Origin of the sequence: Piscibacillus salipiscarius JCM 13188, assembly GCF_001311865.1 — a bacterium.
GTDB lineage: Bacteria > Bacillota > Bacilli > Bacillales > Alkalibacillaceae > Piscibacillus > Piscibacillus salipiscarius.
This window is the reverse complement of record NZ_BBCD01000011.1, coordinates 1-55,039: the sequence shown is the minus strand read 5'-3', so window position 1 is coordinate 55,039 and position 55,039 is coordinate 1. Positions and strand designations below refer to the sequence as shown.

Annotated in this window: 77 protein-coding genes, 10 pseudogenes and 1 riboswitch; of the genes and pseudogenes, 64 read left to right on the top strand and 23 right to left on the bottom strand. The window is 35.7% G+C overall.

What is annotated here, in order from left to right; genetic code table 11:
- Positions 1-29 precede the first annotated feature (29 nt).
- From deoD to JCM13188_RS09135, 12 genes and pseudogenes are all read right to left on the bottom strand, one after another.
- The gene (gene deoD / locus JCM13188_RS09175; protein ID WP_054753629.1) at positions 30-737 is read right to left on the bottom strand and encodes a purine-nucleoside phosphorylase; all 708 of its coding nucleotides are present in this window, start codon (positions 735-737) and stop codon (positions 30-32) included.
- 81 nt (positions 738-818) lie between these two features.
- Positions 819-1,058 (bottom strand): hypothetical protein, encoded by a 240-nt coding sequence (locus JCM13188_RS18775; protein WP_279401639.1) that lies wholly within the window; start codon positions 1,056-1,058, stop codon positions 819-821.
- On the bottom strand, positions 995-1,180 hold the full coding sequence (locus JCM13188_RS09170) for a hypothetical protein (RefSeq protein WP_054753627.1): 186 nt from the start codon (positions 1,178-1,180) through the stop codon (positions 995-997). Before JCM13188_RS09170 ends, JCM13188_RS18775 begins: the two co-directional genes overlap by 64 nt.
- Before the next feature lie 57 nt (positions 1,181-1,237).
- Complete coding sequence (locus JCM13188_RS09165) at positions 1,238-2,041, bottom strand: VLRF1 family aeRF1-type release factor (RefSeq protein WP_054753625.1); 804 nt, start codon at positions 2,039-2,041, stop codon at positions 1,238-1,240.
- Positions 2,042-2,164: 123 nt separating this feature from the next.
- On the bottom strand, positions 2,165-2,476 hold the full coding sequence (locus tag JCM13188_RS09160) for a hypothetical protein (protein WP_054753623.1): 312 nt from the start codon (positions 2,474-2,476) through the stop codon (positions 2,165-2,167).
- Between the two features lie 501 nt (positions 2,477-2,977).
- Positions 2,978-3,399, bottom strand: a pseudogene (locus JCM13188_RS18770) (site-specific integrase); the annotation flags it as partial.
- Positions 3,400-3,407: 8 nt separating this feature from the next.
- Positions 3,408-3,815 (bottom strand): tyrosine-type recombinase/integrase, encoded by a 408-nt coding sequence (locus JCM13188_RS18765; RefSeq protein ID WP_279401637.1) that lies wholly within the window; start codon positions 3,813-3,815, stop codon positions 3,408-3,410.
- On the bottom strand, positions 3,763-4,050 hold the full coding sequence (locus JCM13188_RS18760) for a hypothetical protein (protein ID WP_279401636.1): 288 nt from the start codon (positions 4,048-4,050) through the stop codon (positions 3,763-3,765). Before JCM13188_RS18760 ends, JCM13188_RS18765 begins: the two co-directional genes overlap by 53 nt.
- Positions 4,051-4,072: 22 nt before the next feature.
- Positions 4,073-4,564, bottom strand: a complete 492-nt coding sequence (locus JCM13188_RS09150) for an ImmA/IrrE family metallo-endopeptidase (protein ID WP_054753621.1) — start codon at positions 4,562-4,564, stop codon at positions 4,073-4,075.
- A gap of 114 nt (positions 4,565-4,678) precedes the next feature.
- Positions 4,679-5,314: a DUF5067 domain-containing protein gene (locus JCM13188_RS09145; protein WP_054753619.1), complete on the bottom strand. Its 636-nt coding sequence runs from the start codon at positions 5,312-5,314 to the stop codon at positions 4,679-4,681.
- Positions 5,315-5,327: 13 nt separating this feature from the next.
- Positions 5,328-6,443, bottom strand: a complete 1,116-nt coding sequence (locus JCM13188_RS09140; protein WP_054753617.1) for an SAP domain-containing protein — start codon at positions 6,441-6,443, stop codon at positions 5,328-5,330.
- 70 nt (positions 6,444-6,513) lie between these two features.
- Positions 6,514-6,906 carry a helix-turn-helix domain-containing protein gene (locus tag JCM13188_RS09135; protein ID WP_054753615.1) on the bottom strand — a complete coding sequence of 131 codons (393 nt, stop codon included), beginning with the start codon at positions 6,904-6,906 and terminating at the stop codon, positions 6,514-6,516.
- A gap of 152 nt (positions 6,907-7,058) precedes the next feature.
- Between JCM13188_RS09135 and JCM13188_RS20780 the strand changes: the two genes are divergently transcribed.
- Both JCM13188_RS20780 and JCM13188_RS18755 read left to right on the top strand, forming a co-directional pair.
- Entirely contained in the window at positions 7,059-7,310 is a 252-nt protein-coding gene (locus JCM13188_RS20780; protein WP_054753613.1) for a helix-turn-helix domain-containing protein, read from the top strand.
- Positions 7,307-7,480, top strand: coding sequence for a hypothetical protein (locus tag JCM13188_RS18755; RefSeq protein ID WP_279401635.1), 174 nt, complete (start codon positions 7,307-7,309; stop codon positions 7,478-7,480). The genes JCM13188_RS20780 and JCM13188_RS18755 overlap by 4 nt, the downstream gene beginning before the upstream one ends.
- On the opposite strand, the gene JCM13188_RS09125 is transcribed toward JCM13188_RS18755, so the two are convergent.
- Positions 7,452-7,697, bottom strand: a complete 246-nt coding sequence (locus JCM13188_RS09125) for a hypothetical protein (RefSeq protein ID WP_054753611.1) — start codon at positions 7,695-7,697, stop codon at positions 7,452-7,454. The genes JCM13188_RS18755 and JCM13188_RS09125 overlap by 29 nt on opposite strands.
- Positions 7,698-7,793: 96 nt before the next feature.
- On the opposite strand from JCM13188_RS09125, the gene JCM13188_RS09120 reads away from it, so the two are divergent.
- From JCM13188_RS09120 to JCM13188_RS09040, 20 genes and pseudogenes are all read left to right on the top strand, one after another.
- Positions 7,794-7,997, top strand: coding sequence for a helix-turn-helix domain-containing protein (locus tag JCM13188_RS09120; RefSeq protein WP_054753609.1), 204 nt, complete (start codon positions 7,794-7,796; stop codon positions 7,995-7,997).
- Between the two features lie 53 nt (positions 7,998-8,050).
- A complete protein-coding gene (locus JCM13188_RS09115; RefSeq protein WP_054753607.1) occupies positions 8,051-8,449 on the top strand; it encodes a helix-turn-helix domain-containing protein in 399 nt (132 codons plus the stop codon).
- Positions 8,450-8,613: 164 nt separating this feature from the next.
- Positions 8,614-8,829, top strand: a complete 216-nt coding sequence (locus JCM13188_RS09110) for a hypothetical protein (protein WP_054753604.1) — start codon at positions 8,614-8,616, stop codon at positions 8,827-8,829.
- Entirely contained in the window at positions 8,822-9,136 is a 315-nt protein-coding gene (locus tag JCM13188_RS09105; protein ID WP_054753603.1) for a hypothetical protein, read from the top strand. The genes JCM13188_RS09110 and JCM13188_RS09105 overlap by 8 nt, the downstream gene beginning before the upstream one ends.
- A gap of 59 nt (positions 9,137-9,195) precedes the next feature.
- Positions 9,196-9,405 (top strand): hypothetical protein, encoded by a 210-nt coding sequence (locus tag JCM13188_RS09100; protein WP_054753601.1) that lies wholly within the window; start codon positions 9,196-9,198, stop codon positions 9,403-9,405.
- Positions 9,402-10,344 (top strand): annotated as a pseudogene (locus JCM13188_RS09095) (YqaJ viral recombinase family nuclease). The gene JCM13188_RS09100 and the pseudogene JCM13188_RS09095 overlap by 4 nt, the downstream one beginning before the upstream one ends.
- On the top strand, positions 10,345-11,175 hold the full coding sequence (locus tag JCM13188_RS09090) for a recombinase RecT (RefSeq protein ID WP_054753599.1): 831 nt from the start codon (positions 10,345-10,347) through the stop codon (positions 11,173-11,175).
- Entirely contained in the window at positions 11,165-11,356 is a 192-nt protein-coding gene (locus JCM13188_RS09085) for a hypothetical protein (protein WP_054753597.1), read from the top strand. Before JCM13188_RS09090 ends, JCM13188_RS09085 begins: the two co-directional genes overlap by 11 nt.
- The gene (locus JCM13188_RS09080; protein ID WP_054753595.1) at positions 11,343-11,840 is read left to right on the top strand and encodes a hypothetical protein; all 498 of its coding nucleotides are present in this window, start codon (positions 11,343-11,345) and stop codon (positions 11,838-11,840) included. Before JCM13188_RS09085 ends, JCM13188_RS09080 begins: the two co-directional genes overlap by 14 nt.
- 82 nt (positions 11,841-11,922) lie before the next feature.
- Positions 11,923-12,054: a hypothetical protein gene (locus JCM13188_RS18750; protein ID WP_279401634.1), complete on the top strand. Its 132-nt coding sequence runs from the start codon at positions 11,923-11,925 to the stop codon at positions 12,052-12,054.
- Positions 12,055-12,069: 15 nt separating this feature from the next.
- A complete protein-coding gene (locus tag JCM13188_RS09075) occupies positions 12,070-12,861 on the top strand; it encodes an ATP-binding protein (protein ID WP_054753593.1) in 792 nt (263 codons plus the stop codon).
- Complete coding sequence (locus JCM13188_RS18745) at positions 12,861-12,998, top strand: hypothetical protein (RefSeq protein ID WP_279401633.1); 138 nt, start codon at positions 12,861-12,863, stop codon at positions 12,996-12,998. Before JCM13188_RS09075 ends, JCM13188_RS18745 begins: the two co-directional genes overlap by 1 nt.
- Complete coding sequence (locus JCM13188_RS09070; RefSeq protein WP_054753591.1) at positions 12,982-13,443, top strand: RusA family crossover junction endodeoxyribonuclease; 462 nt, start codon at positions 12,982-12,984, stop codon at positions 13,441-13,443. Before JCM13188_RS18745 ends, JCM13188_RS09070 begins: the two co-directional genes overlap by 17 nt.
- Before the next feature lie 15 nt (positions 13,444-13,458).
- Positions 13,459-14,085: a hypothetical protein gene (locus JCM13188_RS09065; protein WP_054753589.1), complete on the top strand. Its 627-nt coding sequence runs from the start codon at positions 13,459-13,461 to the stop codon at positions 14,083-14,085.
- A 330-nt stretch (positions 14,086-14,415) separates the two neighbouring features.
- Entirely contained in the window at positions 14,416-14,583 is a 168-nt protein-coding gene (locus JCM13188_RS18740) for a hypothetical protein (protein ID WP_279401632.1), read from the top strand.
- Between the two features lie 10 nt (positions 14,584-14,593).
- A pseudogene (ssb, locus tag JCM13188_RS09060) lies at positions 14,594-14,910 on the top strand (single-stranded DNA-binding protein); the annotation flags it as partial.
- A gap of 303 nt (positions 14,911-15,213) precedes the next feature.
- Positions 15,214-15,411, top strand: coding sequence for an XtrA/YqaO family protein (locus tag JCM13188_RS09055; RefSeq protein WP_054753587.1), 198 nt, complete (start codon positions 15,214-15,216; stop codon positions 15,409-15,411).
- Complete coding sequence (locus tag JCM13188_RS09050; protein ID WP_054753584.1) at positions 15,408-16,298, top strand: hypothetical protein; 891 nt, start codon at positions 15,408-15,410, stop codon at positions 16,296-16,298. The genes JCM13188_RS09055 and JCM13188_RS09050 overlap by 4 nt, the downstream gene beginning before the upstream one ends.
- Positions 16,299-16,398: 100 nt before the next feature.
- Positions 16,399-16,956, top strand: coding sequence for a helix-turn-helix transcriptional regulator (locus JCM13188_RS09045; RefSeq protein ID WP_279401631.1), 558 nt, complete (start codon positions 16,399-16,401; stop codon positions 16,954-16,956).
- A 320-nt stretch (positions 16,957-17,276) separates the two neighbouring features.
- Positions 17,277-17,468, top strand: coding sequence for a hypothetical protein (locus tag JCM13188_RS09040; RefSeq protein WP_054753582.1), 192 nt, complete (start codon positions 17,277-17,279; stop codon positions 17,466-17,468).
- 193 nt (positions 17,469-17,661) lie between these two features.
- Here JCM13188_RS09040 and JCM13188_RS09035 read toward each other — a convergent pair whose 3' ends face one another.
- Positions 17,662-17,850, bottom strand: a complete 189-nt coding sequence (locus JCM13188_RS09035; RefSeq protein WP_054753580.1) for a hypothetical protein — start codon at positions 17,848-17,850, stop codon at positions 17,662-17,664.
- Between the two features lie 230 nt (positions 17,851-18,080).
- Between JCM13188_RS09035 and JCM13188_RS09030 the strand changes: the two genes are divergently transcribed.
- The 31 genes and pseudogenes from JCM13188_RS09030 to JCM13188_RS18710 all read left to right on the top strand — a co-directional run bounded on the left by JCM13188_RS09030 (position 18,081) and on the right by JCM13188_RS18710 (position 40,521).
- Positions 18,081-18,608, top strand: a complete 528-nt coding sequence (locus JCM13188_RS09030) for a DUF4760 domain-containing protein (RefSeq protein WP_369404926.1) — start codon at positions 18,081-18,083, stop codon at positions 18,606-18,608.
- A 12-nt stretch (positions 18,609-18,620) separates the two neighbouring features.
- Positions 18,621-18,815 (top strand): hypothetical protein, encoded by a 195-nt coding sequence (locus JCM13188_RS09025; RefSeq protein ID WP_054753575.1) that lies wholly within the window; start codon positions 18,621-18,623, stop codon positions 18,813-18,815.
- 84 nt (positions 18,816-18,899) lie between these two features.
- The gene (locus JCM13188_RS09020) at positions 18,900-19,160 is read left to right on the top strand and encodes a hypothetical protein (RefSeq protein ID WP_054753574.1); all 261 of its coding nucleotides are present in this window, start codon (positions 18,900-18,902) and stop codon (positions 19,158-19,160) included.
- 42 nt (positions 19,161-19,202) lie between these two features.
- Positions 19,203-19,541 (top strand): annotated as a pseudogene (locus tag JCM13188_RS09015) (HNH endonuclease); the annotation flags it as partial.
- Positions 19,542-19,657: 116 nt separating this feature from the next.
- Positions 19,658-19,987 (top strand): P27 family phage terminase small subunit, encoded by a 330-nt coding sequence (locus tag JCM13188_RS09010; RefSeq protein ID WP_054753571.1) that lies wholly within the window; start codon positions 19,658-19,660, stop codon positions 19,985-19,987.
- Position 19,988: 1 nt separating this feature from the next.
- Positions 19,989-21,633, top strand: a pseudogene (locus JCM13188_RS09005) (terminase TerL endonuclease subunit).
- A 14-nt stretch (positions 21,634-21,647) separates the two neighbouring features.
- Positions 21,648-22,520, top strand: a complete 873-nt coding sequence (locus JCM13188_RS09000) for a phage portal protein (RefSeq protein ID WP_439646626.1) — start codon at positions 21,648-21,650, stop codon at positions 22,518-22,520.
- 286 nt (positions 22,521-22,806) lie between these two features.
- A pseudogene (locus tag JCM13188_RS08995) lies at positions 22,807-23,537 on the top strand (head maturation protease, ClpP-related).
- A 21-nt stretch (positions 23,538-23,558) separates the two neighbouring features.
- Positions 23,559-24,706 (top strand): annotated as a pseudogene (locus JCM13188_RS08990) (phage major capsid protein).
- 14 nt (positions 24,707-24,720) lie between these two features.
- The gene (locus JCM13188_RS08985) at positions 24,721-25,059 is read left to right on the top strand and encodes a head-tail connector protein (RefSeq protein ID WP_054753569.1); all 339 of its coding nucleotides are present in this window, start codon (positions 24,721-24,723) and stop codon (positions 25,057-25,059) included.
- Between the two features lie 76 nt (positions 25,060-25,135).
- On the top strand, positions 25,136-25,429 hold the full coding sequence (locus tag JCM13188_RS08980) for a head-tail adaptor protein (RefSeq protein WP_054753567.1): 294 nt from the start codon (positions 25,136-25,138) through the stop codon (positions 25,427-25,429).
- A complete protein-coding gene (locus JCM13188_RS08975; protein ID WP_054753564.1) occupies positions 25,426-25,818 on the top strand; it encodes an HK97-gp10 family putative phage morphogenesis protein in 393 nt (130 codons plus the stop codon). Before JCM13188_RS08980 ends, JCM13188_RS08975 begins: the two co-directional genes overlap by 4 nt.
- A complete protein-coding gene (locus JCM13188_RS08970; protein WP_054753562.1) occupies positions 25,818-26,192 on the top strand; it encodes a hypothetical protein in 375 nt (124 codons plus the stop codon). The genes JCM13188_RS08975 and JCM13188_RS08970 overlap by 1 nt, the downstream gene beginning before the upstream one ends.
- A 17-nt stretch (positions 26,193-26,209) precedes the next feature.
- Positions 26,210-26,869 (top strand): major tail protein, encoded by a 660-nt coding sequence (locus JCM13188_RS08965; RefSeq protein ID WP_054753560.1) that lies wholly within the window; start codon positions 26,210-26,212, stop codon positions 26,867-26,869.
- A 6-nt stretch (positions 26,870-26,875) separates the two neighbouring features.
- Positions 26,876-27,241 (top strand): hypothetical protein, encoded by a 366-nt coding sequence (locus tag JCM13188_RS18730; protein ID WP_279401628.1) that lies wholly within the window; start codon positions 26,876-26,878, stop codon positions 27,239-27,241.
- Positions 27,214-27,660, top strand: a complete 447-nt coding sequence (locus JCM13188_RS18725) for a hypothetical protein (RefSeq protein WP_279401627.1) — start codon at positions 27,214-27,216, stop codon at positions 27,658-27,660. The genes JCM13188_RS18730 and JCM13188_RS18725 overlap by 28 nt, the downstream gene beginning before the upstream one ends.
- Before the next feature lie 319 nt (positions 27,661-27,979).
- Positions 27,980-28,333: a phage tail assembly chaperone G gene (gpG, locus tag JCM13188_RS08950; protein WP_054753558.1), complete on the top strand. Its 354-nt coding sequence runs from the start codon at positions 27,980-27,982 to the stop codon at positions 28,331-28,333.
- Entirely contained in the window at positions 28,296-28,514 is a 219-nt protein-coding gene (gene gpGT / locus JCM13188_RS08945) for a phage tail assembly chaperone GT (protein ID WP_054753556.1), read from the top strand. Before gpG ends, gpGT begins: the two co-directional genes overlap by 38 nt.
- A gap of 31 nt (positions 28,515-28,545) precedes the next feature.
- The gene (locus tag JCM13188_RS08940) at positions 28,546-32,004 is read left to right on the top strand and encodes a phage tail tape measure protein (protein ID WP_054753554.1); all 3,459 of its coding nucleotides are present in this window, start codon (positions 28,546-28,548) and stop codon (positions 32,002-32,004) included.
- A gap of 15 nt (positions 32,005-32,019) precedes the next feature.
- A complete protein-coding gene (locus tag JCM13188_RS08935) occupies positions 32,020-33,459 on the top strand; it encodes a distal tail protein Dit (protein WP_054753552.1) in 1,440 nt (479 codons plus the stop codon).
- A gap of 14 nt (positions 33,460-33,473) precedes the next feature.
- Complete coding sequence (locus tag JCM13188_RS08930; protein WP_279401626.1) at positions 33,474-33,845, top strand: hypothetical protein; 372 nt, start codon at positions 33,474-33,476, stop codon at positions 33,843-33,845.
- A gap of 10 nt (positions 33,846-33,855) precedes the next feature.
- Positions 33,856-34,593 (top strand): phage tail spike protein, encoded by a 738-nt coding sequence (locus JCM13188_RS08925; RefSeq protein WP_054753548.1) that lies wholly within the window; start codon positions 33,856-33,858, stop codon positions 34,591-34,593.
- Positions 34,571-34,918, top strand: coding sequence for a hypothetical protein (locus tag JCM13188_RS08920; RefSeq protein WP_054753546.1), 348 nt, complete (start codon positions 34,571-34,573; stop codon positions 34,916-34,918). The genes JCM13188_RS08925 and JCM13188_RS08920 overlap by 23 nt, the downstream gene beginning before the upstream one ends.
- Positions 34,864-36,060, top strand: a complete 1,197-nt coding sequence (locus JCM13188_RS08915; RefSeq protein WP_279401625.1) for a tail fiber domain-containing protein — start codon at positions 34,864-34,866, stop codon at positions 36,058-36,060. Before JCM13188_RS08920 ends, JCM13188_RS08915 begins: the two co-directional genes overlap by 55 nt.
- A gap of 156 nt (positions 36,061-36,216) precedes the next feature.
- Entirely contained in the window at positions 36,217-36,435 is a 219-nt protein-coding gene (locus JCM13188_RS08910) for a hypothetical protein (RefSeq protein ID WP_054753542.1), read from the top strand.
- A gap of 17 nt (positions 36,436-36,452) precedes the next feature.
- A complete protein-coding gene (locus JCM13188_RS08905; protein WP_054753540.1) occupies positions 36,453-36,671 on the top strand; it encodes a hypothetical protein in 219 nt (72 codons plus the stop codon).
- A gap of 114 nt (positions 36,672-36,785) precedes the next feature.
- Entirely contained in the window at positions 36,786-36,932 is a 147-nt protein-coding gene (locus tag JCM13188_RS18720) for a hypothetical protein (protein WP_279401624.1), read from the top strand.
- A gap of 66 nt (positions 36,933-36,998) precedes the next feature.
- Positions 36,999-37,556 carry a hypothetical protein gene (locus tag JCM13188_RS08900; RefSeq protein WP_054753538.1) on the top strand — a complete coding sequence of 186 codons (558 nt, stop codon included), beginning with the start codon at positions 36,999-37,001 and terminating at the stop codon, positions 37,554-37,556.
- A 125-nt stretch (positions 37,557-37,681) separates the two neighbouring features.
- Positions 37,682-38,107: a phage holin family protein gene (locus JCM13188_RS08895; protein ID WP_054753536.1), complete on the top strand. Its 426-nt coding sequence runs from the start codon at positions 37,682-37,684 to the stop codon at positions 38,105-38,107.
- A gap of 2 nt (positions 38,108-38,109) precedes the next feature.
- Positions 38,110-38,853: a M23 family metallopeptidase gene (locus JCM13188_RS18715; RefSeq protein ID WP_279401623.1), complete on the top strand. Its 744-nt coding sequence runs from the start codon at positions 38,110-38,112 to the stop codon at positions 38,851-38,853.
- Positions 38,854-40,059: 1,206 nt separating this feature from the next.
- A complete protein-coding gene (locus JCM13188_RS18710; RefSeq protein WP_279401622.1) occupies positions 40,060-40,521 on the top strand; it encodes a Panacea domain-containing protein in 462 nt (153 codons plus the stop codon).
- 20 nt (positions 40,522-40,541) lie between these two features.
- Here JCM13188_RS18710 and JCM13188_RS18705 read toward each other — a convergent pair whose 3' ends face one another.
- Positions 40,542-40,712 carry a hypothetical protein gene (locus JCM13188_RS18705; protein ID WP_279401621.1) on the bottom strand — a complete coding sequence of 57 codons (171 nt, stop codon included), beginning with the start codon at positions 40,710-40,712 and terminating at the stop codon, positions 40,542-40,544.
- Between the two features lie 160 nt (positions 40,713-40,872).
- On the opposite strand from JCM13188_RS18705, the gene JCM13188_RS08870 reads away from it, so the two are divergent.
- Positions 40,873-41,400, top strand: coding sequence for an HD-GYP domain-containing protein (locus JCM13188_RS08870; protein ID WP_279401620.1), 528 nt, complete (start codon positions 40,873-40,875; stop codon positions 41,398-41,400).
- A gap of 165 nt (positions 41,401-41,565) precedes the next feature.
- Here JCM13188_RS08870 and JCM13188_RS18700 read toward each other — a convergent pair whose 3' ends face one another.
- From JCM13188_RS18700 to JCM13188_RS08850, 6 genes are read right to left on the bottom strand one after another with little or no spacing between them, the layout of a single operon-like run.
- On the bottom strand, positions 41,566-41,697 hold the full coding sequence (locus JCM13188_RS18700) for a hypothetical protein (RefSeq protein ID WP_279401619.1): 132 nt from the start codon (positions 41,695-41,697) through the stop codon (positions 41,566-41,568).
- A 19-nt stretch (positions 41,698-41,716) separates the two neighbouring features.
- On the bottom strand, positions 41,717-42,256 hold the full coding sequence (locus tag JCM13188_RS08865) for a PilZ domain-containing protein (RefSeq protein ID WP_054753530.1): 540 nt from the start codon (positions 42,254-42,256) through the stop codon (positions 41,717-41,719).
- Between the two features lie 11 nt (positions 42,257-42,267).
- Positions 42,268-42,717, bottom strand: coding sequence for an EAL domain-containing protein (locus JCM13188_RS08860; RefSeq protein ID WP_054753528.1), 450 nt, complete (start codon positions 42,715-42,717; stop codon positions 42,268-42,270).
- Positions 42,718-42,719: 2 nt separating this feature from the next.
- Positions 42,720-42,965, bottom strand: coding sequence for an EAL domain-containing protein (locus JCM13188_RS08855; RefSeq protein WP_054753527.1), 246 nt, complete (start codon positions 42,963-42,965; stop codon positions 42,720-42,722).
- 21 nt (positions 42,966-42,986) lie between these two features.
- A complete protein-coding gene (locus tag JCM13188_RS20775; protein WP_369404924.1) occupies positions 42,987-43,136 on the bottom strand; it encodes a response regulator transcription factor in 150 nt (49 codons plus the stop codon).
- Position 43,137: 1 nt separating this feature from the next.
- Positions 43,138-43,350 (bottom strand): hypothetical protein, encoded by a 213-nt coding sequence (locus tag JCM13188_RS08850; protein ID WP_054753525.1) that lies wholly within the window; start codon positions 43,348-43,350, stop codon positions 43,138-43,140.
- Positions 43,351-43,931: 581 nt separating this feature from the next.
- Positions 43,932-44,070: riboswitch (FMN riboswitch) on the top strand.
- Positions 44,071-44,106: 36 nt separating this feature from the next.
- On the opposite strand from JCM13188_RS08850, the gene ribD reads away from it, so the two are divergent.
- From ribD to JCM13188_RS08820, 5 genes and pseudogenes are all read left to right on the top strand, one after another.
- Positions 44,107-45,210, top strand: coding sequence for a bifunctional diaminohydroxyphosphoribosylaminopyrimidine deaminase/5-amino-6-(5-phosphoribosylamino)uracil reductase RibD (gene ribD / locus JCM13188_RS08845; RefSeq protein WP_054753523.1), 1,104 nt, complete (start codon positions 44,107-44,109; stop codon positions 45,208-45,210).
- Positions 45,210-45,860, top strand: a complete 651-nt coding sequence (gene ribE, locus JCM13188_RS08840) for a riboflavin synthase (RefSeq protein ID WP_054753521.1) — start codon at positions 45,210-45,212, stop codon at positions 45,858-45,860. The genes ribD and ribE overlap by 1 nt, the downstream gene beginning before the upstream one ends.
- Before the next feature lie 26 nt (positions 45,861-45,886).
- Positions 45,887-47,073, top strand: a pseudogene (locus JCM13188_RS08835) (bifunctional 3,4-dihydroxy-2-butanone-4-phosphate synthase/GTP cyclohydrolase II).
- Positions 47,074-47,089: 16 nt separating this feature from the next.
- Positions 47,090-47,549 (top strand): annotated as a pseudogene (gene ribH / locus JCM13188_RS08830) (6,7-dimethyl-8-ribityllumazine synthase).
- Between the two features lie 549 nt (positions 47,550-48,098).
- Positions 48,099-48,677, top strand: coding sequence for a superoxide dismutase family protein (locus JCM13188_RS08820; RefSeq protein ID WP_279401618.1), 579 nt, complete (start codon positions 48,099-48,101; stop codon positions 48,675-48,677).
- Positions 48,678-48,791: 114 nt separating this feature from the next.
- On the opposite strand, the gene JCM13188_RS08815 is transcribed toward JCM13188_RS08820, so the two are convergent.
- Complete coding sequence (locus JCM13188_RS08815; protein WP_054753517.1) at positions 48,792-49,955, bottom strand: MalY/PatB family protein; 1,164 nt, start codon at positions 49,953-49,955, stop codon at positions 48,792-48,794.
- A 284-nt stretch (positions 49,956-50,239) separates the two neighbouring features.
- Between JCM13188_RS08815 and yugI the strand changes: the two genes are divergently transcribed.
- From yugI to JCM13188_RS08790, 5 genes and pseudogenes are all read left to right on the top strand, one after another.
- On the top strand, positions 50,240-50,623 hold the full coding sequence (gene yugI / locus JCM13188_RS08810; protein WP_054753516.1) for a S1 domain-containing post-transcriptional regulator GSP13: 384 nt from the start codon (positions 50,240-50,242) through the stop codon (positions 50,621-50,623).
- Positions 50,624-50,763: 140 nt separating this feature from the next.
- Positions 50,764-51,926, top strand: a pseudogene (locus tag JCM13188_RS08805) (iron-containing alcohol dehydrogenase).
- A 33-nt stretch (positions 51,927-51,959) separates the two neighbouring features.
- Positions 51,960-52,937 carry an AraC family transcriptional regulator gene (locus JCM13188_RS08800; protein WP_369404918.1) on the top strand — a complete coding sequence of 326 codons (978 nt, stop codon included), beginning with the start codon at positions 51,960-51,962 and terminating at the stop codon, positions 52,935-52,937.
- Positions 52,938-53,048: 111 nt separating this feature from the next.
- Positions 53,049-53,351 (top strand): hypothetical protein, encoded by a 303-nt coding sequence (locus JCM13188_RS08795; protein WP_279401617.1) that lies wholly within the window; start codon positions 53,049-53,051, stop codon positions 53,349-53,351.
- A 68-nt stretch (positions 53,352-53,419) separates the two neighbouring features.
- Positions 53,420-53,827: a YugN family protein gene (locus JCM13188_RS08790; protein ID WP_054753512.1), complete on the top strand. Its 408-nt coding sequence runs from the start codon at positions 53,420-53,422 to the stop codon at positions 53,825-53,827.
- On the opposite strand, the gene JCM13188_RS08785 is transcribed toward JCM13188_RS08790, so the two are convergent.
- Entirely contained in the window at positions 53,816-54,817 is a 1,002-nt protein-coding gene (locus JCM13188_RS08785; protein ID WP_054753510.1) for a potassium channel family protein, read from the bottom strand. The two genes, JCM13188_RS08790 and JCM13188_RS08785, sit on opposite strands and share 12 nt — an antisense overlap.
- Positions 54,818-55,039 lie beyond the last annotated feature (222 nt).

Sequence of the window (55,039 nt, the reverse complement as noted above, 5' to 3'; positions counted from 1 at the left end):
TCACGTTCGGTGCCCTCCTCAACTATTCATTATTTCGTCGTAGCTTCTAGTGCCACTTCAATCATATCGTTAAATGTTGTTTGACGTTCTTCAGAAGTTGTTTCTTCACCAGTTAAGATGTGGTCACTAACCGTTAAGACAGATAAAGCGTTACGGTCATATTTAGCAGCTAATGTGTATAGTGCTGTTGTTTCCATTTCAACTGCAAGCACATTGTAATCTGCAAGCTTTTGGAATAAGTCCATCGCATTTTCACGATAGAAACTGTCACTTGTAAAGACGTTACCGACTCTTAAGTTTAAACCACGAGTTTCGCCGACTTCATATGCTTTCTTAAGTAAATTGAAGTCTGCTCCTGGAGCGAAGTCAATCCCGCCGAATTCCATACGGTTCATTTGTGAATCTGTTGTAGATGTTTGGGCTAGAATAACATCGCGCACTTTAACATCTTTTTGTAACGCTCCGCAAGAACCAACACGGATTAAGTTTTGAACATCATACTCTTGAATTAATTCATTAACGTAAATAGAGATACTTGGAACACCCATACCTGTTCCTTGCACCGAGATGCGCTTACCTTTGTATGTACCTGTGTAACCGTACATACCGCGAACTTCGTTATAGCAAGTCACATCTTCTAAAAATGTTTCCGCAATATACTTCGCGCGTAGCGGGTCACCTGGAAGTAAGATTGTATCCGCAATATCGCCTTTTTTAGCACCAATATGTGTACTCATATCCTGTTCCTCCTTGAATCATTCTTACTTCCTTAACCTACCATATTTCAAATTCGTAAACAATTTAAAGGAATTAGTTAATTAATTCAATATATTCGCGCAATAATCGCCAACCATCTTGTTCATTTTTCCATACAAAAAATATTTTGCTGGGTAATCAATTCCATTTACGGTGTTGGTTTCGGTTCCAAAGACTAACACATCGTTTGTTCGAGTTGTGATCGATTCGATTTCAAATGATTTCGTTGTCTGGGTACCTAAGTACTGCTCCAAAACATCGTTAAGGTCATAGTCGTAGTCATACTTCTGCGGAGCTGCCAAGCACTATGGCACCAATAACCAACAAATTCAGGGGACATTTTCTCACGCACTTGTGATGAATCGTTCGTTGCTAGAGCGTTATTCCAAGCTTTATAGTAATCTTTAATTATCTGTTCAATCATGTTTAAAGCCTCCTAAGTTAAAAAACTGAGCTCTGGGATCGAGCTCAGCTATTTATTCTATAAAACTTCTTCTAACACTTTGGTTTCTTCATGATCAAGTAAGTTTTTGTTGATTTTATCTTCAATTGTTTTATTCATATGACTTTCTAAGTCGTTTACTTCATCTGATTCACCGACTAGGTAAATGCGTTCCCAGCCGTGATTTTTAGCAGCTTTATCAAGTTTTGGTGCGATGCTCTTATACCAACGATAACGGTTAGCTTCGAAACGTTCGTAAAATTCGTCTTTCTTAGATGTTTTACCGCCACCTGAACCTAAGTTGGAATCAGCTTTGTGAGTACCTTGATGCAAGCGCCAATCTTCTGTATCTAAATCAAGTTCGTATACATTCGTTTCGTTGACGGTTCCTAAATCAGCATCAATGTATTTGATTTGGTCTTTCTGAGTTAGAATAATACCTGTTTTAGGGAATGTTTCTTGCATTTCTTTTAATTGATCTAATACAGGTTCCTCTTCCCAGAAAAAGGCTGTTTTAACTGGCATTTGTAAAATATCTGCAAACCATACATCGTCATCTCCAGTTGCAAAAATGATGACGCTCTTCTTAAGGTTCATTTCATTTTCATTCATAAAGTTTTCGACTTTTTCTTTTACAGCCCAGTAATTTCGCTTTTCATCTGAATCGCCATCTTCCTGTAAGTAAGATTCAAAGTTATTTAAACCGTTTTTGAGTTGTAATCTCCATTTCCCGCCTTGCTGATCGGGGTCAGCTGGGTCTGTATTTAAATACATCGTAAACACTTTATTTGGTTTTTCAGATCGATAATGTTCAAGTTTATTGAGTAATGGTTTTAAATCCAATGAGATCATCTCCTTTTTGTGGATTTACTTGATACATTCCACGAAAAGAGAAGGATTAAACACTTTTAAAAGTGGCTTTAAATTCAATAGCTTGTCTAATTAAAACTCATTATATGTAATAGCTTATAAGTTTTTATCAATGATCATTTTTTGAATTGAATTTAACGAATTGATGACTTGGTCTAAACGTTCTTGTTGTTGCTGATGGCTATTTGTTAAGTCATCCAACTGATATTGTAGGTTAAGTAATTGCTGATTTATGTCCTGTTTTTCTTGTTCAGCTTGTAAATTAGCCTCTTTAGTTTCATCGATGGCTAATAATGTGGCTAAGGTAGCTATTGCATCGGCTACAGTTGTTAGTGAACTAGCTAGTAAAGCCAATTTTAAACTCTGAGGTGTTTCTGAGTCACTGTTAAACTCAAAAGAATCGCTCATATTGTCTTCAACCTCGTTCTTATTAGTGAGAGTATTTAGTTATAGTTTATGTGAGTTAAAGTGGTATATTATTAATAATTAACGCTGGTGATTAAAGCCAATTTATAGCGTTCATAAAATACTTCATGTATAATTATGTATAGTAATATTTAATAGGGTTTTGTTGTGTTCAGCCTTAAAATATGAACGCATAATCCTTCGGGGCTGGGTGAAATTACATTCAAAATAGTAAAAAATATAAGAGCCTGTAATCCTTGATATTAAAAGGGTTAAGGCTCTTTTTGTTTTCGGTGAACAGTGGCTTAATTATCTAATTGTTGACGAGCTGTTGACCAAATGCATTATTTTTAGTCTGAAAGGATATAATTAGGAACTTTTATTTTTATATTTATTGGGATTTAATTGATTGAATTTTTCAGCTGTCTTTTTCATACCTTCTGGTGACAGGTGGCCATATATATCCGATGTAGTTCTCATGCTACTATGACCTGCTCTAATTTGGGCCTCCTTAATGGAGCCACCGTTCTCAAGTAACCAGGATACCATGGAATGTCGATGGTCATGTAATCGAATATCCTTTAAATTATATTTTTTATAATCTGCCTCCATTTACTAGTAGGTGTTTGTGGATTATAAGGTCTACCTAAACCTGTGTGAAATACGAATTTATGTCCTTTTTCTTCCCATTGATCTCCTGCAGAAAACTTTTCCTTTTTCCACTCTTTATAAAAGATTTTCATTTCATCCATATACCATTCAGGCATATCAACAACTCTAATGTCTTCATCAGTCTTTGTTGACTTGATTAGTGGCTTTCCATTTTCAAATAATGGGATACTTTGAACTAACTTAATTTGTAGATTATCAAAATCAAAATGAGTCCATTCTAAAGCCACAATCTCACCACGTCTAAAACCAGTTATGAGAGCTGTTAAGAAAAATAAACGCCACTGTTTAGATTCTTGGTCAAGTGCTTCAAAATAAGTTGCAAAGTCAGCTCCACTATAGAATTTTGGTTTACGTTTTTTAGTTTAGGTCGTTCAAGTGACTCCATTGGACTTTTTGAAATTATTTGCCACGTCACAGCTTTATTGAATAAGATCCTCAGAATTTTATCTAATTCATAAATAGTACTACTTGAAAGAGGTACGTCTTTCTTGCGTTTGCCGAAACCAGGTTGTGAAGCTTCGTTTAAGAAATCAACTATATGAAGTGTTTTGATTTGTTCAATTCGCATTGCGCCAAAACGAGGAAGAATGTAGTTATTAAGTTTCTCCATATAATTATTATAAGTTTTTTTTAGCATAAAAGCTTTTAGCATATTTTTCAGACCAATCATGAACAAAATCCTTAAAATATTTCTTCTGAGGCTCAATGTATTCTCCAGCCTCAACTTGCATTTTGAACTTTAACCATTCTTCTTCTAAGTAGCCTTCTAATTTTCGTTTGGTTTTCATAAGTCTAGAATCTACTTTAATGGTTTTTGTTTTTCTTAAGCGCTTGCCATTTTCGTCATAGCCTAACTCCACAAATAACGTAAATGAATTCTTTCCCCTTTGAGTATAACTAGCCATATTTAAACCTCCTTTTAGGTTATTATAAAGGGCAGTAATCCGGTGAAATGGTAAACTTTTGATTGCGATAAATACGATCCAGTCTTTCAACAACCAGTTCTTTACGTACTTTAAAAGTCTCTGATAATGTTCCAATGATTAATTCATCAGTGAAATCATAGTGTTTAATCATGTGGGAGGGGAGAGCAGCATAAAGAGTGAAGTGTCTAGCGTCACGTTCTTGCAACTCTCTAAATGCTTCAGGAATCATAGACTGATGACCACAATGTCTAAGGACATGACAGAGCTCATGGAAGAATTGTTCACGTTGTATCTCTTCCTTTTCGCGCGAGTCAATAATGATGCCTTTATAACGACCGAAAACATCATATCGGGGTAACATAGGCTTTTTATGTAGATAAATACCATGCTTTAATGCAATTTGAAAGATGTCCATATCGTGAGAGGATAAAACTTTGTTACGTAAATACCATTTAGTTACCCATTCTTCTAGTGCAGTTTTGTAATATTTCATAATAATCCCCCCTTTAATTAAGAACATATGTTCGTATTAACAGTATAAAAAAAGTCTTCCAAAATTGGAAGACTAAAAAGATAAAAAAGTTACTTCGAAGTCTCAACTATTCGCTTAAAAAGAAATATCCTCATCCATCATAGTAAATTCTTTTAATATAACTGGACTACCTGGATAAAGTATCTCATATCCTATTACTGCTTCAACTGTTGCTCCGCTTTTAACGTTTGTATCTCCCATTTTGACTAAATCTGGTTTATAATCATCTGGGAATAATCCATTTGCTCCATTAAGTATTTCGACTGTAGTGTCAGTTTCTTGCTCCGCTTTCAAAGCTAATGCCATCCAAGGGCTGGTTGGTTCATCGGTTTTATTTGTGAATTCAACTTCGACAGCAAGTATTGGTCTATCTTCATATTTACCCGTTAACTGTTCAGTTCCTTTAATGACATATTTGTAATCTTCGTTCTCTAAAACAGTGTCGCTAACTTCACTTTCATCACTAGATTCTTCGTCTTTATTTTCTTTTTCATTTTCTGTCTCTGAATCCTCATTTTCAGTTTCTTGATCACCTTCATTAGTTTCTTCTGTCTCTGTTTCATCATTAGTGGTATCAGCTTCTGTCTCTCCATCGTCACCACATGCTGCCAAGAAGATGGTCAGCATTAAACTAGTAGAAGTGATAATAGTTTTTTCATTATTAATTACCCCCTGAGTAAATTTATTTATGTTAATTGAATTTAACGCCAACATTAGAATCTTCTTAATATAATTTATCTTTATAATCAATGGGGAAGAACAAGCCAATTTTCTTTTCAAATGTTTCTTCATCCACATTTCTTTTTAAATCTTCATAGGCATTATACAAAACTTCCTTAATGTAATCTTCCTCTTCATCTAGGGCAGCAAGCAAACATTGGAAACATTCTTCTTTTGTTAAATAATGAAATAGTAAGCCTTGGAAGGTTTTATCCCAAGCTCTGAAAAATTCTTCTTTTAGTTGCTCCTGGGATAAATTTAATACTTCTTTTAGTTTTAGAATTTCTAAACCCGTAGATGTACCATATGTCATAATATTTGGGTGAGATACCCCTTTTCCATTCGATAAACCACTTAACTCTATGATAAAGACTCTGAAATAATTAAATATAGCGTGACTATATTTATTTTCCTTTCTTAGCTGTTTTGCCATGTTACTTAAATCAATGGACATTAAACCATAATTAAGTTCTTCAGAGTGTTTTAAAAAAGCTTTTTGAAATAAAGCCCAAGAAATGTCACCATTAGGAGGGTTGTATGTTCCTTTAAAGTTATTTACAAAACTTATAGCGTTTGCAACATTATAGATTCCATCTTTAGAATCGTTTCTGTGAGCCGGAACTATGTAATAATATTCTTTTAGAACCTCATGACCCTTCCCGGTAATCACTAAACTTTTATCCTTCACATATTTATCAACTTCATCAAGAGAGAAGTTTTCTATTATCCTCTCAATTAAAGCAGCTTTATTTCCTGAGACTTTTAGACTTTTAGTTTTTAGTAGTTCTTTTAATTCTGGTACTTTAAGTGATGGTAACGATTCAAATGGTGATGCTTGTCTAAGATATCCATTATTAATCAATTTTTCGGTTGATTGCCCTGTTTTAAGTCCGTATGTATATTCGAAATATCCAGGTGGGTTTGAAGAAGTACTTTTACCATCTAACCAATTAATTAAAATAATCTCCCCTGGAAGTAAGCCATTAGAAAGTTTCTTTTTATAAACTGGATTTATGTCGTTATTGTAATGTACAGATGTTTCGATTTTCGCATTTACTTTAAATTTTGTTTTTTCTATCGTTTCACCAAATAAGCTTTTGAAAATATTAAATATGCTCATTATATCCCTCCTCAAATTAATAAAAAGACACACTAACTAAGTGTGCCTCGATCTTGGTGTATGTAGTTATTTACTCGCTATCTTTATTTTTCTCTCTTGCTTTATTAACAATAAACTCAAAATAATCCTCAAGCTGCTTTAATTCTTCTGGCCCCATCTGTTTCCATTTCTCTATATCGAAGAAACCTGAATCCTCAATGCCGTATTTTTTTAGTAGGCGATTGTGTTCAGCTATGGGGTCGAAATCATTTTCCTTTTCTTTATCTGTTTTGCCTAATAAATAGTCCGTGGAAACGTCTAATGCTTCAGCAATATTAGTCAAAATTTCAGGTTCTATTTTCTTTTGATAACCTGTTTCGATTTTATTCATTTTGGTTTGAGAGACGTTAATCTTATAAGCTAATTCAACCTGCTGTAAGCCTCTACGTTCTCTTAAGTTTTTGAGTTTTTTACCTATATCCATAAGACATCTCCTCGAGAACTATTATAAACTTTCTAAAAAAGAAATAAATAATTTATTCTAAAATAGAAATAAAAAGTGTTGACTTTCTAAAATAGAATATATATAATCTAAGTAAGATTTCTAAATTAGATATTTGAAGCGAGGTGACATAAATGAAAATAAATTTACATTTGATTAAAGAAAAACGAAAATCTTTAGGGTTCACCATTAATCAGATGTCAGAATTTCTGGGATTGAGTGACTCATCTCAATATTGGAAAAGAGAGAAAGGCCATTACAATTTTAAAGTTGACGAGCTTTCAGCACTCTCTGAAAAACTTAATATTCCATTTAATGATCTTTTTTGTCTCATTCAATTTCTAAAACGGAAATTGAACAAAAAGAACAGGAGGTGTCTTAGGTGAATCAAAACCATCAAGTTCAACAACTGATAAAACGTGTTAATAAATTAGAGAAAGAAGTCGCCGCGCCAACGACGACTTATGCAATTAACGTACAATTAAACACCAAAAATTTAGTGATGCTTTATTTCCTCTTAAATGGGACTAATTTGATTTTTGAAGTTCATCTATAGTTGTTTGCAATAAGTCAATCATAAACCTGTAATCTTGAGCTCTCATTTTTCCGGTGAGCTCAGCTACCATCATCATAATTTCAGAACCGAGATTTTCAATTTGTATCGATTTACCGTTTATTCTCTCATCAACTAACTTCTGAATTTCTTCAGCACCTATAGGTTTATGAACTTCATATAAACGACTAGCGATTTCTGCGACATCGATGTTTCCCAAAGATTACACCTCCTTCCTGTATCTACCATTCGACAGGGAAGAGGAAAATCCTACAGAGATAATTGACTTTTCAACATTTGAAAGGGGGCGTTGAACATGACAGACCGTATGACCGCACAACAAACAGCTGATTACTTAGGAGTATGTTTAGATACCGTTTATCGAATGGCACGTAAAAAAGAAATTCCGCACTACCGAATTAGACGTAATGTCTTTTTCTCTAAACAGTCCATCGATAACTGGATCAAAGAGCAAGAACAAGACAACTACAAGAATGAACCGCAAGTAAGTTCATTCTAAATATATTCTACTAATCTATTAACCAAAAGATGGTAAGAGAAGAGGTGAAATTAATGACCAATGGTAAAAATGACGCAACAGATGCTTTGAAACAATCTAGAAAAGAAACTGGATTAACACAACTGCAGTTAAGCCTTGAAACAGGTTATTCAAGAGAAGCCATTTCACAACAAGAAAATGGACGAGCTTCTGTAAGTCCTGAGTTATCTAATCATATGAGTTCTAAATACAATGATCCACGAATTGGAATTGAATCAGCTTACGAGTATAAAAGTTGGGGCTTAGGTTGGTTAGATGGTGAAGCTCTAGATCAGCATAGAGCAGCAGTTGTTATGCGTACCAAAAAAGAATTAAAAGAGGCCCTTGAATCGATTGATGAAGTCGCAATCGCGAAACAACCGAAATATATAGAAATCTTCGAGCGACAACAGATAGAAAAACGCGTTAGTTGAATCAGCTGAAGCTATTGCGTTTCTAGAGTTTGAGATTGCAAAGCTATGTAAAGATTATGATTTTAAATTCCACGATATTTTTAATACAGCTGAACAGCGAATGAGAGCTGAGAGATTAGTAAAGTAATTAATCCTTAAAAAATTACTAGAAAGGGGTGAACAAGATGAGTTATGGAGAATACACCGATTGGGTAAAAGCAAAAGAAATTTATCAAGAACGAGTTAAGCGAGCTATTAATAGTTCTAACCCTATCAAATCTTTAGATCGAATTAGGGAAGATCTACAAGAAGCTTATGACCTTACAGACTATAGTAATCAACAAATTCTTGAATTTTATAACAACGTAAAACAACTCATGTTAGAGCAGGAGGTTGCTTAATGTCATCATTCACACTCGAAGAAAAATAGAACGAGAGCTAGCCTGTATTGAATATTTGCAAAGTCGAGTTCGAATTGCCGTTCAATACAACGATCATAAAGATGTGATTGGTTTTATAGATGCATTAAAAATATCACTTGATTCATTAAAAAAACTACAACATGAACAAGCATATCAAGAAAACTTAAAGAAGTTTGCAAATGACATGCAGGCCAAAGGTTTTAATGTTCACCACTTAATTTGGCACACGGACACAAAAAATAACCACTCTGCCAAGTGGTTAAAGAGACATAAAGCAATACTTTAATTAAGTCCTCATTCTCATTAAATCATTATTGAGTGTGAGGGCAAGGAGGAGGCGGAAAAATGGATCTCGAACATCCAACAATTACTCGCATGAGACGCACAGGCTATCCAAGAATTCGAGCGGAGATTGAACGCACCTTTGAATGTGAGCAATGTAAACGTGAATTAAGTGGACATGTCATTCATCACAAAGACGGGCACTTTTGTAACGAAACATGCTTAGGAGAACATTTAGCAGAAAATGAAGAGTTTGAGGAGGTCATTGTATGAGCGCTGAAACAGTTTTAAACACACAGGAATTATCACGTGAAGAATGGCTTTCAGAACGAAATAAAGGGATTGGCGGAAGCGATGCTTCTGTCATCCTTGGTCTTAATAAATATAAAACCCCATTTGAGCTATGCTTGAGAAAACGGGCCAATCCTATTCTGAAGACCAAGGAAACGAAGCTGCATATTTTGGAACATTACTAGAGGATATGGTTGCTAAAGAATTTGAAGTTCGAACAGGTAAAAAGGTTAGACGTAATAACTTTATGCTACAACATCCAGAACATGAATTCATTATGGCCAATATAGATCGAAAAGTTGTTGGAGAAAATGCGTTACTTGAATGTAAAACAGCCAGTGCTTATTTAGCGAAAGACTGGGAAGACGATGAGATTCCAGAACCCTATTTAGTCCAGGTGCAACATTATTTAGGTGTAACGGGTTATGAAAAAGCATATATTGCCGTTTTAATAGGTGGTCAACGTTTTGTCTGGAAAGAGATTGAACGAGATGAAGAGCTCATTGACATGATATTTGAAGCTGAAGTTCACTTTTGGAATTACCATGTACTTGGTAATAATCCACCAGCTTTAGACGGTTCCAGTGCAGCTGAACAATACTTGAAAGAGCGTTATGAACGCTCTGAACAAAATAAAGTAGTGGATCTAGGTTATGAGTTCCAAGATAAGATACGACATTACAACGAATTGAAAGAATCTATTAAACAATTACAAGAGCAAAAAAGCAGATTGAACACGAAATTAAACAGGAATTAGAAGAGGCTGAAGTTGGACATGTCGGCACTTATGAAGTCAATTGGAAATCACATGAACGTAGGACAGTTGATTCTAAACGTCTTAAAAAAGAGTTTCCTGATATCTATGAAAAAGTCATAAAAACTACAGTATCAAGACCATTTAAAGTGAAGGAGTTGGTATAGATGGCAACTAATGAAAAACTCAAAAATGAACTATCGAATAAAAAGAAAAATCAACCTCAAAAAACTCAAGGAACGACAATGAAAAGTTTATTAAACTCTCCAGCTGTTATGAAGCGTTTTGAAGAAGTGATGGGGAAACGAGCTAATCAATTTACTTCATCAATTCTTAATCTATATAACAGCGAAAAAATGCTTCAAAAGGCTGAACCTATGAGTGTTATCTCATCTGCGATGGTTGCAGCCACTCTCGATCTACCAGTTGATAAGAATTTGGGTTATGCGTGGATTGTTCCATACGGAGGTAAGGCCCAATTCCAATTAGGATATAAAGGTTATATTCAATTAGCTCTTAGAACAGGACAATACAGGAATATTAATGTGATTGAAGTTTACGAGGGTGAGCTTCAAAAATGGGATCGATTAACAGAAGAAATTGAACTTGATTTTGATGAAAAGAAATCGGACAAAGTGATTGGTTATACGGGTTATTTTGAACTAATTAATGGCTTTAAAAAGACGGTTTATTGGTCTAAAGAAGAGATTGAAAAGCACAAGAAGAAGTTCAGTAAATCAGATTTTGGTTGGAAAAATGATTATGACGCAATGGCTAAAAAGACGGTCATTCGAAACATGTTAAACAAATGGGGCATTCTCTCCATTGATATGCAAAAAGCTTATGTAGAAGATGTGAGTGATCCGAGTCAACGACAAGAAGTTAGTGAAGAGGAACAGAAAATTATCGATGCTGAATTTATAGAAGCAGATGAGGGACAAAGTGAACCTGAGAAAACAGCTGAAGAAGTCGCAGCTGAACTAAGCAATGAAAACTAGAGAAACAGCTATTCCAGATGTATATGTTTGGATTGCTCAGAGCTCTAAAAATCCAGGGATTCAATTTAAACGATATGTGGCGGCATACGTCCGTCACAATTTCCCTGGTTATCGGTTAAAGCGTATTGAGAAGATGACAGCGATTTTGGAAAGAACAGGTGATGATCATGAATTACCTTAAAGAGCTTAATACGTTTCATGAGTGGCTTGATACGAATCCTTTACCCAGTGGGGCAATTGTTTTGTGGTACACGTTAATGGCACTTAACAATAAAACTAACTGGCAGGGTGAGTTCACGGTTGCAAATGGAACGTTGCAAGCTAAGACGGGTTTATCAAGGCAGCAATTACACCGTGCAAGAACAGATCTCATAAACGCAGGACGTATTAAATACAAAAAGTCTAATCGTGTGAATCAAGCTGGAAAGTATTCGATTGTTAGTTTTGATACACGAGACGGACACAAAGCGGACACGGAAGAATACACGAACCGGACACAAAGCGGACAAGAATTGAGCACATTAGTTAAACATAAACAAGACATAAACAAAACAAAACATATACCTAGCCTAGCTAACGCGCGCGTAATTCATTTAGCAGAGCAATATTTTATTAGTATCTCAGAGAGAGATAAATATTTGCTCAATGATTTTGTGACGAGCTAGGTGAAGAACTAATTACGGAAGCACTGAATCGAGCTAAAACAGAGCTAAAAGGATTTAAGTATGCACTTGGCATTATTCGTAATTGGTCCCAAAAGGTATTCAATCAATAGACGAAGTTAGGAAAGATGATGAGAATTTTGAGTTTTATAAGCAGCGTAAATATGGCAATGGCCAACACATGCCTGAATATGATCCTGATTTAGATGGATTTTAGAAACGAGGTGAACATATGCAACAAGCTAAGGCTTTTCTTAGTTCCATCAAAAGAGCTGGGGAAGAAATATGTGAGTCATGTGGCAATGTCTATCCAGTCTATGAAACACCAAGAGGAATTTTGGGCGCTTGTAAACCTTGTGAGGATCGTAAGCTTAAAGAATCTCTTAACCTACCAAGCAAAGACGAACTAGATAGTATTAAAGCGAAAAACTTTATTGAGCGATTCACGGTAGTTCCTGAGCATTTGCAACATGCCACAATCAATTCGTATCAAGCCATAACTCCTAGTCAAATAACGCTTAAAGAGTGGGTTGTTGATTTGATCAGAAACTTTGAAGTACGTCCATCTGACTCACTAGTCGTGAGCGGTAAAGCCGGACTTGGAAAAAGTCATGTAGCTTATGCAACAGTCAAAGCCCTTAAAAGTCGCGGTTATAAAGTTTTATATTTCGAGGTGTCTAAGCTCCTTGACTATTTTAGAAAAGTCTATGACAACCATGCTAAATACTCCAAAGATGATTTATACAACATGATTGAGAAGCTAGATCTACTTGTGTTAGATGACATTGGCTCCGAGTACATTAAAGGGAACGAGAATGGGCAAGAAACATGGGCTTCTGAGGTGCTGTTTAATGTTTTGAATCTAAGGCAAGGTAAACGGAAAATCGTCACAACGAACTACACTGAACGTCAACTGCAGCAAAAATACGGCATACATGGTGAACGTATAACATCACGTATGTTTGACCATGCAACGAGCATTCGACTAGAAGGACAAGATTATCGTAAAAAGGGGGATGCCTAATGTGGCAAAAAGAAGGACCAGGCATTTATAAAGTACTCGGTACTGGAATGACTGAAAAAGAAGTCATGGCCATGAGCGAGCGTACAGATAAACGAATTGAAGAAGCGAGGCGAAAACTGAATGACAAAGCTAGCTGAAGCAATTGAATTTACGGTCTATGGAGAGCCAGTCGCTCAAGGACGGCCAAGAGCTACGACTATCAATGGACGAGCTAGAATGTATGACCCAGCCAAGTCAAGAAACTACAAGCAATATATTAATCTCGTAGCTGCAGACCATCGGCCAGAAAAATTACTAGATGGACCACTAAAGCTAGAGGTTGATATTTATAGATCCATTCCTAAATCAATGCCTAAGTATAAGCGAAAAATGATTGACCAAGGCACATATAGACCCACAGTTAAACCTGACGTTGATAACTTTATTAAAGGTATTAAGGATGGCTTAAACGGTGTGATTTGGGAAGATGATAAGTTAATTGTCGAACTAATCGTGAGGAAATGGTACTCAGATTCACCAAGAGTCAAAATTAAAGTTAATCACTTAAAAGAATTTGAACAGCAACAGCTACTAATAAATTAAAGGAGCGGTTTCTATATGACTTATGCAAATTTTAAAGCGTTAGTGAAGAAAGTGAATTTAAAACCTAAAGGGATTCAAGAAGTTGTGCTTGAAGTTTCGGATGTTCAGACACGAGGGCAATTAGAAAACCTAGCAAGTATGATTGATAGCCACGCTCAAATAGAAATTGAATCATCAATTATTAATTATAACGTGACTGTTGATGCTCATACTCGAAAACCTTTGACTGAATACAAAGTAGATGAACATGGAGTCGTACAAGAGGTTAAAGATCCAGAACAACTAGAATTACCTGGAATACCTAAAGAAGAAGTGAAAACCGATGACGAAGAAAAACAACTCGAAAAAGAAGCCATCGAAAAATTCGTATTAAGTGGCATGGCTCCAGAACTCGATGATTTTCCTAAGAACTTTACTGAGATTGTTAAACGTCGCTTAGAAGGCGATTCTTATTCCAAGTTAGCAAATGAACTTGATATGAACTCTGGAAAGATTGTAGAGGTCATTGAAGATTACTTCAAACAAATAGCTCCATTAGCTGCGAAATGGTGGGAATGGAAGCAAGGACAGAACGAAGGAGAATCAAATGAGCAAGATCAACATGATAATACTGATGAAGACTCGGACGAAGGAGCAGCATAATGGTTGCTGCTTCCCTTTAATTATATTAGGAGGCGAACATTGGTGAAAAAGTGTGTTGAATGTAAAACAAAGCGTGCTAATTTTGCAGGAGGAAACTTGTGTGAAGACTGCTGGCGGAAATTTTTGAGACACAGGGCTTAATAAATTCGAGTTTATTTAGAACTAATGAACTAGGACTAAGTACATGGAAAATAGTGAAAGTGAGGAAAGTAAAATGAGAACTAAAGACATTCCATTTCACAATCTAGCAGAACGTCAATTGTTGTTGATAGCACAAAAACAACAAAACTATTACCTGAAATTAATAAAGAATGGCTTACTAGATACCAAATGAATTTTCCATACAGACTAGATATTCGCTCAAGAATTATTAACGCACTGCTTGATCGTGAAATTCCAGATGAGGAATGCGACTCTTTTATTTTAAAACAGGCTAATGAGCTGCGCGAAAAGCGAAGAGAGCGGATTAAAGGTTATCGTAATCATGTAAAGAGGTGAGTAAAGACTAATGTTAAATAGAGTTGTTTTAGTTGGGAGATTAACAAAGGACCCAGAACTCAGTTACACACCTAACGGTACAGCTGTTGCTAATTTTACCGTAGCCGTTAATAGACCATTCTCAAATCAACAGGGAGAACGAGAAGCTGACTTTATAAACTGCGTAATCTGGCGTAAGCAAGCTGAGAATCTAGTAAACTATATGAAAAAAGGTTCTATGATTGGAATAGACGGAAGAATCCAAACGCGTAGTTTTGAAGGACAAGATGGTAAGAGAGTTTTGTTACTGAAGTTGTCGCTGAAAGCGTACAGTTTTTAGAGAGTAAACGTCTGAGGAATCTAAGTCTAACAAACAGCAAAATGCAAGTTTAAATCAAAATAAATCAAATAAAAACGTATTAGATAACGAAGGGTAGCCAGTAGATCTTCAAGATGATGATTTACCTTTCTGAATGGAGTGATATGATTGAAAAAATCTTTTGTGATGTTTGGAATCGTTTGTACGCTGAGTGTTATTACAATCATCACTATGATTTATGTTCTGATTGACATATTGACATAAAAAAGGAGCTTAGCGCTCCCAAAAATATAACTTGTCTCAACGTTATTTTAACATAGGGGGCGTAGCTCATGCGATTAAAACCAATACCAGTAGATATGAAAAATCGACAAATTTTGATAGATATTGAAGGGAACGAGCCTTTTTGCGTCGTATACAGTAATGGAAAAGCAAAAATTACAAAGTTACCTTCTCATGGAGAGACAAAAGTGATTACTCACCAAGGGAAGGTGAAAAGGGTTAAGTTTGATGAGGGGGAAGAGTTTTGAGTCAGGAAATTAACGAAAGAGTAAATTTTAAAATATCTGGTTCTGATCTGAATGTTGAAGATGGTTATGACTTATACTATCTATCGCAAAGTATGGAAGTGTTCCATCAGTTGATTGAAAAAACTTATTTAACATTAAAAGACGAAAAGTATATGTCTAGAAATAGAAGAGAAGATTTAAAAATAAAGGTTTTTAATATTAAGCCTGGTTCATTTGAAGCAGATTTTGTGATAACTGTTTCTCATGTTTACCCATCATTACTACCAATAGTTACTTCTTTGACTGCAGAAAACATATGGAAGATTGCTAAAGAAAGCTTTGATTATCTTAAAGTAATTTTCCAGGCAAATCAACGAGGAGAAGAAATATATATGGAAAATAACAATACAGGGGACGTTAATGTATACAATGTAAAAGGTGATTTACTTATCAACACACATCCAGATGTTGTTACAACTGCCGTTGAAACTTACCCAACTTACAAAAAAATGGCTAATTTAATTGATGAAAAAGATAAAACCTTTGAAAAGGCCGAATTTAGTGATTATAAAAGCTCTTCGAATTTAATAAAAATTGGAGTTGAAGAAAAAATGCTTTTACAAAACAAAAATATAATTGAAGAAGAACCGATAGAATTTATTGGGAAAATTTTTAATGCAGATGCAAATAAAAATAGTGGAAAATTAGAAGTATTAGATTCGAAGGATATACCAACGGGAGAATACTCGTTCGAATTTCTTGATAAAAGAAGTCGAGAGGTAAAAGAGTTCTTTGATGAAAAAGGCGAATTTTCAGCACTAAAAGAGTCAGCATTTAATCCAAACACATTAAAGAAATCTATTAACAAATTAAGAATTGTAAAAGTTTATCCGTCTAAAAATGATTGAGGGATGTAGTTCTACCAGCCAACTGGAGGACACTGATTAAGTAAGTTGCACACGCAGCTGCTTGATTGGTGTCCTTTTTTATTTATCAAGGGGGTTAATGATGAAAAAGATGAAGTACACAATTATCTTCAAGGTTCATCCTCACAGAAGAGATAAACGAACGGGTGTACAGCAACCGGTCAAGCCCAGTAACTATTATAAAGAGTTAGGGAAAGAAGGGGCGGGGTGGAAAGGTGAACAAAAACAGATTGAGAGTGCGCTTAGAGATTATAACTGGATGTTAAATGAGATTAAGAGACAGAGAGATTTATTACAAGTAGTCGGAGGAAATGTTGTTGCCCAATCTGGAATAGAATCTACTATGCCTAAACCAAAAGGAAATACTAGTGATCCTGTTGCCAAAGAAGTGATTAGACGTGACAAGAAAAGTAAATGGGTTCAGAAATTAGAACGCAAGGTTCTATTCATACAAAATAATATCCATGTCATCCAAGATCCAAGAGAGAAAGCGGTCTTAGAATGCATGTTAGATGGTTTAAGCATGAGTGCGATTGGTCATCACATGGGATTATCAAGAAGGCACATCTATAACATTAAAGATTCAATCGTGGAAAAGATTTCACAGAATGCACAATCTACACAAAAAATGACAGGTTAATAGCGATTTGTGTACAATCGGAGGCAGGACGGAGCGGCAGGATTTCATAGCACCAGTAAATTGAATATTGCTTACTAGATGCCCAACTGACACATATTTGACCTGTAGTGTTTCATGTAATCACCTCCTTTTGTTAATAAATTGATTGTCCTGTTTAAACTGTCAGCTGGGTAATATTGATAAACATTCATTTATGATGTCTTCATTATATGGTATGGACATAAGAATAATTGAAAAGACTTATACTGAGGTGATTATATGTGTTTACATGGTGTTTATAAAAAGTAAAAGTAATTAACCCAGATCAAACTAATAATATTGTGAATGTAGATGCTTGTATAGCTGATGAAATACAAAAACTTAATAATCAAGGTGTTATTACATTAGGTTGCTGTTGCGGTCATGGTAAGGCAGGTCAAATAGTAGAATATGAAAACAAATTTGGTAAATGGAAAACGCATCACGATCCTCCGATAACTTTGATTAAAGAAAAAGCGTTGAATTGGCTATAAACTTAGGGTATAAACCATATCCTTATTTTTATGCGACGGAGAAAATGGAGGGGTATGGCAGATGCAACTTAAAACAGGTTGTATTACCATGCAGGAATGTGAAGAGTGGCATCGAGATAATATTACTTTATCAGAAAGGCAAGGTGTACTCTAAAAGGAGAAGAGGAGCTGTAACTCCCCTTCATTTGTTGGATTATCCAGTATGTTGACTACGATAACACCAATAACAACCGTTATAACCATTTTGTAATAATCGGTAAACATAGTTGTAGTCATCAGTTTCTTCTTTCTTGATAATTTCATCCACTTGACAGTTACGAGTTAAATGATCGCGTCTATGGATTTCCTTTCCGGATCCATGGTTAATAATATATTTTTTCATTTTATCACCTCCTCAAAGATAATTTCGATCAATTAATTGGATTTTCCTGTTAATTTTGCAGGATTTTTAACTTATATGTCGAATAGATTGGGTTGAGGAGGGGAAATTATGTGGTTAACAATTTATAATGTTGTTAAAGAAATTTTAGAAATGCTTTATTTGTTGGCTGGTGTAGGGTTACTAATAGGGGTTTTTATTGCCTTAAACAATTTGATTTATTAAAGAAGGATATTTCGATAAAAAATCAAAGGGCTGCAGCAAGAAAAAGTACGGAAATGCTGTATATTTTCGCAACAGTTTTTCTGCCTAGTTTAAACGAATATCAAAAGAAAATAAAGGGTAAAATAAAACAGACTGATACTGTGAAATTTAATGGTGAATTTCATGTAGATATTGATAATATAGAAAAAGATGCGATAATCGAGGCACTTACAAAAGAGAAGAATGGACTTACTGATATCTTAAATCAGTTAGAATATTTTAGCGCATGTTTAGTTCATGGGGTAGCAGATGAAGAAATGGTGTTTTCTCCAATAGCAACTACATTTTGCGATTTTATAGAGAGAGAACATTTATTAATAAGTATACACAGATCAAAAAGTGATTCGAGTACAAATTACTATAATAATATGTTAAAATTATATAAAATTTGGAGTCATCGAATACAAGAATCCGATATTAAAAAGAAGCAAGATTCCTTGAATCAGAAGCTCTCTGATTTAGGAGTGAAAGATGAAGTTAAACCCATTGGATTTTAAGGAGGAATTTGCATGACTACTGACGCAATATCTGATGTTAAACAACTAGAGCGTTATTCAAATGCAGAATTAAAAGAGATGTTATTAAAAGAAGTCACAACAGGTTATAATTTTAATCAATTTCATCATAATGACAGTAGACAAAATTATACAAGACTAGCAGAAGCTTTTGAAAATATATCAAAATACAATTCCAAAAATATTTAGCACCCACTGTGGTGCTTTTTATTTTGAAGGAAATATCTCCCTTTTGTCGAATAAAACAATAAAACGCATAGGGGGTAGGGTTCAATGTTTAAATCTAAAGAAGAGAAGCAAGAAGCTAAAAGAGAAAAGTATATGAAAAAGTATCACCTAGACAATTTAAGCGAAAAGGATATGGAAATCATACAAGAGATTTCGAGTAATTCTGCTAAGATTGCTTCAACTGTAGGCATGTTAACGATGGATTCTAAAGAGCAAGCAAAATTATTACAATTGGAAAGCTTAGTTGCACAGAATTGGCTCATTATCCGAAAACTAGATGAAATTAGTCAAAAACTAGATAATTGATGAAGGCATCCTATCGGGTGTCTTTTTTATGTGGTGATATAAATGACTGAATACAAAACTAGAGAACAAAAACGCAAATTCTATGATAGTCGTGATTGGAAACGAATGAGGTTATATATCAAACAACGTGACAATTATGAATGTCAGGAATGTAAACGTAATGGCTTTGTTAAGATAGACACTAATGAATACAGTGAACAAGCTAAACGAAAGAAGATACAACTAGTAGTTGACCATATTAAAGATTTAGAAGATTATCCAGAGCTTGCGCTTGATGAAGAGAATCTCGAAACACTTTGTGTTAAATGTCATAACAAAAAGCATGGAAGGCATTTTGTATTTAAATTTAAGAGAAAGCCAACAAAGTGGGATGGAGACGAAAATGGTGATACCCCCCGCCTAAAAATTTTGGTGTTTTGCTGCTGGGGGCACCGGTGCAGGGGGAATCGACTTCCTAGATTTTTAACCAAATTCACACGTAAGGGGGGTGGGCATGTGTGACGAACAAATTAAGGATCGATGTGAGCACTGATAAAATCAAGCATTATCTGATGTCACGTATAGATACAACTAACCCAGTTGAGGTCGAAAAAGTTGGTAGGTATTTAAAGCATATTGAGATGTACAGACGAATGGAACGCAAAGTAAAAAATGAGGGTGAATCGGTCACAATCAAAAACGGGAGTCAAACTTTTATTAAGTCCCATCCTCTGTTAAATGACATGAGCAAAGTCAATACAGCAATTATAAATATCGAAAGAACTTTTAAATTTATCGATGAGGACAATGACAATCAACCTAAGTATTCAACGAGTGATCTAATTTAAAATGTTGAAAAACAAACATGTAGATTATTATATGGACCAATACGAAGCTGGCAAAATTAAAGTCAGTAAGTATTTGGTCCTTTTGTTTTCTTATTTAAAAAAGTACGTCCTCAATCGAGACGATCTCTACTTCGATGAAGTGACACACGAACGTTACATTGCTTTTACTGAAAAACATTATTTCAAGTTACAGCCTTATCAAAAGTTCATAACAGCATTTGTTTTCTTATACTACAAAGAAGGGGATCATCCGTTCTTTGAACAGTTCTTCTTATATATGGCAAGAGGTGCTGGTAAAAACGGTCTTATTTCGACTTTAACTCATTTCTTTATTAGTGATCTACATGGCATCAAAAAATATAATGTATCGATTGTGGCCAATAGTGAAGACCAAGCCAAAACATCTCATAAAGAAGTTTTTGATGTCATTGAACAGGATGGTAAAGAGGGAGTATTACAATCTCTTTTTCGCCATACAAGGTCAGAAATCGAGAGCAAAACCAATGGAAGTATTCTTAAATACCATACATCAAATGCCAAAACCAAAGATAGTCTACGCGATGGTTGTGTCATATATGATGAAGTTCATGAATATGAAGATTCAGCCATAGTAGATGTGTTTTCATCTGGCTTAGGTAAAGTTAAACATTCTAGAGAATTTTTTATTACGACAGACGGGTTTGTTCGTGGAGGTTACTTAGATGATTTAAAAGAGAGAGCTGAGCGAGTGTTACGTGGTGAAGCTCCGGATGATCATCTCTTGTTTTATGGCATGTTTAGATGAAGAAAGTGAGTTAGACGATGAAACGAATTGGCAAAAAGCTAATCCTATGTTTCATCCACCGATGAGCGATTATGCTAAAGAGTTATTTAGAGTCGTTAAAAGACAGTATATCAGCTTGGGGAACTCGAAACCATCTGCAAGAATCAAATTTATGACTAAACGTATGAATACGCCAGCTACGGATCTAACCACTTCAGTTGCTACCTGGGAAGAAATAGAAGCAACCAACAGGCCTTTTCCAGATTTAAACCATCGTACAGCGGTTGGTGGGTTAGACTTTGCATCTATAAGAGACTTTGCAGCTGTAGGTTTGTTATTCAAAGTAGGTGATGACTACGTATGGAAAACACACTCATTTATACGTAAAGGATTTTTGGATTCCGTTGAATTGAGACCACCTATTTATGATTGGGAAAAAGAAGGGTTCTTAACGATTGTTGATGAGCCAGTTATTAATATTAAACATATAGTTGATTGGTTTTTAGAAATGCGTGAGCATTACGGAGTGAATCGAATTGTGGCTGATACATTCAGGTTAGATTTGGTCAAGACGGCTTTAGAGGCAGAAGGATTTGAACTTATTTATATTCGGAATCCTAAAGCCATTCACAGTAAATTGGCTCCACGAGTCGAAACGATATTTGCTAACCACAATATAATTTTTGATGATAACCCGCTAATGCGTTGGTATACGAATAATGTTTACGTCAAAATCAAGAAAGATGGAAACAAGGAGTATTTGAAAAAAGATGAAGTTAGACGTAAAACAGATGGATTTCAAGCGTTTATTCATGCTTTATTTGAAGCAGATAACGTTTTGGAAGAGGAAGAAGATTTTTTCTTAGATGAGATAGCCTTTTAAGGGGGTGATACTATTTGGGTTTATTAGATATTTTTACTAAGAATTATGATGAGATTGATTTCATGTATGATATCGATTTATTAGAAGATACTTCTGATCGTATTTATTACAAAAAACTAGCCATAGCAACATGCGTTAATTTAATTGCAAGAACGATTAGTCAGTCAGAATTTCGAATTAAGAAAAAAGGTATTGTTCAGCATGATGAATTTTACTACCGAATGAATGTGAAGCCCAACCGAAATCAGTCGGCCAGTGAATTTTGGGATATGTTTGTTTACAAACTTATTCACGATAATGAAGTATTGATCATTAAAACAGATTCTGATGATCTATTAATTGCAGATGATTTCAGCCGAACTGAATATGCGATGATGGATGATGTGTTTAGAGAAGTAACCGTAAAAAACTATACTTTTCGTCGTACATTTTTATCTAGTGATGTAATCTACATTCCCTACAACAATGAAGATCTATCACGATTAATTAATAGTTTATATGCTGATTATGGTGAATTGTTTGGTCGAATGCTTGAATTTCAATTGCACAACAACCAAATTCGAGCAACAGTAGATACTGAAAGTGCTCACGCGAAAGATAAAGATACATCCACTAAATTGCAAAATTTCATTAACCGTATGTATGAAGCTGTTAAGAAAAAGACGTTTGCTATTGTACCGCAACAAAAAGGTTTTACTTACAAAGAAGAATCTAATCGAGCATCAGCAAGTGTAGATGAAATTAATAAAATAACAAATGGGTTTTTAGATCATGTGGCCAGAGCCTTAGGTATACCACCTGCTTTAGTCCGTGGGGAAATGGCCGATGTAGAAAAAAGCACACGCAATTTTATGACGTTTGGCATCGATCCAATAATTAAAAAATAAAAGACGAGTTTAGCGGAAAGTTCATTGAAAAACAAGATTATTTAAGTGGTGATCGTTTAGATATCAGGCGTCCGTCTTACCGTGATCTATTCGACTTAGCTTCAGCAGTTGATAAGCTTGTATCATCATCAGCATTTACTGGAAATGAAGTAAGGGAGGCAGCAGGATATGAACATTCAGATGATGAGTTATTGGACAAACATATCATCACGAAAAACTATACTGAGTTAGCAGATTTACTTGAAGGAGGTGATAAAGAATGAATTGGAAAGACGAACTCAAAAATATGATGAATAAGAAGTCGAGTATTCGTTTTGAGGCGAATGACGATAACAAAGAAGCTAAGCTCTATATTTATGGTCCTATTGGTGGGTTCCTGTTTAGTGAAAACAGCGCACAGGGCTAAAACGACGATTACATGGAGTAGATGCTGAAACAATCCATGTTCACATTAATTCACCAGGTGGTTCAGCATTTGATGGTGTGGCAATTAATAATTTACTAAAAAGTCATAAGGCGGATATTGTGGTTCATGTGGATGGTTTAGCAGCAAGTGCAGCATCGGTTATTGCGATGGCTGGTAATAAAATCATCATGCCTGAAAACACAATGATGATGATTCATCGAGCAAGCACCATTGAGTTTGGTAATGCCGATGATTTCGAAAAAACAGCATCTGATCTTCGTAAAATCGATTCAGCATTAGCAGCCTCTTATAAGAAACGTTTTGTTGGAACAGAAGAAGAATTGAATCGATTGTTAGATGACGAAACGTTTTTAACAGCTGAAGAAGCAGTTGCCTTTGGCTTAGCAGATGTGATTGGAGAAGAAATTGAGATTCCATCTCTAGAAGATGTGGATGACGAAGAAGATGATGATGAAGAATATGAGAACTTTAAAGAAAAGCTAGTTGCGAAATATGCAGCGCAAACTAACCTACAATCGAATGAACCAAAAGAGCCTGAACAAGATCCCGAATATAAGCGGAATCTTTCAGAGCTCTTTTTAAATTTATAAAATATTGGAGGAATGAGGAAAATGACAATTAAATTCAATAATTTTGAAGAAAAGAAGTTAGCATTTGCGAAGGCAACACAAAATGGCACAGAAGAAGAGCAGTCACAAGCACTTAATGAAATGCTTGAGTCATTAGCACAAGATGTTCAATCAGACATTCTAAATCAAGTTAATACTCAAATGGCTGATAATGCTGTGCTTCAATCACGCGGCCAAAATGTTTTAACATCAGAAGAATACAAATTCTTTAATGCGGTGGTTGAAGAAGGTGGATTTACTGACACTGAAATGCTTCCAAAAACGACACAAGAGCGTGTGTTTGAAGATTTAAGAAAAGAACATCCGTTATTAGATGCACTTGGATTACAAAATCTAGGAGCAGTCACAGAGTATATTTTTAGTAATCCAGAAGGGGCAGCTGTATGGGGGCCATTATTTGATGGAATCAAAGGCCAATTAAATGCTGCGTTTCGTAAAGTATCTATTAGTCAATTGAAGCTTACAGCGTTCATTCCACTTTCAAACGACATGTTAAAACTTGGTCCTGAATGGATTGAACGATATGTACGTACCATGATTCAGGAAGCGATGGCTGTTGGACTTGAACAAGGGTTTGTAGCTGGTTCAGGGCAAAACCAACCTATTGGCTTACTTAAGAATGTTAATAGTGAAACAGGTGCTGTTTCAGATAAATCATCATCTGGCACACTTACATTCCAACGTGGCGAAACAATGATTGATGAATTAGCTGGAGTTGCAGAAAAATTAGCTATATACACAGATGCGAATGGAAAAGAACAAGTTCGTAAAGTGGAAAATAAGCTTGTCATGGTGATGAATCCAAAAACAGTTTCCGTATTAAAGCTAATGCAACCATTCAAAACGCAAGTGGAGTATACGTGACAAACTATCCACTTAACTTTAAAGACTATGAATCTGTATTTGTTCCTGAAGGAAAGGTATTGTTCTTCCTTCAAGGTGAATATCTAGCAGCAATGGGTGGCCGAGATCCTATCAAAAAGTTTGAACAAACAATGGCGCTTGAAGATGCAACGGTTTATATTGCAAAACAATATGCGACAGGTAAACCGAAAGACAATAATGCGGCTGCGGTTTATGATTTAGATCTAGGTGGCTCAACCACAACTACAACTACGACAAGCGCATAAGGAGTGAGTGAATCATGGGTGTTCAGACAAATACTCAAGTCACTCAAGAAATACTAGAAGAGTTTAAAGAGCGTATGCACATTACTCATAATTCAGAAGACAGTAATCTTCAGCGGTTGCTGTCTTTTTCTGTTCATAGTTTACAACGCAAATGTGGGCCATTTGACATTAATGAACATGAAGGAGCTAAAGAACTAGTATTCGAACGTACTCGGTACGCTTATAATGATGCCATTGAATATTTTGAAGATAACTTTTTAAGTGAGATAACAAGTTTAGGAATTGATTTACTTTCAGAAGAAACAGATGAGACAACGACTACAACAACCACCACAACAAAGTCTGGGGTGTAATGATGAGGAATTTTAAATATAAACCTCCACGTGTGCATACAGGTGAGCTAAGAACACCTGTTATTTTTATGAATATGTGCCAAACGAAGGACCTTACCCAGGTGAAAAGGAAAAGAATGAACTTTTTAGAACATGGGCTAAAGTTGACGAGGTGTGGTTAAGAGATGCAGAACAAGCAAAAGCAAATGGGACACTTTCTGATATCACAATTACGATTCGAGATCCTCAAGCTGAATATATCCCAAACAATAAGCACTACGTCGAAATTGATGCACCTGAGTATCAAAACAAACGTTATAACGTTAAGCAAGCACAGCCTGATCTTCAACATAAATCTTTTATTAATGTGATTGCGAGTTTAACGTCATGAGTGTCAACATAACCGGCTTAGAACAACTAATAAATGAACTGGAACAACGTCTTGGTAAACAAGCAATGCAACGAATTAGTGATGAGGCTTTAAAAGAGGGCGCTAAAGTGTTTGTGAAGGAATTAAAAAGTCAATTTGAATCCTTCAAAGATACTGGAGCATCTATTGATGAAATCACTATTTCTGAGCCTATGTGGGATAGTGGTGTCCGTACGATTAAAGTACATTGGAGAGGCCCAAAAGATCGTTATCGAATTATCCATCTCAATGAGTTTGGTACGGTACAAAATCCGAACCCACGAGGTAAAGGGGCTATTGCAAAAGCTTTGCGTAATGCAGAGAGGACCTACCGCCAAACCGTTAAAGAGGTAATCGAAAGGGGGATCTAATGGAATATCAATTTTATGAAGCTTTTAAAGTGGATCCGATTATTCAAGAAAAAGTTGGCCAAAGGATTAAGTTTTATAAATATCCGAACACTGAGGATCTAGAAAAAGGTCCATTTATTATTATTGATCCTTTAGATCCTCCATTACCATCAGATTATGCAGATAATAAATGGCTAACAGAAGATTATCTATATCAAATTGAAGTTTGGTCATTTAATAAAACAGACCGTGACCTTGTGGCTAAACAAATTCAACAGATTCTTTGGGATCAGTTTAACTTTGGTAACTATGGTGGCGGTGTTGATGAATGGGATCAAGATTTAAATGTTTACCGTGATGCTAGACGTTATCGCGGTAAAAAATATGTTAACTAATAAGAGGAGGAAAATCTATGAAAAAAGATAGACTGCTAAAGCTAAACCTGCAGCATTTCTCAGAAAAAAACTATAAAGCATCAACCGGAGTTGATGAGTTTTATTATGCTGTACTGAATGAATCAAGCGATACGGGTATTATTAATGGTTCTATTGAACGCATTAAGTTTGCTCAAACGATTACAGTTGAATTACCGCAAGAAGCTGTACGTGCTTATGGTGATAACAAAACAGCTGAAATTGCTGTTTCGAATGGTAACGTTACCGTAACGGGTGCATTTCATAAACTACCAGTAGAGGACCGTCAAACATTGTTAGGTCTTGAAACGGTGGAGGGACTAGGTTCTTATGGTGAGGGGGACAATCCTCCATACGTTGCTTGTGTATTTGCTAAAACTCATGAGGATGGTTCAAAAGAATGGGTTGGGTTAACTAAAGGCATGTTTATGCGTCCAACCATTAACGCACAGACAAAAGAAGATACCACAGCTTTTCAGAACCAAGAAATTTCAGGAGAATTTATGGAGCGTAAAGTCGATGGGTTTACAAAAGAAAAGTCCGTAGTATTTGGTTATGATGCGGATGGTGAAACCACTAATCGTGATGCTTTATTTAATAAAGTTTTTGGAGTCGCATATCCTGATACGACGACAACGACTACCACAACAAGCGCGTGATTATAAATGAAATATATTTTATGTCAGCCTGCCATTAAACGTTTTGAATGGGAGCTGGAAGTGTGTATTACTAGATTACAAAAACTAGGCATTCGTCACATTGTGCTGTTGTTCACACGGCATGATGAACGGGTGCCTGTTTATTTGCATGAGAATTATGGTGTTGAGATACATGTGTATGATGATGTTCGTGAGGATAAAAGTTACATTCCTTCTGTTAAACCCTATCTATGGAAGCGATATTTAGAAGAAGATCCTTCAAGGGAAATGGAAACATACTATTACTTGGATAGTGATGTACTGTTAAGAGAATTACCTAATGTCCAACCAACTAAAATAAATGGTTGGCTTCATCATGTGAAAGTTATTTAAGCGTTGAGTATATAGATAGTAAAGGTTCTGATTTACTAAAAAGAATGTGTGATGTTGTAGGCGTTGATTGTTCACTGATCAGAAAGAAACACCCTATCGGAGGAGCTCAATGGATAATCAAACATCCAACTCATGACTACTGGAATAAAGTTTTTGAGGATTCTATCAAACTATATAACTTTTTAAGCTCAGTAGAAAGGGAGTATGTACGACAAAATGATTCTAATTATACTCCTATTCAAAAGTGGACAGCAGAAATGTGGGCGCAGCTATGGAATGTCTATCATTTCGGTAAGGATGTAGAAACTCCTAATGAATTAGATTTTTGTTGGCCAACCGATAATGTTGAAAGATATTATCAAACGAAAATCTATCATAATGCTGGTGTGATGAATGATCACCAGCATTTTATTTTATAAAGGGAAATACGTGAATAAAGTACCCTTTAAAGATTCGTTTAAGCATGTAGATAAAAATAAAGCTTCTATCAAATATGTTGAAGCGATTAAGGAGGTTATTCAAATGGCTAAGTATGAAGTGATTGAAGGTTTTCATGATCTAGAGGATGATAAAGATTATTTTGTGGGTGATCGATTCCCTAAACCAGCTAATAAAAGGTTAAGCAAGAGCGACTAGATGAACTAGCTTCATCTGACAATAAGGCAGGAAGACCATTAATTAAGAAAGTCGAAGAGCAGGAGTAATCCTGCTCTATTTTAATTTGAAGGAGGATTTAACATGGCAAATTTAAAGCGACACATGATCGAGCTCATTACAGAAGTTAAAGATGGTGAATTAGTTACAAAGAAATACTTAACACCGATGTTTTTACCTCTATCAGTCGTTTATGAGGCTATAGATTTAATGGCTGAAATGAAAAATGTCAATGTGAATAATGAGAAAGAAATGATTGATAAATTATTAGAATTCGTTGCTGACAAAGCCTATGGTGGTCAGTTTACAAAAGAAGATTTATTTAAGGGCCTTCATGCCCCAGATGCCATGCGTATTTTACAAGATCAAGTACTTTTTGTGGCCAGAGGTGATCAAAATATTGAAACAAAAAGTACCTGGAGAAAATCAGTTAGTTGATGATGATTTTACACCAGAAAAACAAAAGCAATATTTAGACGAGATTATTTTGAAAATGATGAAGCAAGGTAAGGACATCAATGATGTACTCAATATGCCGTTTAATTTTGTTCTTGAATTACTATCGAAAGAAACGAAACCTAGAGAAGAAACATCTCTAATTACCGCCTTTGGCGGTTAATTTTTATCCCTCTATGAAGGGAGGTTAACCATTGGCAGAAAGAATTGAAGGGTTAAATATAGGGCTTGAATTAGATCACTTAGCTTTGGAAAGAGGTCTTACGGGTGTAAAAGACCGACTAAAAACCGTTAACTCAGAAATGCGTAAAAATATGAGCGCATTTGATCGCGGAGATCGTTCAATCGGAAAGTATGAGACACGTCTTCAAGGACTCAATAAAAAGTTAGAAGTTCAGAAAAAGGTAACAGAAGAGTCCTATAAAGAGTATCAAAAGATGGTTGATGAGCACGGGCAAGGTTCTAAAGAAGCAGAAAAGGCTGAACGTGCTTACAATAATCAAGCAGCTGCACTAAATAACTTAGAGCGCTACGTCCAACGTACAACAGATGAACTAGAAGAAATGCGTAAAGAACAGGCGTTTCAAGAGTCTACTTGGGGGAAACTTAGCCAAAATTTAGATCAGTTTTCAGGGAAGTTAGATAAAGTCGGAGATTCATTAACCAGCATAGGATCCACGGCAACAACTGGTTTGACCGTTCCTATTTTAGGGGCAGGAACGGCTTCCTTAATGACGGCAGGTAAGTTTGAAGACGCTTCGGTTCGTATGCAAAATTCCCTTGGATTAACAGCGGAAGAAACTGAACGTATGACGGATATTGCGCAATCCATTTATGAGGATGGGTATGCACAAAGTCTTGAAGAAGTAGACCACGCTATATTACAAACAAGGCAAAATATTCGTGATTTAAATGATGAAGAGTTAGAGGATATTACACGTAAAGCCTTACTTTTGTCTGAAACATTTGAATCAGATGTTAATGAAGTGACAAGAGCTGGAAACAACCTTATAAAAGGGTTTGGTTTAGAGGCTGATGCTGCGTTTGACTTAATGGCGCGTGGTGCACAAAATGGTCTCAACTTTTCAAATGAGATGTTTGATAACTTAAGTGAATATGCTCCTTTATTTGCTGATATGGGTTTTACAGCTGAAGAATACTTTCAAATTCTTGAAAAGGGTATGGATGAAGGTGTTTATAATCTTGATTATTTAAACGATGCTGTTAAAGAATTTGGTGTTCGATTAGCGGATGGATCCGATACGACAAAAGATGCATTATCTCAGTTATCAGATGATACTCAAGATTTATTTGAAGCGTTTGAAGATGGAGAAGCAACAGCTTCTGATGTTTTTGACTCCATTGTTAAAGATTTAAATGATTTAGATGATACAACCGCTAACCAAGTCGGTGTAGATTTATTTGGTACGAAATGGGAAGACCTAGGTGCAGATGCCATTTTAGCACTAGAAGATATTGATGGTGAATTAGACAATGTAGATGGTTCCATGGATCGTATGGCCGGTAATGTTGAAGAAACATTTGGTCAACGCAAAAGACGAATTTTACGAGAGTTTGAAACAAGCCTATTACCTGTTGGTGAAATTCTACTAGATTTTAGCGAGGATGTTTTACCAGAAGTAACAGAAGGAGTTACAGATTTAGCTGAATGGTTCGATAGTTTAGATACATCAACACAGAAAACGATTTTATCTACTGCAGGATTTTTAGCTGCATTAGGACCTGTTAATTTCATGTTAGGTAGTACATTTAAGACTGTTAGTACCCTTACAAGTGGTTTAAGTCAAGTTACTCAAGTATTAGGAAAATCTAATGGTGTTGGCTTAATTTCAAGGTTAGGTATGTTGGGTCCAGCTGGCATAGCTGGTGTGGCAATTGGTGGTCTCACACTGGTAGGCGGAGCTATTAATAAACTGACAAGTACTACGAAAGAGCTGAATGACATTTCATTTGAAACTGCTGATTCATTTATGAATCAATATGAAACAACAGATCAGATGATTGGCCAATTTGAAAAGTTGAGAAATCAATCGGAATTAACAAAAGATGAATTTGCGAGATATGTAGATTTACATGCTGAGTTAAAAGATGCTTCCGATCCTAAGGTTATTGAAGATATTGAAAAAGAAATGGCGGGTCTAAAAAAAGAGTCTGGATTATCAAACAAACAACTCGACACCATGGTTAGTTTAAATAATGATTTAGTAGACCAATTACCAGGTGCAACAGAAAAAATAACTGATCAAGGTGGCAAAATAGCAGGTACAACTAGTGAGCTACGAAAATATAATGATGAAATGCTTAAGATGGCCACATTAGAATTAGAAGGCGAATATTATGAGGTTTTAGAAAACCAAAGCATATTAGCTCAAGAACTTACCAAGCAACAAGATAGTTTAAATGCATCTAAAGAAAAACAAGCAGAGGTTGATAAGCTACTAAATCAGTATACCGAGGAGGAACTGAAAGACCTAAAAGAGGAAACAAAAGAGATCATTCAACAAAACCAGACACACGGTATGCGAAGTGAATTATTAGCTGGTCAACGTAAAGAAATGAATAAAAAACGTAAACAAGCTCAAGATTTACTTAGATTAATTGAAGGTGGAAGACAAGGACTAAAAGAACAGTCATTGGAGTTACAACAACAAATTAATAGCAAAGAACAGCAGATAGTAAAAACAGAAGAAGAAATCAAACAACTTAATATTGTAACGAGTCGCTTACAGGAACATTATTTAACGTCGGCTGGCATTTCTAAAGAAAAAGCTAGACAGGCTATTCAAGATAAAGATTCCATTGGCTTAGTTGAGGAACGTATAACAAAATTAGAGGAAGAACGAAACAAGTTATATGAACAAGCCACTCCAGCTGAACGTAAAACAGAACTTTTTCAGGAGTCTGTTAACAAAATAGATGAGGAAATCAGAGGATTAAAAGATGCTAAAGGAAATATTGAAAATTTAGTATCTGTCGCTGGTGATTACAATAAAGAACTCGGAGAACGAGTGGATAAAACCATCAATGCGAATGTATCACCATCTGTTAGAGATATTAATGCAGCGTTATCCGAACCCATTAATCGAAAAGTTAATGTGAGTATAGCTGATTATACAAGGAGCCAAGCTTCAGCATTAACATCAGCTTATGGACTTTCTTATGCTGATGGGACTAATTTTCACCCAGGTGGTACAGCCCTTGTGGGTGAAGAAGGTTGGGAATTAGCGCGTTATAAAAATAGGTGGGCAGCACTGCCACTTGGAATCTATGATCTCCCAAGAGGTACTCAAGTTTTTCCACATGATGAATCAAAGCAGTTAGCTGCAAACGCAATCCCAGCTTATGCGGAAGGTGTTCGCCCTCCAAGTGAGTTTATGAAACTACTTGCCTTATCTAGTAGACAAAGCGATTCATCTAGTTCATCAAATGAAGGGAATCACCTAATGAAAGTGATGGTTGACAAATTAAGTGAGCAGGTTCAAGACACCAAACAGATGATTGCGCTATTAACTCAATTGCTTATGAAAAATACAACAATTGAATTGGACAGTGAAGCTGTGGGTAGATTAATTGAACCTTATATTTCAGAGCAACAAGAACGAAATAATAGAATCATAGAAGCTTTCAGGTAGAAAGGAGGTTATGTATTGACTGAATCTTTCACATTTAACAATATCCGAAAACCGTGGTTGCATATGCTTCATGGAAGAGTGAAAGCTCCATTTGCCCCTGTGTATAGACATTTATTAACGGTACCTGGGATGGATGGAGCTCATTTAAATTCTTCAGAAGTTCGTCCTCTAACAATTAGACAACCAATCGGATTTAAATTTAATGATGAAGCACATGATCTAAATTTAAAAGATGAATTGGCAGAATGGCTTATTACTGATGAACCTGTTCCTTTACAGTTTGATGATGAGCCTGATAGAACGTATTTTGCACTTGTTCAAAATACATTAGAGGATTTTGATAAATTCGCAGATCTTAGAACGGGTACCATTCAATTTCTTTGTTTAGATCCATATGGTTATGGTCCTGAACAAGAAATCCCTTTAGTAGGAACAACGGGAACCGTGATAAATGTTAAAGGTAATGCAGTAACTAAACCAATTTTTGAATTAGAAGTCCTTTCACCGATTACATTTGCAATGGTTAGTAATGGAGAAGAATTTATGCTAATCGGTCAACCAATAGATGTAAAGCAAACTCCTGTTAATGAAGAAGAAATAATATTTCATCATCATATGGAATCGATGACTGGATGGGTGGAAACAAACGTTATTTCAGAAGGCTATATCAATGGTTCAATGGATTATGATGAAACAGGATTTTTCCCAATATTTGCTGAACCTAATCCAGATGAACAGGAGTGGCATGGTCCAGCTATGAAGCACAGTCTTTCTGAAGCAGTTCAAGATTTTAAAGCTGACATGGGTTTTAGGTTTTATGCTGAATCAAAAGGTGGTTCTAACGGGAGAATTGAAATGTATGGCTTAGATGCAAATAACTCTATAGTGTTTAGAGCTTTTATAGAGGATAAATGGATTGGCCAAGATCATTTTGGTGTTCAATTAGAACTAAATGGTGGAGAGGTTACGGAATACCTCACGTTACCTAAAACACTAGAAGATATGTACGGCAGAATGAAAGTGATTCGAGAAGGTAATACATGGACACTAATTCTTCAGTTACTAAGAAGTGGAGCTGGACAAATTGTTGATAATGAGTGGAGACGAACCATTGAATCAAACCAGTCTACGCAAGAAGTTTCACAGATTCAATTATCCTTTCAAAAATTCTTTGATTCGAACGAGGAAGACATGAAAGTGTTATTGATGCGTTGTTATAAATTAAATGATGTCCAAGGTATTCCGTATATTGCACAACCAGGTGATATGATTACGTTTGATCACCGAGACAAGCAACCATATGATCCAGAAATTCGAATTAACGGTGAATTACGAAACGATCTTAAAGATTTTGGGGCCACACCATTCAGTTTAAAACCAGGAGAAAACACCTTAGCTTTATTACCAGAAAATGCCCTTCAAGGCACGCTTCGCTATCGTCCAGCTTATAAGTAAGGAGGTGAGCTATGTTGCCATCACTCATTCATTTAGCTGATAAGCAAACAGGCAGCATTTTGTCTTTTATTACTGAGAGAAATTATTGGCGTGATAACCGACGAATAGATTTAAATACCAATAGTGACACCTTTGAATTTACTACTTTTTCTAATAAGGATTTTTCAAAACATATACAAGATCAAAACCGTATTGTGATTCCAGATAAAAAGGTTGGCTATGCGGAATTTATTATTGACGAGCATATCGAAAGACTTAATCAAAATGGTAGTCATGATATCCACGTATGGTCATCTGCTAGTTATTTACGATTAAAAAAGGCAAAATTATCAATCCTCAAGAAACAACGGCTGAAACAGCTACCTTTCATGTTACTGAAACATTAAAAGATACAGGTTGGAATGTTGGGGAAATAGCTCATACACCTTACGGTCATTCAAAATAGAAGAGCATACTAATCCATACAGCTTTTTAAAAAGAATTGCCAGTGAATTTAATCTCGAATTACAATTTCGAATCGCCATTGAAAATGGCAAGGTTGTTAGATATGTAGACATGATTGAACGTATTGGAAGGTGGAGAGGCTTTGAAGTAACGTTTGGCCAAAACCTATTAGGCATTGAACGAAAAAGTAAATCAACTAATGTCGTAACGGCACTACTGGGCGTTAGTCCACCTGATATAGATGGCAATGTCAAAACGACACTCATAGAAGATCAAGATGCTTTAAAACGTTGGGGTGTACCAGACGGAAACGGAAACTTGCAACATTTATATGCGGTCTATCATCCTCAATCGTCTGATCAAAATATGACTCAAGAACGGTTGGATACTTTAACTGAAAACGAGTTAGAAAAACGAGTGAATGCCACAATCGAATATAATACTGACATCGCTACACTATCTAACAAATTAGGACAACAAGTATTCATTGGAGATACCGTTCGAGTTAAAGATGAAAAATTTACCCCTGCTTTATATCTAGAAGCTAGAGTTCATACATCTGAAGGAAGTATAAAAGAAAATGCTAGAACTAAAATTGTCCTAGGTGATTATATTGAATTTACTCAAGAAGAAGTTATGTCAATTTGGCGAGGGTTACAGAAGCAAATTGCATTTAATTGGTCAAGATGAACTAGCGGATTACACGTATGAAAAAACACAGATTGATAGTAAAGATGATTCTATTTATACAGACAGTACATCATACGCTTTTACACAGGCTCAAGAAGCTCAATCAAACGCAGAACAATACGCTTATGATAATTACAATCCTATCAAAAATACGGTTGAAATGAACCAAGATGTTTGGAATCGAGCTAGCGTTTTTAATAGTGATGGAACATTAAACGTTGACTGGTTATCAGGTCAATTAACAGATGATCAGATTGCGAGTGCTGGTACTTGGAATGGACAGGTACGTATATTGATGAAAATGGCGTTTACACTGGTGTTGTAGTGGCAAGTCAAATTGTCGCAGATGCATTGAGTGCAATATCATCCAATATTGGTACTATTAACGCTGGTGAAATCTACGGTGTTTATATAGAAGGTTCTGAGATTGTTCAAAACGCAGGTAGTGGACATACCAGCATCCACTTGAATAATGAAGGATTGATTGTTAGAGATAGCAATAACAATGATCGCCTAGCCATTGTAACGGATGAATATACTTTCCAAGGTGCGAATCCATCTAGTATTTATTTTGAGCCAAACACATCAGAAGAGTTTATTTTAGGGACATTTCACGAAGGCTTAGGTGAGGCGTTTTTAGGATTTGTAAATTATCACAGTGGTTACTTTTTCAATATTAGAAATCGCGGTGGAAGAATCAACATTGATTCAGATGAAATCTATTCTTATGGTAATCACATCATGCAAAGTAATGGTCCAGGTTTGCAATTAGATGGAAGAGACCACTTTTATATAGAATTTTACAAAGCAGGAAAAACGAATGGTCGTAGTGGTTATTTTGGTTATCCTAATTCATCTTCTAACGATGTTACATTTGCTAATGAGATGAACAATGGTTGGATTAGCTTTAATGCCGTTGGTGGCGGAAGTAGTAATAGAGTAGTTGATATGAGGGCTAACATTGGCTCAGACAATAACGTTTCATTACGATTACCTGGTTTGAGTAGTTACACCACTTCATCTAGTCCTAACGCGTATATTAGTGGGGCCTATCATTTGATTCGTTCAACATCTGCAAGAAAGTACAAGAAGAATATTGAGCCTTTAAAAGAAGAATACGCTTTTAATTTTTTTGAGAAAGCACAACCTGTTTGGTATCAGTCGAAGGCAAATGCGGATCCAGATCAATACGGTTATTATGGTTATATTGCGGATGATTTAGCTCCTATTGAGCCTAGGCTTGTTAAATTCAAAGACTATGATGAAAATGGAAATCCTTATTTTGAACCGAATGGTGAAGTGTATGAATGGGCTGAACCAGAAGGTATACACTACGACCGAATAAGTGCGCTACATCATGTTGTGATGAAAGTTAAATTTGACGAATACGATAGTCGATTAGAAGAATTAGAGTTTGAAAATCAAACTTTAAAAGAGCGCGTGAAGCTTTTAGAAGAAGCATCTTAAGTAGGAGGTAACTAAATTGAAAGTAACTGTAAACGACATATTTCTATTGCATGATGGGCTATCTTTATTGGGAGAAAAGGAACTACCAGTAAAGGTAGCTTTTAAATTGCAAAAAACTTAAGGCATGTCGGTGAGGAATTCGAAACAGCCCAAAAATTGCGGTCCAAAATTGTTGAGAAGTATAAGGAAAGTGAATTAGACAATGGAAAGGTCAAAATAAAAGAAAATAAATTAGACCAATTTAAACAAGACATTGATGAACTTTTAAATCAACATGTGGAAGTTCAATTACAGTTAATATCTTTAGATGAATTAGAAGGGATAAAAGTAGCACCAAGTGTTTTAAGTAAAGCACATAAAATTTTAAAGGGATAGGGAAGGATGTGATATTTATGATTAAAAACCTTGATGTGAAAATAAACAATGTACAATTTGTTAACACAAGAAACGAGTCAAAAATTCATATCCACTTTAGGGGTGTCGATTCAAATAATCAAATCAACATTAATGGTTATGTACCTGTTTCAAATGAAGAGTATGAGGCGAATGCAGGTGTAGAAGAGCTACAAAAACTAGTTAAAGATAAACTGATTGAAGAATTAACCGCTTAATTTATGTTGCCCCCAATATACAATCACAACTATTAAACACAACACTTCAATTACTTACGAAAAATTATTTAGTTGTATATAATTTATATAAATTAATTTAAGGAGGTCATTGATGTGTTGTATGAGAAGATGACTAAGAAGGAAAAGATTTTAAGGATGCATGAATTTGGGATGAGGCAAGTTGACATTGCAAGAGAATTGAAGACTTATACTAATTATGTTTGGAAAGTGATTAATGAACATAAACCTAAGTCAAGATAGTAATTAGACACTATGAAGAAAGACACCTCTTAATATACAATAGAAATAAAATGGAGGGGTGGTTATATGGACAATAAATATTTTCCGAACAACCCTAATGAACTAGATAGAATCATGCGTTTATATGAACAAGAAATACAAATCCGCAAAGAATGGATGAATGAATGCGTAGTACAATTGCAACACGCTTTGAAAAATAGTACGCCCTCAATGGTAATCCATTATGCAACTTCTGTAATTAATCAAGCAATGGTAATAGTAAGAATATTAGACAAGGATGCTACAAGCTCTAGACCGAAGGATAAAGAAAGATCAAAGGAAAGAGCAAAAATAATTCATGATAGAAATCCAGAACTAATTGAACCACCAGAAATGTTAAGGAAGATTAGAAATGATTATGAACATTTTGAAGAGCGAATGGATGATTGGGCTACAACATCTGTTAGTAAAAATTATGTAGATTTAATTGTTTCTGATTCTGAATCTGGTGGAATTTCAGGAATAGAAGAGACAGATAAATTCCGACAACTTACTGCGGGATATCTCACTTTTTGGAACACTGAAGTTGATTTACAAGAAGTAATAAATTGGGTTGGCAAAGTAAGTAGGACAATAAATAATTAAATATTTTATTTTTAAGCCAATAACGGGTTTATTGTTGGTATTACGAGAGGTGACTAACCTCTCTTTTTTAATGACCAAAATTAAAGGGAGGTCAAACTTATGATTATTAAGGAGATGAAACAAAGATGGGAAGTGTTAATTTGTCTTATTTAGAAGCAGCACATTTTTATTTGTTTGGAGAAGTGAAATTTCTACACTTGTTACTATTATTAATGGCACTGGATATTATCACAGGTATTTTTAAAGCTCTGAAAAATGATAACTTGTGGTCTAGAAAGTCACTATTTGGCTACGCTAGAAAATTACTCATTTTAGTTGTAATTATTTTGGCCAATGTGGTTGATCAAATATTAGGTTTGAATGGTGCAGTCACGTATGCGACTGTGCTTTTTTATATTGCGAATGAAGGTTTAAGTATTATAGAAAACTTAGCAGCAGTAGGTGTCTTATTACCACCAGGATTAGCTGACAAATTGAATAGCATTAATGAAGATAACAAAAGTGTAACCCAGGAAATGCGCGAGGAATTCTCAGATAAGGAGCGTCGATAATCATGGCAACATTTATTTATCCAACCGTCAAAAGAGTAACGAGTGAGTTTAGGTCAAATTCCAGACCAGACCATCATGGTACTGATTTCGCGCAACCCGGTTACCACGAAATTAAGGCGGTAGCTAATGGAAAAGTAACTCGTTCTTACGAATCAGATTCTTACGGTCAGTGTGTTATGATCGAACACAAAATTAATGGTGATACATGGGAATCTGTTTATGCTCATATGCGTGATGGTTCACGTAAAGTTTCTGTAGGTGACAAAGTTAAGCAAGGACAAGTTATTGGTGTCATGGGTAATACCGGTCATTCATTTGGCCAACATTTACACTTTGAATTGCATAAAGGAAACTGGAACATTAATAAAACTCATGCAGTGGATCCAGAGAAATATTTAGGTAAAAACTTATATTCACCTAATTTAAAAGTTGATGGTAAGTGGGGCACTAAAACAACGAGAGCTCTTCAAAAAGCCTTAGGTACTGTAGAAGATGGTATCATTAGTGATCAATTAAAAAATGATGTAACTAAAATGATTGTCAGTGGTATTACGTTTAGCCAAGGCGGAAGTTTGGTGATTAGAACCTTGCAACGTAAAATTGGTGCTACCGTTGATGGCTACTTAGGACCTGAAACGGTTAGCGAACTTCAGAAATATTTAGGTACACCAATTGATGGTGTAATCAGCGATCCAAGCCTAGTGGTTAAAGAACTTCAAAGAAGATTAAACAAGGGTAACTTCTAGGTATAAATGACTCACGGCAGTAAATGCTAATATCGTGGACTGATCACAAACATTGTCCCGTCTCAAAAGCCCCTCAGATTGAGGGGCTTTTTACTTAAAAATTCATTAATTATGCCGATACAAATTATATATTGTAAACAGTTATGTTTGAAGGTTTACTAATTCTTTTGTATTATAAAATGTAATGAATATTAATATGGTGGTAAAATGATACAATTAAAAATGGTCGAAGACATAATTCCTAAAGACACCAGCGTCATAAAATATGATATATATAAATTGTGTGAAATTATTTTGGAGATATCCAGTATACATAGCGATTTTTCTAATGAATCTTTAACAGGTAGTGATATAAATCTAAAAAGAACGAAAGTTAATGATATATTAAAAAAAATGTAGGAGATGAGGACGCATACTCAATAATACCTGGTTATTTATATAATCTACGTCAATATTTAAATGAGCTTGAATTTTTAACTGTAGAACTTGATCTAGATTATATTTATAATGATTTAGACTTTAGGCTGAGAGTAAAACAACCGGAATCTATTATATATAAATTAGGTCATTATAATAATGGGAAGAGAGAAAATGGAAAAATACCATTAAATAAATGTTTGAATGATTTATTAGGATTTAGGATTTCTTTAGAAGGTTTTGATCATGAATGTGAAGAATTTAAAAAAATGTGCAGGATAATTAAAAAGTTTTATAAAATAAAGTATATAGACTCTTCAAAAGGGGAATATAAAGCTACACATATATATTTTTATGGTAATAACAATAAGTTTTACCCCTGGGAGTTGCAAATATGGTTACCAGAAGATTTTCAAACTAATTATGATTCACACGAAAAACACAAGCAAGAATACATAAAATCTGCTAGTATACATAAAGATGCATTTAAGGAGGTGTGACATTTGGCTTTTCATTTTATGTTAATTATGAGTCACTATAGACGCGGGCGTAGAATAGGCTGGCACTATTCTTCAGATGTAAAATTGGATAAACAGGAAATAAATGAACTTCTTCATAAAATAAAGAAAAAAATGTGGAGATATGCAATTTGGGATTCATAAATTATCTACTGATTCAACTTCCTTAGATTCTGTTTTTGAAAAGATAAATTTTTTGAAGATGTTATATTTACGCAAAACAAGGAAGAGTTTTTAGACCTGGTAACAAGCGATAGAGAATTAACTGCATATGATATTTCAAAATTTATTTGTCTGTAGTACCAATGTCACATTTAAAACTCCAAAAATTTTATATTATTGTTATGCTGAATTTTTAAAGAAAACTGGTGAAAAGTTATTTGAAGAACCAATTGTATCTTATAAATATGGACCTGTGGTGGAAAGCGTATTTAATAAGTTTACTGTTCATGGTTCTTCAGTGATTGATTACCAAGAAGATGAATCATTTATTATTAAACCAAATGAAGTTGTGGCCACTCCGTCATTTATTAAATTGTCCTTATCTGAGCATGGGTTGGTGGCTACTGAATGTATTTTAAGTGTATTAAGTGAATATGGACAAGAAAAACCGTTTAATCTTGTTAGAAAAACTCATAAAGTAGGTGGCCCGTGGCAACGGGTGTACAGAGAAGGGTTTAATAGAGAAATAACTGATGATTTAATTATAAGTTATCATGATATTGTGAAATAAGGAGAGTCATATGACTCTCCTTAAAATATATCTGCAATTTCGTTTGTTAAACTCCTGCATAATTCATTAGTTTCATTAACATAACTCCGTTTTGGTTTGGAATTGTCTATATACAAATCCCAATCCTCATAATACCAATAATACTCCCATGTTTCTTGAGTCACTAAATGACCTTCAAAAATGTAATCCATTAAAATATCACCTCCTAACTCTAGAATCGAGATTAAAAGAAGATTAGTGTTAAAAATTTAATTGAGTTTTCAAATTATAAACAAGTCATTAAAATCCTATCACTTTTTGTCGAAATAAATAATATGTAAGTTGAGATATAAAGTGGTAGAGGTGAAATTAGTGTCTAAGAAAAGAACCCCAGATTCATTGTTTAATGAAATTGCACAAGATAACGAGGTGTTACAACGATTTAAACATCATTCATTAAGAGTGATGTATCTATCTTCGATGCTAGCAAAAAAAGTTGGCGTCTACGATGAAGATTTACATATTGCTTCATTACTACACGACATTGGTAAAATAGGCATCAGCAAAGAAGTGTTATTTAAGAAAGATAAATTAACTGGACTAGAATGGACAATTCTTCAAAGTCATAGTCATGTTGGTAATTTGATTGTGAGAAAAGAACTTGGAAAGACGCGAGCAGCTGAATTTATAAGAGATCATCATGAGAATTGGGATGGTACTGGGTATCCACGCAGGTTAATGGGTGAGGAAATTTCTATCCAAGGTAGGATTATAAGGGTATGTGACTCTTTTGATGCCATGACCTATGACATGAGAGATTATAAATTAACAAAATGTCTTATAGAGAGGCATTTGATGAGTTGGAAAGATGCTCCTGGAAAGAATTTGATGGTAATTTAGTTCAAGATTTTATCTCGTTACTAATAGAAATTGAATTACCTGACTCCTGGTATGATAGTTTTGATTCAACGTTCATGGAGAATATATTTAAGAAATTAGATAATCCAACAGATATACTATAAAAACAACCCCAAACTAGGGGTTATTTTTCCTCTTCAATTACTTTCACAATTTTTTTTTTTCTAAATCTTCAACAGCTTTATCTTTGGAATACTGGCTATCATATTTAAGCTGGCAAGCTACTTCTAATATCTGAGTGATTAAAGCATGTTTATCATATTTTTGTTGCAAGTCCACTTTTGATCACCTTTCGTCATTAACTTATACTGTTGCGCCTACTAGCTTCTAGTTTATGCAAACAAACGGCAAGTCTTTTCTCAATTTCATAATTCAAATCCTCAAAATGCAAACCATACGTTATAAGTGATTCTTTTATATGCTCTTCTTTACGCAATAATAGTGCTCTAATATTGAACTCTTCTCCATTTATAGAAAAATATGATTCAACAAGAATGTTGGAACTTATAGGTAGGTTATACTCACTTACTATCTTAATCCCACTTATACTTATATCTTTAATGTAACCATGCATTTTCTTTCCGGCTAATTTGTTTAAATTTTGATGCTGACTGTGTAAGAACGTTAATTCGATTGGCTCGTGATGAACATTAACTCTATAATCACCTCTCCGATTGTTGATGACTGAATTAGTAACTGGCTTATTGGTATTAGATTTTAATTCATGCTGAAGTAAATTTATTTGTTTCAACCTTATCTTATTCTTTTTTAATAATTTCATTATGAATAACAGAGAAGCAATTATAATAATTAATTCATAGAAAATAACGTATTTCATAATTTTCTCCTTTAATTTAGTAAAGTTAAATTAGAAGGTCTCCCTAATAAGTAACCTTGTCCATAAACTGCTCCGTTATCACGTATAGAAAATAGAGTATCGATTTCTTCAATTCCTTCTAAGATTAGCCTGATTTGTAGCTCTTTACAGTACTTGATTAGTAACTTAATCAATAATGTTTTCTCTTTTGAATGATTAAAAGCTTGGGTTATGTTAGCATCAATTTTAATAATTTCTGGATGTAATTCTATAATTTTTACTAGCTCTGAACTGCCCTTTCCTACATCGTCAATGGCAAGAAGAATGTTTCGGTTTTTTAGATAATCACTTTGTAAAACTAATTCTTTTATATCTTCAACAGCCTCAGACTCATTAATTTCTAATGTTATGTTAAGGTTAAGATTTGAAAATTCATCTATAAATTCTAAAAAGTTTGGGTTAATAAGGGTTGATGGGTACACATTTAAAAAAGGTAATGATCTTGTCTATATTCTTTGGTTCTTATAAATTTATGTATAGCTTTCTGGATAGATACCGTATCTAACCAGTATAAGTAACCTTCTTTTTTTGCTTCTTTAAATACTTGTTCAGGGTTATCACTTTGAGTAGTTCTTAGTAGTGCTTCATATCCAATCACTTCAAACTTATTAAGATCATAAATAGGTTGATACAAATGATAAATATCTTTTTCACGAATTTCTTCCTTCATATTGAAACACACCTTCTGAATTTAACCGTAATACAAAATTAGTTCGACTTTGCTATGGACGTTTAGCTTCTTATAAATACTCTTGATGTGTGTATTAATTGTATTCTTTGATGAATAGGTTTTATCAGCAATTTCTTTCGTTGAGAGTCCAGAGAGAAGTAAATTAAAAATTTCATATTCTCTTTGTGTTAACGTTTTTTTTTTTACTACTTAATTCACTTTTCCATTCACTAGATAAGTTTATAAATCCTTTCAGCAGCTGTTGATATCTACTCTTCTGTGTGGGCGTAATATTTTGATCTTCTTGGGTGAGAGCTATATTGATGGCATCTATAATATCGTGAATTTCATCTTGTTCAAATTTAACTGTGGTTAATAACTCCAAAAAAAGCACCTCCGAAATATGTGTTTGTAGGAATAGATAAATGCAATAAATACAACTTACACTATATGATAAAGATTTTAATAACCCAAATAGGTTATTTTTCCACCCATTTAAGGTATTTTTATAGGTAAAAACGCATAAAAAAAAACTTGGCTAATTTAACCAAGGTGCTTGAATCTATAAATATCTTTATCAATTGGCGTTTTTACTTCTTAAATTTTGGCCAACCCTTGTATCCTGGTTAGATAAATTAATTATCTCTAAATTTTAAAGGGAATTTAGTTGCTATCCTATAATTTATTTATTCGTCCATACAGGATACAAGAGTTAGCTACAACTAAAGTTATAATAATATTTAAAAAAGTCAATGAAAAAAATATGACTTTGTAAATAGCAAACTCAAATAATAGCGTTATATAAATACTTGATGTATAATATTTTACAGTAGTCAACTGTTGACGAACTGTTGACCAAATTGAACAATATTTGGTCTTAGATAGTCTGAAACAGTGTCAAGGTGATTATCAGAAGCCTTGAAATGACTAGGGTTTAATCGTGTTCAGTATTAATAAATCTGAATACTGATTCTTCGGGGCTGGGTGAAAATCCCGACCGGTGGTGATGAATGGAGAACCATTCTAAGTCCGCGACCCGCTTTTTGCGGCTGATCTAGTGAAAAACTAGAACCGACAGTGAAAGTCTGGATGGGAGAAGGATCGGATCGTTAACCGTGTATAAGAAAAAGGGGGTTAACGATTGAGAGATAAGTATTTTTTCATGCATCATGCCTTAGAACTCGCGAGACTTACCATAGGTCAAACGCGGCCGAATCCGTCAGTTGGTGCGGTCGTTGTTAAAGACGGCAAGGTAGTGGGTACAGGTACACATATGAAGTCTGGTGAACCACATGCCGAAGTGTTTGCCCTCAAGCAAGCCGGTGAACTCGCTAAAGATGCGGAGATTTACGTGACGTTAGAGCCTTGCGCACATTATGGCAAAACGCCTCCGTGCGCTAAAGCGATTATAGACGCTGGGATTAAAAAGGTCTACGTTGCAACGCTTGACCCGAACCCGAAAGTTGCTGGTGGCGGGGTTGAGTGGATTCGTAGTGAGGACATTGATGTTGAAGCTGGGATTTTAGAACAAGAAGCTCAAGATATAAACAAAATGTTTTTTCATTTTATGAAAACAAAACGTCCATATATCACGCTTAAAACAGCTGTTTCCCTAGATGGAAAAATGACAGCTAATAGTGGTGATAGTAAATGGATTACAAGTGATCAATCAAGATTAGACGTTCATCATAATCGTCACAGACATGACGCCATTTTAGTCGGTAGTGAGACGGTGTTACGAGATGATCCTCTATTAACCACCCGTTTGCCCCGCGGAGGTATGAACCCTACACGTATCGTCCTCGATACACATTTATCTATTCCATTAGAAGCAAAGCTTTTAACAAATGATGATTCAAATACCATAGTAGTTTGCGGAAAAGAAGCAAATACTAATAAAGAAAAAGCATTGAATGAAATTAGTCATGTTCAGGTTTGGAGGCAGAACTCTGACCAAATCGATTTAGAGTTGCTTTTGGGTCAAATGGCTGAGGAGAAGCTCATGAGCCTTTATGTTGAAGGTGGTTCAACGATTCATTCAGCTTTTATCCAAAATCAATTATTCAATGAAATACATGTCTACATGGCGCCGAAATTAATCGGGGGAGCCATGAGTAAATCTTTTTATAATCAATTAGGTTTCGATGAAGTTAAAGATTCGATCCAAATCGAATTCGACTCCGTTGAAACAATTGGTCAAGATCTTAAAATAATCGCAAAGCCTCACGAAGAGGAGGATTCATAATGTTTACAGGTATTGTTGAAGAAGTAGGCACCATTAAACAAATGACACAAGGTGCTGAGTCGCTACAACTTACAATTGAAGTTGAAAAAATCACCCAAGATGTTCAGTTAGGCGACAGCATTTCAGTTAACGGTGTTTGCTTAACGGTAACTAACTACACAGATACAACTTTTGACACAGATATCATGCCAGAGACCTTCCATCATACAGCATTAAAAAGCTTACAAGAAGGTTCAAAAGTGAATCTTGAACGGGCGATGCCAGCAAATGGCCGCTTTGGAGGGCATTTCGTATCAGGTCACGTCGATGGGGTCGGAAAAATTGTTAAACGTGAGAGTAAAGATAACGCCGAGTATTTTTACATTGAAGTGCCAGATGAACTAGCTAAGTACTTTATGTTAAAAGGTTCTGTCAGTGTTGACGGGACGTCGCTTACCGTATTTGGCGTAGAGAGTAATCAGTTTACGATTTCACTTATTCCTCATACTCAAGAAGCAACGATTTTAACATCGAAGCATGAAGGTGATGAAGTGAATATCGAGTGCGATATGTTACTCAAATATGTACATCAATTAGTAAAACCAAGTGAAAGTGAATCAGAAGGCATATCCGTTGAACAAATACGCCGTGCTGGTTTTATGGGACAATAATAGAGAGAGTTATAGGAGGGGCAAATATGTTTGATTCAATACAAGAAGCAATTGACGATTTAAAACAGGGGAAGGTCGTCATTGTCGTTGATGATGAAAACCGAGAAAACGAAGGAGACTTCGTGGCATTAGCCGAACATACGACGCCAGAAGTGGTAAACTTTATGGTGAGTGAAGGACGCGGATTGCTGTGCGCGCCGATCACTCAAGAGAAAGCCGAGCAGCTGCAGCTTAATTTAATGGCTGACGTTAACACGGATAGTCATGGAACGGCTTTTACCGTAAGTATTGACCACGTTGATACGACAACTGGAATTAGTGCCGATGAACGTTCAAGAACGATTACACGTTTAGCGGAAGACGATGTCGTACCAACAGAGTTTAAACGACCAGGTCATATTTTTCCGTTAATCGCGAAAAAGGTGGCGTGCTACGTCGTGCAGGTCACACTGAAGCAGCTGTTGATTTAGCAACTTTAGCAGGGTCTAAGCCAGCTGGAGCGATTTGTGAAATCATGAATGAAGACGGTACGATGGCGAGAGTTCCAGAACTTCGTAAGCTAGCTGACGAGCATGGGCTTAAACTAGTTACGATTGAAGATCTAATCAAGTATCGCCGAATGCATGAAAAACTCGTTCATCGTGAAGTTGAAATCAGTTTACCGACTTCTTACGGAGATTTTCGTACGATTGCCTACACGAACCAAATTGACGGTCGTGAACATATTGCTTTAGTTAAAGGCGATATCACACCAACGGAACCAACATTAGTTAGAGTTCATAGTGAATGTTTAACTGGGGATGTTTTCGGGTCACACCGTTGTGACTGCGGCCCTCAATTAGAGTCAGCTTTAAAACAAATCGAAGAAGAAGGCAAAGGAGTTCTTCTTTATATGCGCCAGGAAGGCCGGGGCATAGGACTTTTAAATAAATTAAAAGCTTATAAACTTCAAGAAGAAGGCTATGATACGGTTGAAGCCAATGAAAAATTAGGCTTTCCAGCTGACTTACGAGATTACGGTATTGGAGCGCAAATTTTAGAAGATTTAGGTGTCAGGAAAATGCGCCTGTTAACCAATAATCCGCGTAAGATTAAAGGTCTTCACGGATACGATTTAGAATTGGTTGACCGTGTACCACTTAAAATGGCACCCAATAAAGATAACCAAAAATACTTAGATACGAAGCGCGATAAATTAGGACACTTATTCTAAAACGGAGGGGAATAATATGAAAACAATTGAAGGAAATTTAGTCGGATCAGGATTGAAAATTGCGATTGTAGCAGGACGTTTTAACGATTTTATTACTGAAAAGTTAGTCGATGGTGCGATTGGCGGCCTTAAGCGCCATGGTGTCAAAGAGGATGAAATCACGTTAACGTGGGTTCCTGGCGCATTTGAGATTCCGCTTGCTGCGAAAAATTAGCAGCATCTGGTGACTATGATGCTGTCATTACACTTGGAGCGGTCATTAAAGGTTCAACGCCTCACTTTGATTATGTATGTAGTGAAGCGGCAAAAGGTGTTTCACATGCTAGTTTAGAAACGGGTGTACCCGTTATTTTGGCGTCATCACGACCAATACAATTGAGCAAGCAATTGAACGAGCTGGCACCAAAGCAGGCAACAAAGGATACGACGCAGCAGTCGGCGCGATTGAAATGGCTAATTTAGTAAAAGAGCTTTAAATTTTCATAAAGATGAAACAATCTAATTGTCTATGCGTTTGGCCTATCTGTTATAATGAGTTTAGCTCAAAGAAATAGGTGATGTAGCTATGATGGAATTTCTTTATTTTCCACAAGATAAAACCGAATATATTCCGGCCCTCATCTCACTATTATTGTTTATGACAGTGGCCGTTTTATTTATGCGAATGATTATAAAAAAGCTAAGCGCGAGCAGGAGAAGTTTGAATCAAAGTACCCTGAAGCCAAGCGCGAATCTCAGCAACCTAGGTGACTCCCGTTCATCTAGGTTGTTTTATAGACCCTCAGGTGCTTTTGAACGTCTTTCGGCTCGTTATGAACGTAAGTTTTAATTTTATAAACGGGTTTTCCGAGTTTTTGAACGTGGATTCAAAACTTATGAACGGGGGGTTTAAAATTTATAAACGTATCATACGAAATTAAAATAGCTACGCGATCTGGAGACTTTTGTACGAAAATCTCTGAAAATGACTTTTGCATGTTTAAGATTCCTCATTTTTCTACAAACTGAATAATGAGGTGAGATAGATGCGAAAACTATTTTTAGGAATCGGCTGTTTTTTGATATTATCTGCCTGCCAAGCAGACGCTGAATCGATTTATGAAGCGGATATCAAAAACCAAGATTTAGATATAATCGGTAAGGCGAAGTTTCAAACGGATCCCGGAGGCGTTAAACTGACGGTTAACTTAGAAGGCCTTGAGCCTGGTTTTCATGGTATACACCTTCACGAATTCCCAAAATGTGAAGCGCCGACATTCGAGTCTGCGGGTAACCACTGGAGTAATCAAGGTGAAAAGAAACACGGTCTGATGCATCCAGAAGGTCATCATATAGGGGATATGACTAACCTTGAAGTAAAGCCAGATGGGACGGCAACTTATGAATATGTCATTAAAGATGCAACACTTCAAGATGGGAAAGGCTCGATTTTTAAAGATGATGGAAAAGCATTAGTGATACACTCCGGTCAGGATGATGGAGTCAGCCAGCCTGCTGGTGATTCTGGAGACCGCGTTGCCTGTGCTGAAATTATCAAAGGTCAAAAACGTTCAGAAGGACAAAACCCAGGCGATCAAGTAGAAAAGAAAGAAGAAGAGAAATAATAGAGAACTACATTATAAGAAGTGTAGATGAGCAGTTGTTAAAATGAAAAAAAGAAATGCCTGAAACTCCTGTGGAAAGGGAGGGCATTTCTTTATTTTTTCTGCTAAGGCTATCTATTCAAACGCTTTAATAATTCGGTCGATTCCTTCTTCGATAATTTGGCTTGGAGAAGCAATATTAATTCTCATAAACTTCTCACCTTGATCACCGAAGGATTTACCATCGTTTAAACCAACTTTAGCTTCATCACTTAGCTTGCGCTTGATTTCATCGTGTTCAAGACCCGTTTTTGTAAAGTCTAACCACACGAGATAAGTACCTTCAGTGTCGACCGATTTAATCTTAGCTGACGACTGTTCAAGTTTTTCATCAATTAACTTTTTGTTGTCTTCTAATTTTTGAATTAAAGCATTTAACCAGTCTTCTCCATGCTTATAAACCGTTTCTAAAGCCGTAAATGCAAACGTATTAAGCATTGAAAAACCTTGCCTCATCAACTGTTCATTTACTTTCTTCTTCAAATCCTCATTAGGCGAAATAACATATGAAGCCTGAAGGCCTGCAATATTAAACGTTTTAGAAGGCGCCATTAGTGTAAACGTTAATTCGTTAATTTTGTCATTTAACGAAGCAACAGGAATATGCTCGTAGCCATCAAACACAATATCTGCATGAATTTCATCAGAAAATAAGTACACGCCGTATTTCACACATAAATCGGCTAGCTTCTGAAGCTCATCTCCTCCAACACGCCCAACTGGATTATGAGGACTACATAAAATAAAAGCCTTTGCACCATTTTTTAATGTTTCTTCTAAATGCTCAAAATCCATTTCATAATGTCCGTTGTTATTAATAAGCGGGTTTTCCACTAATTCACGGTTATGAGCTTTAACAACCGAAAAGAATGGTGGGTAAACAGGTGGTTGAATAACAATCTGATCGTTTTCTTCTGTAAATACCTGAACCAGTGCGTGTAATGAAGGTATAACCCCAGGACTAAAGGTTAATAAGTCCGTATTGATTTCAAATTGATGTCGTTTAGACAGCCACCTTTTAATTGTGTTTAAAATTTCATCGTCAAAAGTGGTGTAGCCGTATAAATTATGTCTAGCCCGCTCTACTAAAGCAGTCTCGAGCTCTGGAACCGATTGAAAATCCATATCGGCAACCCAAAGCGGTAGTACATCGTTACGCCCAAATAAGGCCTCACGATATTCAAGTTTAGCTGATCTCGTGTTTTCTCGATTAATGATTTTATCAAAATTAAATGTCATAACATTCACCTCTCTATTAAGTTTATCGAATTCTTAAGATGAATGCGAAAAAAGTGCAAAAAAAAAGAGCAAAAGTGCTTATCCAACACTTTGCCAAAGGGGGAATACGAGAAGTATTACATTACTATTTATAACCGTTTTAAAAAATTATAAACATGATTTATAAAAAAAAAAATTGTAGAAAATATAAGTAAATGATCACACGCCCCACACATTGAAAGTGAGTAGAGATTGTGATAAAATATAAAATTGTGCAAAAGAAATAGCGTCGGGAGTTGTATAATATGTCAAAAATCATCGAAGAAGGACAAGTGCTTGAAGGCAAAGTAACAGGGATCCAACCATATGGTGCCTTTGTTGCGATTGACGAAAATGTCCAAGGCCTTGTTCATATTTCAGAAGTTACACACGGATATGTTAAAGATGTTAATGAACATCTTTCCGTTGGGGATGAAGTAAAAGTTAAAGTTCTAAACGTAGACGAAGATAGTGGAAAATATTCTCTATCTATTCGCGCTACTGAAGACAAACCAAAAACTCAAAACCAACCTAAGAAAAAAGCTGTTCAGAAGCAAAACGATGAAGGGACTGGCTTTAACGTTCTTAAAGATAAACTAGAAGAATGGATTGAGCAGTCTAAAGATCGTGAACAAACTTATCGTGGATAATTAAGAAAAATTAGACTTGTTTTAGTCTTAGTTTTTCAAATTAAGAAGTGTCTCAGAGGAATCCTCGAGACACTTTTTTTGATTAAAATAAATTTTTCTTCATAATAACAATTAGTTAGATGTAGAAAGGAGCATTCGACATGGAAAATTTCACTTTTCACAATCCAACAAAATTAGTATTCGGTCGAGGCCAACTAGAGAATTTACCTAATCTAATTCCAGACGGTGTTAAACGTGTGTTAATCGTTTACGGCGGTGGAAGCATTAAACGAAATGGAATTTTGCTAATGTAGACAAAAAGCTAAAAGACAATGACTATGAAGTATTCGAATTTGGCGGGGTGGAGCCAAATCCGCGACTATCAACTGTTAATAAAGGTGCTGACTTCTGTAAAGAAAACAATATTGATTTCTTACTAGCAGTTGGTGGTGGAAGTGTAATCGATGCCACAAAAACCATCGCAAGTGCGGCTAAATATGACGGAGATGCTTGGGATTTAGTTACGAAAAAAGTAACTCCTCAAGATGCACTGCCACTAGGAACCGTTTTAACCCTCGCTGCAACAGGTTCTGAAATGAATGCTGGTGCCGTTATTACAAACTGGGAAACAAGTGAGAAGTACGGATGGGGATCACCATTCTCTTATCCTAAATTCTCGATTCTTGATCCAGTTCATACGTATTCAGTGCCGAAAGATCAGACCATCTACGGTATCGTCGATATGATGAGCCATATTTTTGAACAATATTTCTATCGTTCAACCAATGCGCCTGTTCAAGATCGTATGTGTGAAGGTGTGCTTAAGTCAGTTATTGAAACAGCACCAAAGCTAATTAATAACTTAGATTCATATGAATATCGCGAGACGATTATGTATGCAGGAACAGTCGCGCTTAACGGAATGCTTCAAATGGGTACTCGTGGTGACTGGGCATCTCATAATATCGAACACGCTGTATCAGCGGTTTATGATATTCCGCATGCAGGAGGGCTTGCGATTATTTTCCCTAACTGGATGAGACACAATGTTGATGTAGATCCATCCCGTTTCAAACAGTTAGCAGTAAGAGTATTCGGTGTTGATCCATCAGGTAAATCAGATAAACAAGTGGCTCTTGAAGGAATTGATCGTCTGAGCGAATTCTGGACAGCTCTAGGTGCACCATCTCGTTTAGCTGATTATGATATTGATGAATCAAAGATTGATACAATGGTTGACCGCGCAATGAAAAACGGACCATTCGGTAACTTTAATAATTTACATCATGACGATGTTAAACAGATCCTAACAATGTCGTTATAAAAAATATAAACTAAACGCATGGTTGAGAAAACCATGCGTTTTTTTAATGTTAAAATAGATTTAGTCAAACTGACAAAAGAGCGCACGGAATGTCAGGATAAAAAGCTAATTACCCAGTATTATTGGAGTTGGAAAGGGAGTTATGTCTTGGAAGGCCTTAAACGAATGACAGATAGCATTGAATACATTGAAGATCATCTTATTGATCACATAAGCATTGATGACGTTGCAGCAGTTGCTTATTTATCAAAGTTTCATTATCAAAGACTTTTTCATATGTTAACCGGAATTACCGTTGCGGAATATATCCGTAAAAGAAGGTTGACTCGAGCTGCTCAAGAGCTTGTTTTGAGTGATAATAAAATTATTGATTTGGCATTGAAGTTTGGGTACGATACGCCAGAATCCTTTTCAAGAGCTTTTCGAGGTGTGCACGGTATGAGTCCTTCTCAAGCACGTAAAGAAGGTAGAAGTTTAAAAGCCTATCCAAAACTTTCCTTTCACATTCAATTAAAAGGGGATGAAGATATGAATTACAAAATCGTGAAAAAAGAAGGATTTAAAGTTGTTGGTAAAGAGATTCGTGCCTCAACCAAAGGTGATGAGAATTTAAAAAAGATTCCTCAATTTTGGGAAGAATCACATGAAAACGGCACGGTTGAAAAACTAGAGAAGCGAGCCGGGGATCTTGGTGTATTAGGAATTTGTATGGAATTTGCGCCTGAATTAGAGGAATTTTCGTATGTGATTGCGATAGAAAAACCTGAACAAGAACCGATGAATGGTTTAGTTGAAAAAGAGATTCCCTCTGCCACTTGGGCAGTATTCGAATCCGTTGGTGCGATGCCAGATGCGATACAGAATGTTACACATCGAATCTTTTCAGAATGGTTTCCATCTACAGGCTATGAACATGCTGAAGGACCTGAAATTGAAGCTTATCCTGATGGCGATGCTTATAGCAACGATTACCGCTGTGAAGTGTGGATTCCGATAAAAGATAAAAACTAAGATTGTAAAAAAACACGTAGGTTCTCTGAATTTACGTGTTTTTAACTTATGGTATTGGAATTTTATGTTAATATAAAGTTGGTCAAAATTTTAATAAAAGGTGGGCAAGTGATGGGTTATTTTAACATCGCTAGTTTAATTTTGGGTGTGGTGGCATGGTTTATTCCAATTATTGCACTGGTGTATTATAAACAGCGCGAGAATTCAAGCTGGGCTCTTTTAACTTTTCTAAGTATTAGTGCTTGTGCGATTGCATTACTATTTCAGATTGTATATCAAAATCATTTAGTCAGGATTGAAGATTGGGCTGCATTGATGGATACATCAGGGACCTTGGTGAGAGTCGGTACTGTGTTGGTTTTAGTAACGTTAGTATCAAATGGTGTGATGATTTATCGCCATAAAGCATCTTAAATACTTTGGCAAATTCTTAAATACATGTTTATTTTTTCACCGTACATACTAGGGGTGAGGTGATAAACGTGAAACAATTAGAGTCTGGTTTAGATAACCAAATGTATGACTTATATGATTTAGAAAATATACTCAAGCGATTAGATTTTGTGATTGGCGGTAACTGGGATTATGATCATGCTTATTTTGACTATCAATTAGATAAAGACACTGAGCAATACGTTTTTCTGCGTATTCCAATATCTACGGAGATTGGCTATTTAGATGAACGTGATGCGAAGGTTCGAATCGGCAAGCCATTCGTGTTAGCTCACCGGTTCGAATCAGGTATTGATCAAGAAGGTATGAGCGGCAACCGTTCCGCTATGACTAACCAATTCGCAGCGCCAGAAGAGCCGGATGCCGATGTCGATGCCAAATATGTTCAAGAAGCTGAAGAGGTTTTGCAAAAGGTAGAAAGAGCGCTATTGCACTAATTTTTCAGAGAAAATAATGCGATCTCCTTCAACCAGTTCTTCTTGTGGTTCCGGGTTCATCATAATGCTTTCTTCACGAATAAGACCGAGCAAAAGAAGGCCTTCCTTCTTCATTTTATAGGTTAATTCAATAATCGTGTGACCCTTCCATTGTTCGGCGACGTTATGGACGATAAATTCCTGGTCTGATAATAAGGCCATCACATATTCAAACGTTTGAATTTGCTGGTGGCTAGTTAATTCATGGAAGAATAACGTACTCGTCGATTCATTGGTGCAGATGGCTTCAGATGCACCGGCACGGATGGCATTTGCTTTTTGAGCACTCGTTAGAATTTCAACCAATATCGGCACTTGGCTATTAATGCCTCGAGCCGTGATTGTGATTAAAATGGAGTATGTATCCGCATCACGCTCATATTTTGACTGATCTGCTGTAATTATAATTTTTGCGTGCTCAATATTCGCCTTTTGCCACGTATTATCTAAACTTGGGTCATGTCTAATAAAGTGAACGTAGGCTACATTGATGGGGTCTTTTCTGATAGATTCATCTATAAGTACAATCGAAGTTTGATCCCCATACTGTTCATTCAGAAGTTGTATAAGTCTACGTGAGCGCTCATTCCACCCGACAATAATATAGTGATCTTGTCCTTTAAAGGCAACTCGCCCTTGTTCATATGATTTTTCTCTTGAAATCGTACTTCTTGAAAATGTCACCATATAAAATGTGATCACACCTCCGCCTAGCAGCAGTAATAAAATCCCCATTAAACGCCCTACTGTCGTCTGGGGAACGTAATCTCCATAACCAACTGTCGAACCTGTAATAAATGCCCACCAGATTCCGTCGAAAACAGTTTTAAATTCATTCGGTTCAAGCATATGAACGATGTATCCGAATAGAGTCATTGTTATAAATATGGTCCCTAATAGTCTTGCAAATTGAGGAACTTTAAAATACCATCGCTTCAATCGATATAGCATATGTGATCCCCCTCTAGACGCTATATTCATTTTGTCCATAGCTTGGGTGTTTTAAACGAGGGGACAAGTACATTATATGAACAAATTAGCTGCAAATACGGACAGATCTCCTCGGCACGCGAACAGTTAGCGCGAAAATACGGACAGATCTCCTCAGCACACGAACAGTTGGCCCGATAATGCGAACAGATCGCCTCGGCAAGCGAACAGTTAGCAGCGAAA

What these genes read in the sequence shown, in the direction of transcription:
- JCM13188_RS09170 (WP_054753627.1), bottom strand. Translation starts at nt 1,180, where the DNA reads ATGATTGAACAGATAATTAAAGATTACTATAAAGCTTGGAATAACGCT.
- JCM13188_RS09045 (WP_279401631.1), top strand. Translation starts at nt 16,399, where the DNA reads ATGAAAAAGATGAAGTACACAATTATCTTCAAGGTTCATCCTCACAGA.
- JCM13188_RS09090 (WP_054753599.1), top strand. Translation starts at nt 10,345, where the DNA reads ATGGCAACTAATGAAAAACTCAAAAATGAACTATCGAATAAAAAGAAA.
- JCM13188_RS09150 (WP_054753621.1), bottom strand. Translation starts at nt 4,564, where the DNA reads ATGAAATATTACAAAACTGCACTAGAAGAATGGGTAACTAAATGGTAT.
- JCM13188_RS08795 (WP_279401617.1), top strand. Translation starts at nt 53,049, where the DNA reads ATGGGTTATTTTAACATCGCTAGTTTAATTTTGGGTGTGGTGGCATGG.
- JCM13188_RS09140 (WP_054753617.1), bottom strand. Translation starts at nt 6,443, where the DNA reads ATGAGCATATTTAATATTTTCAAAAGCTTATTTGGTGAAACGATAGAA.
- JCM13188_RS09115 (WP_054753607.1), top strand. Translation starts at nt 8,051, where the DNA reads ATGACCAATGGTAAAAATGACGCAACAGATGCTTTGAAACAATCTAGA.
- JCM13188_RS09055 (WP_054753587.1), top strand. Translation starts at nt 15,214, where the DNA reads ATGCGATTAAAACCAATACCAGTAGATATGAAAAATCGACAAATTTTG.
- JCM13188_RS20780 (WP_054753613.1), top strand. Translation starts at nt 7,059, where the DNA reads ATGAAAATAAATTTACATTTGATTAAAGAAAAACGAAAATCTTTAGGG.
- JCM13188_RS18715 (WP_279401623.1), top strand. Translation starts at nt 38,110, where the DNA reads ATGGCAACATTTATTTATCCAACCGTCAAAAGAGTAACGAGTGAGTTT.
- JCM13188_RS08895 (WP_054753536.1), top strand. Translation starts at nt 37,682, where the DNA reads ATGGGAAGTGTTAATTTGTCTTATTTAGAAGCAGCACATTTTTATTTG.
- yugI (WP_054753516.1), top strand. Translation starts at nt 50,240, where the DNA reads ATGTCAAAAATCATCGAAGAAGGACAAGTGCTTGAAGGCAAAGTAACA.
- gpG (WP_054753558.1), top strand. Translation starts at nt 27,980, where the DNA reads ATGGCAAATTTAAAGCGACACATGATCGAGCTCATTACAGAAGTTAAA.
- JCM13188_RS18730 (WP_279401628.1), top strand. Translation starts at nt 26,876, where the DNA reads ATGAAATATATTTTATGTCAGCCTGCCATTAAACGTTTTGAATGGGAG.
- JCM13188_RS09135 (WP_054753615.1), bottom strand. Translation starts at nt 6,906, where the DNA reads ATGGATATAGGTAAAAAACTCAAAAACTTAAGAGAACGTAGAGGCTTA.
- JCM13188_RS18765 (WP_279401637.1), bottom strand. Translation starts at nt 3,815, where the DNA reads ATGATTGGTCTGAAAAATATGCTAAAAGCTTTTATGCTAAAAAAAACT.
- JCM13188_RS08905 (WP_054753540.1), top strand. Translation starts at nt 36,453, where the DNA reads ATGATTAAAAACCTTGATGTGAAAATAAACAATGTACAATTTGTTAAC.
- JCM13188_RS09120 (WP_054753609.1), top strand. Translation starts at nt 7,794, where the DNA reads ATGACAGACCGTATGACCGCACAACAAACAGCTGATTACTTAGGAGTA.
- JCM13188_RS08820 (WP_279401618.1), top strand. Translation starts at nt 48,099, where the DNA reads ATGCGAAAACTATTTTTAGGAATCGGCTGTTTTTTGATATTATCTGCC.
- JCM13188_RS18740 (WP_279401632.1), top strand. Translation starts at nt 14,416, where the DNA reads ATGAATTTTCCATACAGACTAGATATTCGCTCAAGAATTATTAACGCA.
- JCM13188_RS18710 (WP_279401622.1), top strand. Translation starts at nt 40,060, where the DNA reads ATGATATTTCAAAATTTATTTGTCTGTAGTACCAATGTCACATTTAAA.
- JCM13188_RS09160 (WP_054753623.1), bottom strand. Translation starts at nt 2,476, where the DNA reads ATGAGCGATTCTTTTGAGTTTAACAGTGACTCAGAAACACCTCAGAGT.
- JCM13188_RS08985 (WP_054753569.1), top strand. Translation starts at nt 24,721, where the DNA reads ATGGGTGTTCAGACAAATACTCAAGTCACTCAAGAAATACTAGAAGAG.
- JCM13188_RS08975 (WP_054753564.1), top strand. Translation starts at nt 25,426, where the DNA reads ATGAGTGTCAACATAACCGGCTTAGAACAACTAATAAATGAACTGGAA.
- JCM13188_RS08965 (WP_054753560.1), top strand. Translation starts at nt 26,210, where the DNA reads ATGAAAAAAGATAGACTGCTAAAGCTAAACCTGCAGCATTTCTCAGAA.
- JCM13188_RS08970 (WP_054753562.1), top strand. Translation starts at nt 25,818, where the DNA reads ATGGAATATCAATTTTATGAAGCTTTTAAAGTGGATCCGATTATTCAA.
- JCM13188_RS09080 (WP_054753595.1), top strand. Translation starts at nt 11,343, where the DNA reads ATGAATTACCTTAAAGAGCTTAATACGTTTCATGAGTGGCTTGATACG.
- JCM13188_RS18760 (WP_279401636.1), bottom strand. Translation starts at nt 4,050, where the DNA reads ATGGCTAGTTATACTCAAAGGGGAAAGAATTCATTTACGTTATTTGTG.
- JCM13188_RS09085 (WP_054753597.1), top strand. Translation starts at nt 11,165, where the DNA reads ATGAAAACTAGAGAAACAGCTATTCCAGATGTATATGTTTGGATTGCT.
- JCM13188_RS09100 (WP_054753601.1), top strand. Translation starts at nt 9,196, where the DNA reads ATGGATCTCGAACATCCAACAATTACTCGCATGAGACGCACAGGCTAT.
- JCM13188_RS18705 (WP_279401621.1), bottom strand. Translation starts at nt 40,712, where the DNA reads ATGGATTACATTTTTGAAGGTCATTTAGTGACTCAAGAAACATGGGAG.
- deoD (WP_054753629.1), bottom strand. Translation starts at nt 737, where the DNA reads ATGAGTACACATATTGGTGCTAAAAAAGGCGATATTGCGGATACAATC.
- JCM13188_RS09065 (WP_054753589.1), top strand. Translation starts at nt 13,459, where the DNA reads ATGACTTATGCAAATTTTAAAGCGTTAGTGAAGAAAGTGAATTTAAAA.
- JCM13188_RS08900 (WP_054753538.1), top strand. Translation starts at nt 36,999, where the DNA reads ATGGACAATAAATATTTTCCGAACAACCCTAATGAACTAGATAGAATC.
- ribE (WP_054753521.1), top strand. Translation starts at nt 45,210, where the DNA reads ATGTTTACAGGTATTGTTGAAGAAGTAGGCACCATTAAACAAATGACA.
- JCM13188_RS08855 (WP_054753527.1), bottom strand. Translation starts at nt 42,965, where the DNA reads ATGAAGGAAGAAATTCGTGAAAAAGATATTTATCATTTGTATCAACCT.
- JCM13188_RS09075 (WP_054753593.1), top strand. Translation starts at nt 12,070, where the DNA reads ATGCAACAAGCTAAGGCTTTTCTTAGTTCCATCAAAAGAGCTGGGGAA.
- JCM13188_RS08865 (WP_054753530.1), bottom strand. Translation starts at nt 42,256, where the DNA reads ATGAAATACGTTATTTTCTATGAATTAATTATTATAATTGCTTCTCTG.
- JCM13188_RS08815 (WP_054753517.1), bottom strand. Translation starts at nt 49,955, where the DNA reads ATGACATTTAATTTTGATAAAATCATTAATCGAGAAAACACGAGATCA.
- JCM13188_RS09070 (WP_054753591.1), top strand. Translation starts at nt 12,982, where the DNA reads ATGACAAAGCTAGCTGAAGCAATTGAATTTACGGTCTATGGAGAGCCA.
- JCM13188_RS09020 (WP_054753574.1), top strand. Translation starts at nt 18,900, where the DNA reads ATGTTTAAATCTAAAGAAGAGAAGCAAGAAGCTAAAAGAGAAAAGTAT.
- JCM13188_RS08800 (WP_369404918.1), top strand. Translation starts at nt 51,960, where the DNA reads ATGCGTTTTTTTAATGTTAAAATAGATTTAGTCAAACTGACAAAAGAG.
- JCM13188_RS09110 (WP_054753604.1), top strand. Translation starts at nt 8,614, where the DNA reads ATGAGTTATGGAGAATACACCGATTGGGTAAAAGCAAAAGAAATTTAT.
- JCM13188_RS09035 (WP_054753580.1), bottom strand. Translation starts at nt 17,850, where the DNA reads ATGAAAAAATATATTATTAACCATGGATCCGGAAAGGAAATCCATAGA.
- JCM13188_RS08785 (WP_054753510.1), bottom strand. Translation starts at nt 54,817, where the DNA reads ATGCTATATCGATTGAAGCGATGGTATTTTAAAGTTCCTCAATTTGCA.
- JCM13188_RS09025 (WP_054753575.1), top strand. Translation starts at nt 18,621, where the DNA reads ATGACTACTGACGCAATATCTGATGTTAAACAACTAGAGCGTTATTCA.
- JCM13188_RS18745 (WP_279401633.1), top strand. Translation starts at nt 12,861, where the DNA reads ATGTGGCAAAAAGAAGGACCAGGCATTTATAAAGTACTCGGTACTGGA.